This window comes from Aeromonas sp. s13 (genome assembly GCF_040907905.1).
GTDB classification, from domain to species: domain Bacteria; phylum Pseudomonadota; class Gammaproteobacteria; order Enterobacterales; family Aeromonadaceae; genus Aeromonas; species Aeromonas veronii.
This window is the reverse complement of the sequence record NZ_JBFOCS010000060.1, coordinates 1-54,084: the sequence shown is the minus strand read 5'-3', so window position 1 is coordinate 54,084 and position 54,084 is coordinate 1. Positions and strand designations below refer to the sequence as shown.

General features: G+C 60.6%; 48 protein-coding genes and 1 rRNA gene. 12 read left to right on the top strand and 37 right to left on the bottom strand.

Going from position 1 to position 54,084, the window contains the following annotated elements; genetic code table 11:
* From AB5Y82_RS10860 to AB5Y82_RS10850, 3 genes are all read right to left on the bottom strand, one after another.
* Positions 1–2,284 (bottom strand): retention module-containing protein (locus AB5Y82_RS10860; protein WP_368173947.1); only part of this gene is annotated, 2,284 nt, incomplete at its 3' end.
* A 231-nt stretch (positions 2,285–2,515) separates the two neighbouring features.
* Complete coding sequence (locus AB5Y82_RS10855) at positions 2,516–4,177, bottom strand: putative transporter (protein ID WP_021229463.1); 1,662 nt, start codon at positions 4,175–4,177, stop codon at positions 2,516–2,518.
* 127 nt (positions 4,178–4,304) lie between these two features.
* Positions 4,305–4,940 carry a hemolysin III family protein gene (locus AB5Y82_RS10850; protein WP_042080056.1) on the bottom strand — a complete coding sequence of 212 codons (636 nt, stop codon included), beginning with the start codon at positions 4,938–4,940 and terminating at the stop codon, positions 4,305–4,307.
* 175 nt (positions 4,941–5,115) lie between these two features.
* On the opposite strand from AB5Y82_RS10850, the gene AB5Y82_RS10845 reads away from it, so the two are divergent.
* The 3 genes from AB5Y82_RS10845 (at position 5,116) to AB5Y82_RS10835 (ending at position 7,614) form a co-directional block, all read left to right on the top strand.
* Entirely contained in the window at positions 5,116–6,639 is a 1,524-nt protein-coding gene (locus AB5Y82_RS10845) for an aminotransferase class V-fold PLP-dependent enzyme (RefSeq protein WP_111901306.1), read from the top strand.
* 90 nt (positions 6,640–6,729) lie between these two features.
* Positions 6,730–7,293, top strand: a complete 564-nt coding sequence (locus AB5Y82_RS10840) for a septation protein A (protein WP_021229465.1) — start codon at positions 6,730–6,732, stop codon at positions 7,291–7,293.
* 24 nt (positions 7,294–7,317) lie between these two features.
* Positions 7,318–7,614, top strand: coding sequence for a YciI family protein (locus AB5Y82_RS10835; RefSeq protein ID WP_111901305.1), 297 nt, complete (start codon positions 7,318–7,320; stop codon positions 7,612–7,614).
* 79 nt (positions 7,615–7,693) lie between these two features.
* On the opposite strand, the gene cysQ is transcribed toward AB5Y82_RS10835, so the two are convergent.
* The 11 genes from cysQ to rpoE form a co-directional block, all read right to left on the bottom strand.
* Positions 7,694–8,449 (bottom strand): 3'(2'),5'-bisphosphate nucleotidase CysQ, encoded by a 756-nt coding sequence (gene cysQ, locus AB5Y82_RS10830; protein WP_162632627.1) that lies wholly within the window; start codon positions 8,447–8,449, stop codon positions 7,694–7,696.
* 214 nt (positions 8,450–8,663) lie between these two features.
* Positions 8,664–9,401 (bottom strand): pyridoxine 5'-phosphate synthase, encoded by a 738-nt coding sequence (pdxJ, locus tag AB5Y82_RS10825; protein WP_005340919.1) that lies wholly within the window; start codon positions 9,399–9,401, stop codon positions 8,664–8,666.
* A gap of 84 nt (positions 9,402–9,485) precedes the next feature.
* Positions 9,486–10,196, bottom strand: a complete 711-nt coding sequence (gene recO / locus AB5Y82_RS10820) for a DNA repair protein RecO (RefSeq protein ID WP_111901303.1) — start codon at positions 10,194–10,196, stop codon at positions 9,486–9,488.
* Positions 10,197–11,096: a GTPase Era gene (gene era, locus AB5Y82_RS10815; protein ID WP_042053921.1), complete on the bottom strand. Its 900-nt coding sequence runs from the start codon at positions 11,094–11,096 to the stop codon at positions 10,197–10,199.
* Positions 11,093–11,764, bottom strand: coding sequence for a ribonuclease III (rnc, locus tag AB5Y82_RS10810; RefSeq protein ID WP_005335394.1), 672 nt, complete (start codon positions 11,762–11,764; stop codon positions 11,093–11,095). The genes era and rnc overlap by 4 nt, the downstream gene beginning before the upstream one ends.
* On the bottom strand, positions 11,765–12,688 hold the full coding sequence (gene lepB / locus AB5Y82_RS10805; protein ID WP_005335395.1) for a signal peptidase I: 924 nt from the start codon (positions 12,686–12,688) through the stop codon (positions 11,765–11,767).
* Positions 12,689–12,691: 3 nt separating this feature from the next.
* Entirely contained in the window at positions 12,692–14,485 is a 1,794-nt protein-coding gene (lepA, locus tag AB5Y82_RS10800) for a translation elongation factor 4 (RefSeq protein WP_005335396.1), read from the bottom strand.
* A gap of 116 nt (positions 14,486–14,601) precedes the next feature.
* The gene (locus AB5Y82_RS10795; protein WP_139428717.1) at positions 14,602–15,063 is read right to left on the bottom strand and encodes a SoxR reducing system RseC family protein; all 462 of its coding nucleotides are present in this window, start codon (positions 15,061–15,063) and stop codon (positions 14,602–14,604) included.
* Between the two features lie 93 nt (positions 15,064–15,156).
* Positions 15,157–16,137, bottom strand: a complete 981-nt coding sequence (locus tag AB5Y82_RS10790) for a MucB/RseB C-terminal domain-containing protein (protein WP_005335407.1) — start codon at positions 16,135–16,137, stop codon at positions 15,157–15,159.
* A 21-nt stretch (positions 16,138–16,158) separates the two neighbouring features.
* On the bottom strand, positions 16,159–16,761 hold the full coding sequence (locus AB5Y82_RS10785) for an RseA family anti-sigma factor (RefSeq protein ID WP_005335409.1): 603 nt from the start codon (positions 16,759–16,761) through the stop codon (positions 16,159–16,161).
* A gap of 22 nt (positions 16,762–16,783) precedes the next feature.
* Positions 16,784–17,365, bottom strand: coding sequence for an RNA polymerase sigma factor RpoE (gene rpoE / locus AB5Y82_RS10780; RefSeq protein ID WP_005335411.1), 582 nt, complete (start codon positions 17,363–17,365; stop codon positions 16,784–16,786).
* A 182-nt stretch (positions 17,366–17,547) separates the two neighbouring features.
* On the opposite strand from rpoE, the gene nadB reads away from it, so the two are divergent.
* A complete protein-coding gene (nadB, locus tag AB5Y82_RS10775; RefSeq protein ID WP_107683463.1) occupies positions 17,548–19,155 on the top strand; it encodes an L-aspartate oxidase in 1,608 nt (535 codons plus the stop codon).
* A 157-nt stretch (positions 19,156–19,312) separates the two neighbouring features.
* Here nadB and AB5Y82_RS10770 read toward each other — a convergent pair whose 3' ends face one another.
* A complete protein-coding gene (locus AB5Y82_RS10770; protein ID WP_266135356.1) occupies positions 19,313–19,705 on the bottom strand; it encodes a protein YgfX in 393 nt (130 codons plus the stop codon).
* 19 nt (positions 19,706–19,724) lie between these two features.
* Positions 19,725–19,994 (bottom strand): succinate dehydrogenase assembly factor 2, encoded by a 270-nt coding sequence (locus AB5Y82_RS10765; RefSeq protein WP_005335417.1) that lies wholly within the window; start codon positions 19,992–19,994, stop codon positions 19,725–19,727.
* Between the two features lie 111 nt (positions 19,995–20,105).
* On the opposite strand from AB5Y82_RS10765, the gene ygfZ reads away from it, so the two are divergent.
* Entirely contained in the window at positions 20,106–21,014 is a 909-nt protein-coding gene (gene ygfZ / locus AB5Y82_RS10760; RefSeq protein WP_368173946.1) for a tRNA-modifying protein YgfZ, read from the top strand.
* 6 nt (positions 21,015–21,020) lie between these two features.
* Here the strand turns inward: ygfZ and AB5Y82_RS10755 are convergent, their stop codons facing one another.
* Positions 21,021–21,902, bottom strand: coding sequence for a LysR family transcriptional regulator (locus tag AB5Y82_RS10755; protein ID WP_111901307.1), 882 nt, complete (start codon positions 21,900–21,902; stop codon positions 21,021–21,023).
* A 125-nt stretch (positions 21,903–22,027) separates the two neighbouring features.
* On the opposite strand from AB5Y82_RS10755, the gene AB5Y82_RS10750 reads away from it, so the two are divergent.
* Positions 22,028–22,474 carry a PACE efflux transporter gene (locus AB5Y82_RS10750; protein ID WP_111901298.1) on the top strand — a complete coding sequence of 149 codons (447 nt, stop codon included), beginning with the start codon at positions 22,028–22,030 and terminating at the stop codon, positions 22,472–22,474.
* 162 nt (positions 22,475–22,636) lie between these two features.
* Here the strand turns inward: AB5Y82_RS10750 and AB5Y82_RS10745 are convergent, their stop codons facing one another.
* Positions 22,637–22,993 carry a hypothetical protein gene (locus AB5Y82_RS10745; RefSeq protein WP_005362699.1) on the bottom strand — a complete coding sequence of 119 codons (357 nt, stop codon included), beginning with the start codon at positions 22,991–22,993 and terminating at the stop codon, positions 22,637–22,639.
* 244 nt (positions 22,994–23,237) lie between these two features.
* On the opposite strand from AB5Y82_RS10745, the gene cutA reads away from it, so the two are divergent.
* From cutA to AB5Y82_RS10725, 4 genes are all read left to right on the top strand, one after another.
* The gene (gene cutA, locus AB5Y82_RS10740; RefSeq protein WP_111901297.1) at positions 23,238–23,555 is read left to right on the top strand and encodes a divalent-cation tolerance protein CutA; all 318 of its coding nucleotides are present in this window, start codon (positions 23,238–23,240) and stop codon (positions 23,553–23,555) included.
* Positions 23,552–25,351, top strand: a complete 1,800-nt coding sequence (locus AB5Y82_RS10735) for a protein-disulfide reductase DsbD (protein WP_111901296.1) — start codon at positions 23,552–23,554, stop codon at positions 25,349–25,351. Before cutA ends, AB5Y82_RS10735 begins: the two co-directional genes overlap by 4 nt.
* Positions 25,341–25,832, top strand: coding sequence for an N-acetyltransferase (locus tag AB5Y82_RS10730; RefSeq protein ID WP_064335563.1), 492 nt, complete (start codon positions 25,341–25,343; stop codon positions 25,830–25,832). Before AB5Y82_RS10735 ends, AB5Y82_RS10730 begins: the two co-directional genes overlap by 11 nt.
* Before the next feature lie 70 nt (positions 25,833–25,902).
* Entirely contained in the window at positions 25,903–26,316 is a 414-nt protein-coding gene (locus tag AB5Y82_RS10725) for a hypothetical protein (protein ID WP_005335431.1), read from the top strand.
* A 54-nt stretch (positions 26,317–26,370) separates the two neighbouring features.
* On the opposite strand, the gene AB5Y82_RS10720 is transcribed toward AB5Y82_RS10725, so the two are convergent.
* The 11 genes from AB5Y82_RS10720 to AB5Y82_RS10670 all read right to left on the bottom strand — a co-directional run bounded on the left by AB5Y82_RS10720 (position 26,371) and on the right by AB5Y82_RS10670 (position 40,426).
* Complete coding sequence (locus tag AB5Y82_RS10720) at positions 26,371–26,958, bottom strand: hypothetical protein (protein ID WP_236323403.1); 588 nt, start codon at positions 26,956–26,958, stop codon at positions 26,371–26,373.
* 237 nt (positions 26,959–27,195) lie between these two features.
* Positions 27,196–28,500: an NAD(P)/FAD-dependent oxidoreductase gene (locus AB5Y82_RS10715; protein ID WP_368173945.1), complete on the bottom strand. Its 1,305-nt coding sequence runs from the start codon at positions 28,498–28,500 to the stop codon at positions 27,196–27,198.
* A gap of 159 nt (positions 28,501–28,659) precedes the next feature.
* Positions 28,660–29,739: a class II fructose-bisphosphate aldolase gene (fbaA, locus tag AB5Y82_RS10710; protein WP_005335434.1), complete on the bottom strand. Its 1,080-nt coding sequence runs from the start codon at positions 29,737–29,739 to the stop codon at positions 28,660–28,662.
* Positions 29,740–29,854: 115 nt separating this feature from the next.
* Entirely contained in the window at positions 29,855–31,018 is a 1,164-nt protein-coding gene (locus AB5Y82_RS10705; RefSeq protein WP_005340965.1) for a phosphoglycerate kinase, read from the bottom strand.
* Positions 31,019–31,079: 61 nt separating this feature from the next.
* A complete protein-coding gene (gene epd, locus AB5Y82_RS10700) occupies positions 31,080–32,090 on the bottom strand; it encodes an erythrose-4-phosphate dehydrogenase (RefSeq protein ID WP_042010525.1) in 1,011 nt (336 codons plus the stop codon).
* A 60-nt stretch (positions 32,091–32,150) separates the two neighbouring features.
* Complete coding sequence (locus tag AB5Y82_RS10695; protein ID WP_111901293.1) at positions 32,151–33,080, bottom strand: ROK family protein; 930 nt, start codon at positions 33,078–33,080, stop codon at positions 32,151–32,153.
* 111 nt (positions 33,081–33,191) lie between these two features.
* Entirely contained in the window at positions 33,192–34,259 is a 1,068-nt protein-coding gene (gene hemE / locus AB5Y82_RS10690) for a uroporphyrinogen decarboxylase (RefSeq protein WP_005354434.1), read from the bottom strand.
* Positions 34,260–34,441: 182 nt separating this feature from the next.
* Entirely contained in the window at positions 34,442–35,221 is a 780-nt protein-coding gene (nudC, locus tag AB5Y82_RS10685; protein ID WP_111901292.1) for an NAD(+) diphosphatase, read from the bottom strand.
* 221 nt (positions 35,222–35,442) lie between these two features.
* Positions 35,443–38,607, bottom strand: a complete 3,165-nt coding sequence (putA, locus tag AB5Y82_RS10680; RefSeq protein WP_111901291.1) for a bifunctional proline dehydrogenase/L-glutamate gamma-semialdehyde dehydrogenase PutA — start codon at positions 38,605–38,607, stop codon at positions 35,443–35,445.
* 314 nt (positions 38,608–38,921) lie between these two features.
* Entirely contained in the window at positions 38,922–39,527 is a 606-nt protein-coding gene (locus AB5Y82_RS10675; RefSeq protein ID WP_005335443.1) for a TIGR04211 family SH3 domain-containing protein, read from the bottom strand.
* Between the two features lie 146 nt (positions 39,528–39,673).
* Positions 39,674–40,426, bottom strand: a complete 753-nt coding sequence (locus AB5Y82_RS10670; RefSeq protein WP_005354446.1) for a potassium channel family protein — start codon at positions 40,424–40,426, stop codon at positions 39,674–39,676.
* A 101-nt stretch (positions 40,427–40,527) separates the two neighbouring features.
* Between AB5Y82_RS10670 and AB5Y82_RS10665 the strand changes: the two genes are divergently transcribed.
* Both AB5Y82_RS10665 and glnE read left to right on the top strand, forming a co-directional pair.
* Entirely contained in the window at positions 40,528–41,778 is a 1,251-nt protein-coding gene (locus tag AB5Y82_RS10665) for a methyl-accepting chemotaxis protein (RefSeq protein ID WP_005362726.1), read from the top strand.
* Positions 41,779–41,983: 205 nt separating this feature from the next.
* Positions 41,984–44,857, top strand: a complete 2,874-nt coding sequence (gene glnE, locus AB5Y82_RS10660) for a bifunctional [glutamate--ammonia ligase]-adenylyl-L-tyrosine phosphorylase/[glutamate--ammonia-ligase] adenylyltransferase (RefSeq protein ID WP_111901290.1) — start codon at positions 41,984–41,986, stop codon at positions 44,855–44,857.
* Between the two features lie 91 nt (positions 44,858–44,948).
* On the opposite strand, the gene AB5Y82_RS10655 is transcribed toward glnE, so the two are convergent.
* The 8 genes from AB5Y82_RS10655 to rrf all read right to left on the bottom strand — a co-directional run.
* Entirely contained in the window at positions 44,949–45,479 is a 531-nt protein-coding gene (locus AB5Y82_RS10655; RefSeq protein WP_368173944.1) for a GNAT family N-acetyltransferase, read from the bottom strand.
* Between the two features lie 95 nt (positions 45,480–45,574).
* Positions 45,575–47,773, bottom strand: a complete 2,199-nt coding sequence (locus AB5Y82_RS10650; protein ID WP_368173943.1) for a glycoside hydrolase — start codon at positions 47,771–47,773, stop codon at positions 45,575–45,577.
* Positions 47,774–48,011: 238 nt separating this feature from the next.
* Positions 48,012–48,827: a DUF2861 family protein gene (locus AB5Y82_RS10645; RefSeq protein ID WP_368173942.1), complete on the bottom strand. Its 816-nt coding sequence runs from the start codon at positions 48,825–48,827 to the stop codon at positions 48,012–48,014.
* The gene (locus tag AB5Y82_RS10640) at positions 48,824–49,471 is read right to left on the bottom strand and encodes a response regulator transcription factor (protein WP_111901286.1); all 648 of its coding nucleotides are present in this window, start codon (positions 49,469–49,471) and stop codon (positions 48,824–48,826) included. Before AB5Y82_RS10640 ends, AB5Y82_RS10645 begins: the two co-directional genes overlap by 4 nt.
* The gene (locus tag AB5Y82_RS10635; RefSeq protein ID WP_111901285.1) at positions 49,468–50,850 is read right to left on the bottom strand and encodes a DUF3404 domain-containing protein; all 1,383 of its coding nucleotides are present in this window, start codon (positions 50,848–50,850) and stop codon (positions 49,468–49,470) included. Before AB5Y82_RS10635 ends, AB5Y82_RS10640 begins: the two co-directional genes overlap by 4 nt.
* A gap of 145 nt (positions 50,851–50,995) precedes the next feature.
* Entirely contained in the window at positions 50,996–53,158 is a 2,163-nt protein-coding gene (locus AB5Y82_RS10630; protein ID WP_111901284.1) for an AsmA family protein, read from the bottom strand.
* Positions 53,159–53,290: 132 nt separating this feature from the next.
* Complete coding sequence (locus AB5Y82_RS10625; protein WP_111901283.1) at positions 53,291–53,797, bottom strand: NUDIX domain-containing protein; 507 nt, start codon at positions 53,795–53,797, stop codon at positions 53,291–53,293.
* 183 nt (positions 53,798–53,980) lie between these two features.
* A 5S ribosomal RNA gene (gene rrf / locus AB5Y82_RS10620) occupies positions 53,981–54,084 on the bottom strand; the annotation flags it as partial.

Here is a 54,084-nt window from a genome sequence, read left to right as displayed (position 1 = left end):
CCGTCAGTTTCACGCTGCCGCTGGTCTGGCCCGCTGCAATGGTGATGCTCTGGCCGTTGCTCAGGGTAAAGCTCAGACCCTTGTGACCGCTCACCGGCAGACCGTCCTTATTGGTCAAGGTTACGGTATAGGTCACCTCGCCACCTTCGGACACGGTGGACTTGTCTGCACTCAGGGTGGCAACCACTTCATTTTCGGTATCGCTGATGGTGACGGTGGCATTGCCACCAAGCTCCAGGTTCTCGAAGCTCTTGCCAGCGACAGTAGCATCACTCAAACCCACGGTCAGGGTATCGCCATCCTTGAACACGTCATCGCCCTGTGCCGCCGGGCTGTAGGGCACGCTGGTCTCACCTTTCGGGATCACCACGCTGTCACCGTTGCTCAGGGTGACGGTCAGGTCGTGGTCCAGCGCCTGGCTCACCTTGACCGTGAACACCGGCTGCTGGGCTTCGGTCACATCACCATTGCTCTCGATGGTCACCGAAACCTTGTCGCCTTCCCCGTTGGGCTCGTCGGTCACCGTGGTGGTCACCGCCCCCGGCAACACCGGGGCCTTCTCGTAGCCACCGCCACTGGTCTCGCTCACGCTGACCTGGAACTGCTCGGCCGGCTCGGCATAGACGTCATCCAGGGTCGCCACGTCGAAGCTCACCGAGGTGGTGCCCGCCTTGATGACCGCCTCGCGGGTCACCGCCTGGACATCACCGTTGTCGGTGGTGATATGACCCACCACCACCTTGACGGTCAGATCCGTTTTCGGGGCATCGCTGATGTTCAGGGTGTAGTTGGCCTTGCCCCCCTCGACCACATTGGCATCGCCGGTCAGGGTCAGGGTCGGCGCATCCTGATCATCAACCACTGTATTGGTGATGGTGCCAGTGGTAACAACGCTCTCGTAATTGCCACCACTGGTCTTGTCGATAGTGACGCTCAGCGACTCTTCACCTTGCTGATAAATGTCATCTCCACGAACCGGTACCGGTTCACTGTTGGCACTGCTGCTGCCCACCGGAATGGTGATCACCACCCCGTTGGAGAGGGTCACGGCCAGCGGGCTGCCGGTCACCGGGTTGCTGACACTGGCGGTGTAGACAATGCTGCCGCCCTCGATCACGGTCTGGCCGTTGGTGGCCGAGCTCAGGGTCACGGTGGTAGTGTCTACAGTGTCGACCACGTCGGTGGTCACCTTGCTGCTGGTGTCCAGCTGTTCATAGTTGCCACCGCTGCTGCCGGTGATGCTCACCGTCAGGCTGCTGCCATCTTTGTAAACGTCGTCACTCGGGGCATCGACCGTCACACTGCCGCTCAACTCACCCGCCTTGATGGTGATGCTGGCGCCGTTGGACAGGGTCAGCACCAGGTCACTCTGCGGGGCGTTGTTGACGTTGGCACTGTAGGTGATCTGCCCACCTTCGTTGACCTGCGCCGGAGCACCCAGGGTGACGGTGGTGGTGTCGACAGTGTCGTTAATCTGGGTAGTCGTTGAAGGTCCAGTGATAATCTGGTTGAAACCACCACCCTGAGTACCGGTAATCGAAACGGAGATCGTTGACGGGTCGACATAAGGGCTGTCTGCTGGAGCAGCAACAGTGACTGAACCGGAACTCTGGCCGACGGGAATGATGATCACTGCACCATTTGACAGCTGAATAACCAAGTCAGAACCAAAAACAGGTTCATCTAATGTCGCAGTAAAGGTGATAAACCCACCTTCATTCACCTGTACATCTGCACTCAAGACAAGGTTGGCGGAGGTAAAAAGAGGATCATCTTCACCAACGGCTTCAAGCGGTGGCTCGCCATTGGTGTTGTAGGTGGTATCGAAAGTGGCTTCAGCAATGGTTGCGGAACCGGTACGGTCGATGGTGACAAAACCGCCGTTGCCACTGGCACCGGCGACGCCCCCAATACCGCCACCACCGGCGGCAGGTGCACCGCCTGCGGCAGAGGCTTCAAAGGCCTGGGTCGGGTCCGCGCCGCCCAAAATGGCCTGTTGTAGGGCACTGATATCATCAGGAGTACCTGCAGCGCCGTTTTGCGCCAGCTGGGGAGCATCTCCCTCTTCGGCAGGCTCACTCTGTTCGCTGGCGGGTTGCACATTGAATGACTGTCCGCCGCCCATGAAACTGGCGCCATCCGGCGACATGATCACCGCCCCTTTCGGCAGCACATCACCTTCAGCCAACAGCTTCCGGCTGCCATCTGCGGCAACCAGATAAATTTGTCCTTTAAGTTGGGTTACGGTTACGCCCTGTTCCAAGGTAACGGCATTGGTGATCATGTTCTCTCCTGAATCCTGATTTGAATGCAATAAGCCACAGCCTACTTTGCAGACTGAGGGGAAAAATAACCAGCTCGAAAATTCGAAAGGATAGACCGATTTGAGGCTGAACTGTTCAGCCAGACAGAAGTGTATAAAACGAGGTTGCGAGAATGGCAAAAACCAAAATTATCAATAAATTACAGAGTAATGACAGGAGCATGACAAAGCATGCTCCCGTCAAGATTAACCCTATACACCCGCCCAGAGGATGATAGCCAGCAGCTGTGGCGAGATGATCCGCAGGAACATCACCAGCGGGTAGACAGTGGCGTATGAGAGCGCACTGGCGCCACTGGTCGGGTGCATGGCGTTGGCAAAGGCTAGCGCGGGAGGGTCTGTCATGGAGCCGGCCAGCAAGCCGCACAGGGTCAGATAATTCATCTTGCCGTAGAGGCGCGCCAGCACACCGACCACCAGCAGCGGGATCAGGGTGATCGCCATACCGTAGAGCATCCAGGCCGGGCCATCACCGTTGATCAGGGTATCGACGAAACCGGCACCGGACTTGAATCCGACCACCGCCAGAAACAGCACAATCCCGATCTCCCGCAGCGCCAGGTTGGCACTGGGGGGCATGAACCAGTAAAGCTTGCCGATGCTGCCGATCCGCGACAGGATCAGCGCCACCACCAGCGGCCCACCTGCCAGACCCAATTTGAGAGCGGCTGGGAAACCGGGCAGATAGAAGGGGATGGAGCCGAGCAATACGCCAAGGCCAATCCCGATAAATACCGGCAACATCTGCACCTGTTGCAGTTTTTGCTGCACGTTGCCGACCACATTGGTCACCGCTTCGATGGCATCGAGACGCCCCACCAGGTTGAGAATATCGCCAAACTGCAGGCTGGTCTGACTGGTCGGCACCAGCTCGATACCAGCCCGGTTGAGGCGTGAGATCACCACGTCATAGCGCTGTTTGATGTCCAGATCGCGGATCTTCTTGCCAAGAACCTGCTCGTTGGTCACCACAACCCGCTCGACGCGCAGATCGGTGCCGCGGGTCGAGAGCGAGGTCTCCACCTCCTCCCCCAGCACCAGCAACACCTTGTGCAGCGCGTGACGCTCACCGACCAGGTGCAGCAAGTCACCCAGTTCGATACGGGATTCCGGCCGTGGCACCATCAGCTCGTCGCCCCGCTTGAGCCGTGAACAGATGACATCAGACTCGTCGAGACTCGGGATCTCGCTCAGCATCAGGCCGTGCATGTTGGGGTTGCGCACCGCGATGTTGATGGTCTGCAAGCTCTCCTTGGTTTTACCGGTTTGTAGCTCGAACTGGGCGGCTTCATCGTCGATCTTGATGCGAAAGAAGACCCTGACCAGCCACATGGTGAGCAAAATGCCACAGATACCAAACGGATAGGCAACCGCATAGCCCATCCCCATCAGGCCGGTAGAACCGGGCGCGGCGCCCAGCTCGGCCAGGATCTGCTGGCCCGCACCGAGGGATGGCGTATTGGTGACGGCACCGGAGAAGACCCCCAGAATGACCGGCAACGGCACATCGAAAAATTGATGCAAGCCAGCGGCCACCACGCAGCCAAGGATGACCAGCAAAGCGGCAAAGGCGTTGAGTTTGAGACCTGAACTGCGCAATGACGAGAAGAAACCCGGCCCGACCTGGATGCCGATGGTATAGACAAACAGGATCAGGCCAAATTCTTGAATAAAGTGAAGCGTTTGTGCATCCAGCGCGAGATCGGAGGCGCCTGCAAAGTGACCCACTATGATGCCGCCGAACAGCACCCCCCCTATTCCCAAGCCAACGCCATAGACTCGCCAGTTTCCCAGCCAGAGTCCTAGCACTGCCACCAGCGACAACATGCTGATGGAAAGCGCGATTTCACTCATTTCGTGCATCCTTTGCGAATTGAACTGGCCCTAGCTTGTCAGCAAACGCTGATGCCAACTGTGTGATACCGCACGAATTTATCCTTTTACGCGCTAAAAATACCAATTAAGGGCTAGTTGCAAGACGTTAGGCGACGTAGCCGTAAATGGCCATAAAGTGACAAACGCTGCCACCCAGCACAAAGAGATGCCAGATGGCGTGGTTATAGGGGATCTGCTTGGCCACATAGAAGATGACCCCGAGGCTGTAGATAAGGCCGCCAAGCCCGAGCAGCAGCAGCCCCTCACCGGCCAGATGGATGTAGAGCTGATAGATGACCACCAGCGACAGCCAGCCCAGCATCAGATAGGTGAACAGCGACAACTTCTTGAAGCGGTTGATAAACACCAGCTTGAACACCACGCCAGCCAGCGCCAGGGCCCAGATCACCACCATCAACCCCTTCGCCAGCGGCGTGTCTAACGCGACTAGCAGGAAGGGGGTATAGGTGCCGGCAATCAGCAGATAGATGGCGCAGTGATCAAACACCTTGCACCAGCGTCTGGCCCGCCCTGACCCCATGCTGTGATAGAGGGTCGAGGCGAGATAGAGCAGCACCAGACTGCCGCCATAAAGGCTGTAACTCACCAGCGCCTGCGTGCCCTGCCCCCATCCTTTGATGAGCAACAGCACCAGCCCGACAATCCCCAGCAACAATCCCGCACCGTGACTCAGCCGGTTTGCCAGCTCCTCCCGGGGAGAGTAATCCATCACACCACTCATAACATCGACTCCACAATAACTGTGGCTCACTCTACCCAGCGCCATTTCGGAGTACAAGTGTTCGCTTAAAAAATGGAGTGGCTGTCACCTGCCAACCTTTGGTGTATGCTCTGCCGCCGATGCCCGAGACAAGCGGCATAGACACCTACCCCGGTGACCTGGTCTGGAGAACCTGATGAAGTTGACTGAGCTGTTTGCACAAGCGGATCCCGCCTTTGGCGAGGCGATGAACACCTTGCTGGAGAGCTTCCACCACTCCGACGACAGTCAGGCCCCCTATCAGCGCGACCTGTTCACCCACCAGCTCGATCAATCCCGCATGCCTGCAGTCGGCCAACCTATCGAGGTGTATCTGGCACGGCTGGCTACTCTGGTACCCGGCGCCTCGCACCTCACCTCACCACGCTACATGGGCCATATGACGGCGCCACTGCCGGCTTATACTGCCGAGCTGTCGCGCCTACTGGTGATGCTGAACCAGAATCCGATGAAGATGGAGTCCTCCCGCCTGCTCAGCTTTCTGGAGCGGGAGGTGCTGGCCAAGCTGCACCGCCTCATCTATGGCAGGGACGATGCCTTCTACGGCGAGCAGATGCATGCCAAGGATGCCGCCCTCGGCGTCATGACCAGCGGTGGCACCATCGCCAACGTCACGGCACTGTGGCTGGCCCGCAACCGCGCCTGCGGCGACAACCTGTTCACCCTCTATGAGCAGGGCTATCGCGGCGCCGTCATTCTGGGTTCCCGGCTGATGCACTACTCCTTCGACAAGGGGATGGATCTGCTGGGGCTGGGCGCTCGCAGCGTCTGGCGCCTAGAGACCGACGAGCAGAACCGGCTCAGTCTGGCTGCGCTGGAGCAGGCGCTGATCCAGTGCAAAGAGCAGAAATTGAAAATACTGGCATTGGTCGGCGTGGCTGGCAGTACCGACTTTGGCTCCATCGACCCCCTGCCTGAGCTGGCCGCCATCGCCGAGCGCGAGCAGATCCACTTCCACGTGGATGCCGCCTGGGGTGGCCCGACCCTCTTCTCCCCCCGCTATCAAGGTCTTCTAGCCGGGATTGAGCGGGCTGACACCGTCACCCTTGATGGCCACAAGCAACTACTGGTGCCGCTCGGTACCGGCATGCTGCTCTGCCGCCAGCCCGACCTGATGATGGCGGTCAAGCGAGAGGCTCCCTACGCCATTCGCGCTACCTCGTTCGATCAGGGCCGCTTTACCCTGGAGGGCACCCGCCCGGCCAATGCCCTCTATCTGGATGCAGCTTTCCAACTCTTCGGCCAGCAAGGCTACGCCGAGCTTATCGAAGCCAACTACGACCGCGCCCGGCTGATGGCAGATCTCATCGAAAGTGACCCCGCCTTCGAGCTGATGTCGGCACCGGTGATGAACCTGCTCTCCTACCGCTGCATTCCACCCCACCTGCAGGGCAAGGTGCTGGATGAAGCGGCCAATGTACAGATCAACGACTTCAACGTAGCGCTGCAAAAAGCCCAGCGCGCCGAGGGGCACAGCTTTGTCTCCCGTACCCAGCGCGCCGTGGTGCGCTACGGTGCCCAGCCGCTTACCCTGCTGCGCGCCGTGCTGCTCAATCCCCTGATTGAAGAGCGCCATATTCGCGACCTGCTGGCCGATCAGCAGCGACTGGGGCTCACCATTGCTCGCCAACTGTTTGGCGACAGCGCGGAACCGGCGTAAAAATGAGCGGTCTTATTCATTTGCCGTTGTCCACCGTGCAGGTAGACTGGGCGAAATTTGCAGGCCATTTTTGAGGACTAGGCGCCAACAATGAAGCAATTTATTGAATTTATTCCACTTATCGTTTTCTTCGCGGTCTACAAGTTCTACGACATCTACATGGCTACCGGCGCACTGGTGGTGGTCACCGGTCTGCAGCTCGCCTATAGCTGGATCCGCTATCGCAAAGTCGAGAAGATGCAGCTCTTTACCTTCCTGCTGGTTGGCTTCTTTGGCGGCCTCACGGTTTTCTTCCACGATGACACCTTCATCAAGTGGAAAGTGACTGTCATCAACGTACTGTTCGCACTGGGCCTGCTCATCAGCCGTTACGGCTTTGGCAAGAACCTTATCAAACAGATGCTGGCCAAAGAGCTGCAAGCACCCGATAAGGTCTGGGACACAGTCAATCTCGGCTGGGTCGGCTTCTTTACCGTCTGTGGCCTGCTCAACCTCTACGTGGCATTCAACATGCCGCAAGAGATGTGGGTCAACTTCAAGGTATTCGGCCTGCTGGGGATGACGCTGGTCTTTACCCTGCTGAGCGGCGTCTATCTCTATCGCCACATCCCTGCCGAGCAGTTGTCCCAGCAAAAAGACGAACCAAAAAAATAACCCTCATCAGAAAAGGATTGTCTCATGTGGTATCTCATCTACTCCGAAGATGTCCCCGATAGCCTGCCACTGCGCAAGCAGGTTCGCCCTGCCCATCTGGCCCGACTGAAAGCCCTGCAGGATGAAGGGCGCCTGCTGACCGCCGGTCCCAACCCGGCCATCGATGCCGAGGATCCGGCCGATGCAGGTTTTACCGGCAGCACCGTCATCGCCGAGTTTGCCTCGCTGGCTGACGCCAAAGCCTGGGCTGATGCCGATCCCTATGTGGCAGCTGGCGTCTATGCCAAAGTGACCATCAAGCCGTTCAAGAAGGTCTTCTGACCCGAAGCGCATAGCGAAATAAAAAAGGCCGGACTGGAAGTTCATTCCAGTCCGGCCTTTTTGCATCCCGATATCTCGTTTATGCCTTGGCGACAAACCAGGGATTGAGGATATCGGGCTTGTTGTAAGCAAGGGATGAGCCATCGAGTTGGGTGACGCTGCCACCCGCCCCCTCCAGCACAGCCTGCGCCGCACCAGTGTCCCACTCGCAGGTAGGTGCGAGGCGCGGATAGAGCTCGGCGCCCCCTTCGGCGATGATGCAGAACTTCAGCGAACTGCCCATGGAGACCAGTTCGAGCTCGCCAAAAGGAGCCAAGAAATCGAGGGTCTCCTGCGACAGGTGGTTGCGACTGCCCACCACTCGCCACGCCTCGCCTTCACGATGAGGCCGGGTCTGGATAGGCTCGCGCTTGCCATCGGCGATGCGCCAGGCACCGAGACCCTTACCGCCATACCAGAGCTTGTCCAGCACAGGGGCATAGACCAGCCCCCAACGCGGCGCCCCCTCTTCGATCAACGCGATATTGACGGTGAACTCGCCGTTGCGGGAGACAAACTCCTTGGTGCCATCGAGGGGATCCACCAGCCAGTAGCGGGACCAGCAATGACGCACCGCCATCACCTCGGGCCCTGACTCCTCCGACAGCACAGGGATATCAGGAGTCAGCCGTGCCAACGCCTGCACTATCACCTCATGAGCCCCCTTGTCGGCCGCGGTCAGCGGACTCTCGTCGCTCTTGTACTCCACAGCGAAGGGCTGGCTGTAGATGGCCATGATGGCCGCCCCCGCCGCGCGGGCGACAGGTTCAAGTTCGGTGATATCGGGGTGGTACAGGGGATGATCCATAACAATCTCGTCCAACTCACAGGGTCAACCAGTGTAACCCTTTTGACATCAACTGCTTATAGCCGATTGTGCTGGGTTATTACAGCTCGGTGGCCGCCAGCCCATTGCCCTCACTTGAACAACACCTGAAATAACAAAGGACGCCGTGGCGTCCCTTGTTATTTCTAGCGACCGGTCTCAGGCCGCGGGCCTATTTTGCAACTCAGATCCCCTGACGGGCTTCCTGCATCAGCAGGCGCATATCGCTCACGGCCTTGGCCAGACCATCGAAGGCGGCACGGCCAATGATGGCGTGGCCGATGTTGAGCTCATAGAGCTCGGGGATGGCGGCGATGGCCTTGACGTTGTGGTAGTGCAGGCCGTGGCCGGCATTGACCTTCAAGCCCTTGCCTGCGGCATAGGAGGCGCCGGCGGCGATACGCTTGAACTCGGCGTTGCGCTCAGCATCGGTGGTGGCATCGGCGTAACGGCCGGTATGGATCTCGATAAAGGGGGCGCCACTCTCGGCAGCCGCATCGATCTGGATGGGATCGGCATCGATAAAGAGCGAAACCTGGGCACCTACGGCAGAGAGGCGGGCCACGGCGTCAGTCACCTTGGCCAGCTGACCGGCCACGTCCAGACCGCCCTCGGTGGTCACCTCGGTGCGCTTCTCCGGCACCAGACAGACGAAATGGGGCTTGATGCGGCAGGCGATGCCGATCATCTCTTCGGTCACCGCCATTTCAAGATTCATTCTGGTCTGGATAGTCTGGCGCAGGATCTCCACATCGCGGTCGGTGATGTGGCGGCGATCTTCACGCAGATGCACGGTAATGCCATCGGCCCCAGCCTGCTCGGCAACGAAGGCGGCCTGTACCGGATCAGGATACTGGGTGCCACGGGCGTTGCGCAGAGTCGCGATATGGTCGATGTTCACACCCAGATAGATTTCACTCATTGAGAACTCCTTGAAAGGCTTCATCTGTTGACTGCGCGGTCAGTGAATCACACCGCGCCAATATCCGTATGTCTGTAATCTGTGTCAGCCTTGCATGCTGGCTTTGCGTTTTAAAAACAGCTCCCGGCTCTTTAGCTGGCGCTTGCCCAGATAGGGTTGCAGCGCCAGTCGGCTGAAACGTTTGGCCGCCTGTAGCAAGGGAGGGGTATCGAAACGTCCCTCGGCAAAGGCGAGCAGGTGGGCACCGAGAAACAGGGTACGGGGATCCGGCGCCCGCTCGCAAGCAACAAAGCCCAATTCACGCTCGAAGCCATAGAGCAGGGTCGGCTCGATGGGCGACTCGTCGTCCGCCGTGTATTCGAAATCCACCGCATAACCGAGCGCCTGCAACAGCAGGAACTCGAAGCGACGCAGCGGCAGCTCCGGCGTCTCGCCATCGGCCAGCGCCATGATGGCACGGGCATAGGCATCGAACACTTCGGGGAACGGGGTGTGAGCTTCCAGCAGGTAGTAGACCAACTCGTTGAGATAGAGGCCGTAGAAGAGGCGATCGCCACCGAGACGCAGGGAGTGATCCGGGCATTCGACCTGGGTGAGGTTCTTGAGATCCCCCTTGCCGCGCCAAGCGATGGTGAGCAGGGTAAAGGGTTGCAGCAGCCCCTTGAGAGGGGAGCGTGGCCCGCGAGAACCGCGAGCCACCAGAGTAAATCGGCCACTATCCTGGGTGAAGACCTCGATCAGCTGGCTGGTCTCCCGATAGGGCCGACTGTGGATGACGAAAGCCGGGGTCAGCAATCAGTCGTCACCATACCCGAGGCTGCGCAGGGCGCGCTCATCATCAGCCCAGCCCGACTTGACCTTGACCCACAGCTCGAGGTGCACCTTGTTCTGGAACAGACGTTCCATATCGAGGCGCGCTTCGGTGCCGATGGTCTTGATCTTCTCGCCTTTGTTACCGATGACCATCTTCTTCTGGCCATCGCGCTCGACCAGAATGAGGCCGTGGATGTGGTAGAGGCCATTCTCTTCCACCTTGAAGCGCTCGATCTCCACCGTCACCGAGTAGGGCAGCTCTTCACCGGTGAAGCGCATCAGCTTCTCGCGGATGATTTCGGAGGCCATAAAGCGGGAGGAGCGGTCAGTCACGTAATCTTCCGGGAAGAAATGGACGTTTTCCGGCAGCAGATCCTTGGCCCACTCGCGGATCTTCTCCACGTTGGTGCCCTTTTCGGCACTGATGGGCAGAATATGGGCGAAGTTCATCTGTTGGCCCAGCCACTCGAGGTGGGGCAGCAGATCTTCTTTCTCTTTGACGTTGTCGATCTTGTTGACCGCCAGTACCACAGGGCACTTGAGATTGCGCAGCTTGCCCAGCACCATCTCGTCGTCTTTGGTCCAGTGGGTACCGTCGACCATGAACACCACCATGGCCACATCACCCAGCGAACTGGTGGCGGCACGGTTCATCAGGCGGTTGATGGCCCGTTTCTCTTCAATGTGCAGACCCGGGGTATCCACATAAATGGTCTGGTAGTTCTCCTCGGTGTCGATCCCCAAAATCCGGTGACGGGTGGTCTGGGGCTTCTTCGAGGTGATGCTGACCTTCTGGCCAAGCAGCTTGTTAAGCAGGGTGGACTTGCCCACATTCGGGCGGCCCACGATGGCGACAAAGCCGCAGTAGGTGGTATCTGTCATGACAGTTTTTCCAATGCTTGCTGCGCCGCGGCCTGTTCGGCCTTGCGACGGCTGGTGCCGACCCCGACGAGGGGACCATCCAGACCTTCCACGTCACACTGGACAGTGAACTCCTGGTTGTGTGCCTCGCCCTTGACGTTGGTCACGGTGTAGGTCGGCAGGGATTTGCGGCTTCCCTGCAAAATTTCTTGCAGACGGGTCTTGGGATCTTTCTGCTCAATGCCCGGCTTGATCTCTTCCAAGCGGCTGGCATACCAGCTCAGCAACAGTGTCCGCACCGTCTCAAGATTGGTATCCAGATAGACGGCACCGATCACCGCCTCGACCGTGTCGGCCAGAATGGATTCGCGGCGAAAACCGCCGCTCTTGAGTTCGCCGGGGCCGAGGATCAGGTGATCCCCGAGATCAAACTCCCGGCCCAGTTCGGCCAGGGTCTTCTCGCGCACCAGGGTGGCGCGCATCCGGCTGAGATCCCCTTCCGCCGCTTGCGGGAAACGGTGGAATAGATCGTCGGCAATCACCAGACTCAAAATAGAGTCACCCAGAAATTCCAGTCGCTCATTGTGACGGGAACCGGCGCTGCGGTGAGTCAGCGCCCGGGTCAGCAGTTCCAGATCCGCAAAAACATGCCCGAGACGGGACTGCAGTCTGTTCATCTTGATATTCATTTACTTGATTCCGCCAATGCGGTTGAAGCGCACACCTGTCGGTACCCAACTTGGCAGCAGGGAGCCTTCTTCGCGCTCGAATTCAAAACTTATCCAGATAGCGACCGCCTTGCCGACCAGATTCTGCTCGGGCACAAAGCCCCAGAATCGGCTGTCGGTGCTGTTGTCGCGGTTGTCGCCCATCACGAAATACTGGCCTTCCGGTACCACCCACTCGTCGGGGTAGGTGCCGGGCTGGCGATAGTAACGACCAACCATGTCGGGCATCAGCGGATTGCGCAGGGTCTCGTGGGAGACATCACCCAACTGCTCGGTATAGCGATCAAGGGGGATCCCCATCTGGGTAAATTCGCCTCTTTGTTCAAACTTGACGTCGAGCTTCTTGAAGCCCGGACACGTTTTCCCTTCCTGCTCTTCGCACTTGGGCCGGATCATCAGCTCCTTGTTGCGATAGATGACCCTATCACCCGGCATGCCGACCACCCGCTTGATGTAGTCAACGCGCGGTTCAAGGGGATACTTGAACACCACCACGTCGCCACGCTTGGGCTCGCCAGTCTCGAGGAACTTGGTGTTGGTCACCGGGTCCCGCAGACCGTAGGCAAATTTTTCCACCAGGATGAAGTCGCCCACCAGCAGGGTGGGCATCATGGAACCTGACGGGATCTGGAACGGTTCAAAAATGAACGAACGCAGGATCAGCACAAAGGTGATGACCGGGAAGACCCCGGCGGTCTGCTCAATCCAGACCGGCACGGGGGCCACCTTGGCCAGGGTCTTCTCATCCAGGTGGGCACCGCCATGGGCACGAGCCACGGCAATCTTGGCGGCGCGCTGCTTGGACCAAATCATCTTGTCCAGACACCAGATAACACCGGTGATCGCGCAGACCACCACCAGGATCAGGGAAAACGTGCTTGCCATCTATTAATCCTTTCCGACGTGGAGAATCGCGAGGAAGGCTTCCTGCGGCACGTCGACACGGCCGAGGGACTTCATCCGCTTCTTACCTTCTTTCTGCTTGTTCAGCAGTTTCTTCTTACGACTCACGTCACCACCGTAACACTTGGCGGTTACGTCTTTACGCAGAGCCTTGACGGTGCTGCGAGCGATGATCTGGTTGCCGATGGCCGCCTGAATCGCAATATCGAACATCTGGCGCGGGATCAGCTCGCGCATCTTCTCCACCACCTGACGACCGCGATACTGGGCGTTGTCCTTGTGGGTGATGATGGCCAGGGCATCGACCCGCTCACCGTTGATCATGATATCCAGACGGACCATGTCGGAGGTTTCGAAACGCTTGAAGCCATAGTCCAGCGAGGCGTAACCACGACTGGTGGATTTCAGACGGTCGAAGAAGTCGAGCACCACTTCCGCCATCGGGATTTCATAGGTCAGCGCCACCTGCTTGCCGTGGTAGACCATGTTGGTCTGCACGCCACGCTTCTCGATACAGAGGGTGATCACGTTGCCCATGTACTCCTGCGGCAGCAGGATATGACACTCGGCGATCGGCTCGCGCATCTCCTTGATGCTGGTGATGGCGGGCATCTGGGCCGGGCTGTCGATGTGGATGGTGGAACCGTCGGTCAGCTCGATCTCGTACACTACGGTCGGCGCCGTGGTGATCAGATCCAGATCGTATTCACGCTCCAGACGCTCCTGAATGATCTCCATGTGCAGCATACCGAGGAAGCCGCAACGGAAGCCGAAGCCCAGTGCAGTGGAGCTCTCCGGTTCGAAGAACAGGGAGGCATCGTTCAGGGAGAGCTTGTCGAGGGCGTCACGGAACGACTCGTAGTCATCGCTGGAGATAGGGAACAGACCCGCATAAACCTGCGGCTTCACCTTCTTGAAGCCAGCCAGCGCCTTGTCGGCACCGTTCTTGGCCTGAGTCAGGGTATCGCCCACCGGCGCGCCGTGGATATCCTTGATACCGCAGACAACCCAACCTACCTCGCCACAGCCCAGCCCCTGGGTATCCACCTGCTTGGGCGTGAAGATACCGATACGATCGACCCCCCACACCTGACCGGTGCTCATCACCTTGATCTTGTCGTTCTTCTTCAAAGAACCGTTCTTGATCCGCACCAAAGAGACAACGCCCAGATAGGAGTCGAACCAGGAGTCGATGATCAGCGCCTGCAACGGGGCATCCGGGTCACCTTCCGGCGCCGGGATCTTGGCGACGATCTCTTCCAGCACCAGGTCAACACCCAGGCCGGTCTTGGCAGAGCAGCGCACCGCATCGACTGCGTCGATACCGACGATGTCTTCGATCTCCTCGGCAACCCGCTCGGGTTCTGCGGCCGGCAGGTCAATCTTGTTCAGCACCGGCACCACTTCCAGATCCATTTCCATGGCGGTATAGCAGTTGGCCAGAGTCTGTGCCTCAACCCCCTGGCCGGCATCCACCACCAGCAGCGCCCCTTCACAGGCCGCCAAAGAGCGGGAGACCTCGTAGGAGAAATCCACGTGGCCCGGGGTGTCGATAAAGTTCAGCTGGTAGGTGTTACCGTCTTGTGCCTGGTAGTTCAGGGTCACACTCTGTGCTTTGATGGTAATGCCGCGCTCGCGCTCCAGATCCATGGAGTCAAGCACCTGAGCCTGCATCTCGCGGTCGGACAAGCCACCGCAAGTCTGGATCAGACGGTCCGACAGGGTCGATTTACCGTGGTCGATGTGCGCAATAATCGAAAAGTTACGAATGTGTTTCATCGAGCAAGAGTCACTCAAAATTAGTTAAGGTCAGTTATGGAGGCGCGATTTTACTGGATAACCCGGCTGACGGCCATTCTTTAGTCGCCAGCGCCAGTGAAATAGCGCCTGTTCGGTCAGGGGAGGATGCGGACAGGGACTACCACGCCGAGCATCTGCGGGCCGTAGCGCCCCTGATCCAGGCGGTTGGAAAAGTAACGAACCAGTAAAAAGCCCAGCACGCCCCCCAGCAGGCAGCAGAGAATGGTAATTCCCTCCCCGCCCGAGAGCAGCGGCGCCAGCCAGAGCTGCCCCAGCAAGGCGCCGGCCAACAGACAGAAAAGCGGCAGCACATAGACCAGCGCAGCCCCGCGCAGCAGACTCTCCTGCGGGATACCGAGCCTCACTTGCTGGCCAACCCGCACCTCGGCGGTCAGCCTGACCCGCAAGCGGGGAGCTTTCAGGGGAAACGCCTTCGCCACGGTGCCGGTACCGCAGTTGGATTGCTGCTGACAACCACTGCAGGCGGAGCGACGCTCGCACTCCACCCAGGCATGGGCACCCTCAATGGCCACCACGGTCGCCAGCTCTTCACTCATCTCATTCACGGCAACACCTCGGGTTCACACAATCAGGGGATCTGACCACGACTCACCACGCTCGGCAAGCGGGGAAGAACCCCGCATCCCCCGTTACTGCACCGCTTCGTTGCGGGCCAGCGGCTGGACCGACTCGGCGATGCGCTTGGCGGTTTCGGCAGGCACCTCGCCGACCACGGTGATCTCGACCCCTACCTCGTTGACATAGCTCACCAGCGAGGTCGCCCCCTGGCGGATCAGCTGCTGGCGCACCGCCTGCTTGGGATCCACCCGGGAGACGTAGACCGAGAGATCCACCAGCCCGTCGGAGAGCATCATGTAATCCACCGGCATACTGGTGGTCACCAGCTGGTGCCGGTCTTGCGACAGCACCTTGAAGCCATCGGGCAACCAGGTGATCTGCCAGTTCAACTGCTGTTGCGGCGCCGGATAGGCATCCTCCAGCGCCAGCGCCGGAGGCTGCTTGCTGTTGGCCAGCTTCACCAGCCAGGGGGCCGGTTTGCTCTGCAGATCCAGTTCGACACCAAGTACCTGCTCTACCAGATTGCCTTCCCGCTCGACCATGTCGATCCGCAGCAGCAAGTGGCTCTGCTCGTCAATCCAGAGCACGAAACCATATTTGTCGGCCTCTTTAGGCACCAGCCTCACCACCTGTGCCACCACACCGGCGACCCGGCTGCGACCTGCCAGCACTGGATCATAGCTCTCCAGCACCTGCGCCAGCGGCATCTTCACCAGGGTCGACCAGATGCCGGGGAAGCGGGCATCCTTCAGGGTGTAGGGATCGTGGCTGTTTTCAAAGAAGGTGTATTCATTCTGGCGCTGGAGATACTCGATCGCCTTGCCGTCAAGGTAACTGAGGTGGGCAACTTCCTTGCCGTTGATGACGGCATGGCTGATCCGGATCGGTTCAAGACGCCCCTGACGAGCCTTGACCATGGACAACTCGAAATTCTGTTGCTGCACGGCACTCTGCATCTGCTGCAACAAGGCCTCGGCCGACTTATCGTCGGCCGAGGCCTTGGCACTGATCAGCAGGAGAGAGGCCAGCAAAATACGGCTGGACTGGCGCACGTTTGTATCCCTGACAATTCGTTATTGTTGGATCTGTCTGTCTTGCAACAGGCGCTGCTGCAACTGGTGGTCACGCAAGAAGGCGTTAATCCGCTCCCGCTGCTCCTGCATCTGCTGTTCGGTCAGCCCTTGCTGACGGGCACGGGCGCCATCCTGTTGCGGATAGTGAACACTCACCGGCGCCGCACTGCCACCGATTGGAATGGTATTGAGCACCGGATTGGCCGGAACGCCATCCTGCCCCTGATACTGCTGCACCCCGAAGATAACGGCAGCGGCCACGGATGCCGCAATGGCATATTGACCCAGTTGCTGACCAACACGGCGGAACAACGGAACCACATTAGAATCTGTCTTGACCGGCGCAACGGCAGGTTGCAGCACGGGAGCCGTCTCGACCGGCTTGGGTGCCAGTATGGTGGGCTCATCCTCCAGCGCAGCCATGATGCTGTCACTGAGATCCAGTTGCAGATTGACCGGCAGGTCACCCCGCATGGCATCGCCGATCAGGTGGTAACGACCCCAGGTATCTTGCAAGTCGGAGTCCATCTCCAGCTCGTTCAGTACCTCTGCGTCACTCAGGTCACCATCCATCAGGGCAGAGATTTGCTCTTTATTTGCCATAAGTTAACCCGTCTTTCCCCAGTTAATTCTCGATCAGAGGTTGCAGCTTTTTATCGATTGCTTCCCTCGCCCGGAAGATACGGGATCTGACCGTACCCACAGGGCAATCCATGATTTCGGCAATCTCTTCGTAGCTCAGCCCTTCCAGTTCGCGAAGGGTGATAGCTGTCCTCAGGTCTTCCGGCAATGCCTCTATGGCTGAAAACACGGTGCGTTTGATCTCGTCAGTCAGCGCCAGGTTTTCGGGGGTTGAGACCTCTTGCAAGGCTTCACCACCACCATAAGACTCCGCTTCGTCAGCCTCCACATCACTGCTGGGCGGCCTGCGCCCCTGGGAGGTGAGATAATTCTTCGCCGTGTTCACGGCAATTCGGTACAACCAGGTGTAAAAAGCACTTTCGCCACGGAATGTCGGCAATGCACGGTAGGCTTTTATAAAGGCCTCTTGCGCCACATCGGGCACATCACCGGGATTGTTGACATACCTGGCAACCAGGTTGACCACCTTATGCTGGTATTTTTTTACCAACAGGTTGAAAGCTGCTTTATCGCCGCGCTGGACCCGTTCAACCAGCTGTTCGTCCAGTAGATTCTGGTCGCTCATCAGAGCCGTAAAACCCCCATCAGGTTATCGTTTTTCTTTTCCGGCCCTTCCTAAGCGCACAAGTTCAGACAGGGAGAATCAGAGAAAGTTCGCTTCAATTGAAAAAAATGTGATGCAGGCTGCATCCTCGCCCTCGCTTGGGCTACCATGGTGCCAGTTCTTAATCCAGGCCAATGATACTTATGAAAGCAAGTGTTGAATACCTTTGCGATGTACTGATCATTGGCAGCGGTGCCGCTGGTTTGTCCCTCGCGTTGCGATTGGCAGACCACGCCAAAGTCCTGGTTCTGAGCAAGGGGCCCATCAGTGAAGGGGCCACTTTCTATGCGCAAGGAGGCATCGCTGCCGTTTTCGACGAAACCGACAGCATCGAATCCCACGTGAGCGACACGCTCAACGCGGGCGCCGGGTTGTGTGACCCGGCAGTGGTGGAGTTCACCGCTCGCCACGCCCGCGAATCCATTCAGTGGCTCATTCAGCAAGGGGTTCCCTTCGATCAGGAGGAGAACGCCGACGGCGAATCCCAGTACCACCTCACCCGCGAAGGGGGCCACAGCCATCGCCGCATCTTCCACGCGGCCGACGCCACCGGCAAGGCGGTGCAGCTCACCCTGATCGATCAGGTTCGTGCCCACCCCAATATCCAGCTGATGGAGCGCTTCAACGCGGTCGACCTCATCACCACCCGCAAGCTCAACCTGCCGGGCAACAAGGTGCTGGGGGCCTACGTCTGGAACCGCAACGCCGAGCAGGTCGAGGTGATCCGTGCCCGTTTCGTGGCACTGGCCACCGGCGGAGCCTCCAAGGTCTACCAGTACACTTCCAACCCGGATGTGAGCTCTGGCGATGGCATCGCCATGGCGTGGCGGGCCGGTTGCCGGGTGGCGAACCTGGAGTTCAACCAGTTCCACCCCACCAGCCTGTTCCACCCGGACGACCCCAACTTCCTGCTGACCGAAGCGCTGCGTGGCGAGGGGGCCTATCTGCGCCGCCCGGACGGCAGCCGCTTTATGCCGGAGTTTGACGAGCGGGCCGAGCTGGCACCGCGCGATATTGTCGCCCGCGCCATCGACCACGAGATGAAGCGGCTCGGGGCGGATTGCATGTATCTGGATATCAGCCACAAACCGGCCGATTTCATCATCAAGCACTTCCCGACCATTTATGAGCGCTGCCTTGCAGTCGGAATCGACATCACCAGGGAGCCGATGCCCATCGTGCCGGCTGCCCACTACACCTGTGGTGGCGTGATGATCGACAACAACGGCCAGACCGATATCCCCGGTCTCTACGCCATCGGTGAAGTGACCTACACCGGTCTGCACGGCGCCAACCGCATGGCCTCCAACTCCCTGCTGGAATGCGTAGTTTATGCCCATCAGGCGGGGGCCGACATTCTGGCCAAGCTGCCGATGAGCGTGGAGCCGCCGCGCCTGCCGGTGTGGGACGAGAGCAAGGTGGAAGATTCCGACGAACTGGTGGTGATCCAGCACAACTGGCACGAGCTGCGGTTGATGATGTGGGACTACGTGGGGATAGTGCGTACCAACAAGCGCCTGGCCCGCGCCAAGCGCCGTATCGACCTGCTCAAGCAGGAGGTGCAGGAGTACTACGCCAACTTCCGTGTCTCCAACAACCTGCTGGAGCTGCGCAACCTGCTGCAGGTGGCCGAGCTTATCGTCAACTGCGCCCTGCAGCGCAAGGAGTCTCGCGGCTTGCACTACAACCTGGATTATCCGGATATGCTGCCGGACTCCAAACCGACTGTGCTGACCCCGGAGCGGGATTAATCCCCCTTCCCGTAAAGCGTTGCAGCAATCAGTGACCCCGCCATGGCGGGGTCACTTGTTTTCAACCGCTTTTCAGCCACAAAAAGAGTACCGTAATCAGCCACATGGCAGCGGCTTATCGCGATAACTCAGCGCCTGGTTATCAGGGAAGCAGGCGTCAACGTCGGGACGGCAGAAAGTGGATGGCTCGCGCCAGCAGGCGATAATGTTCGGGGGGAAGGGCGTCGGAGAAGAGCCACAGTTGCCGTGGCGACGCCGATTCAGAGCCTTCCGGCTCGGGACAAAGCGTCAACCTGAGCGCGCCGGGCAGAATGCGACTGTTCTTGTCGAGCTGATAGCGACGACCTTGCCACTGTAGCCACTGGCCATCCCAGACAAGCTCGAACGGGGGCGCGGCGAGCGCCCGCCAGCTCAACCAAAGCGCCACCAGCCAGACGGGCAGCAACAGCGCCCACTGCCAACCTGCAATCAGGCCAGCCACCGGCCAAAGCAGCAACAGAAAGAGGGCCACCAGCAAATATTGCTGATGGCGGGAGGGGTGAACCTTCATGATCACCCGCTCCACAGTATTACCCCTGGCGGTCGTGGCGCGCCTGATTGCGCTCCAGGATCATCGGGATCATGGCGGCAAATGCGGGATCGGCAGGGACACCATGACCCATGCACCATTTGAACAGATCCGGATCGTCGCTCGCCAGCAGGCGGATAAAGGTCTGCTGATCGGCTTCGCTCAGGGAGTCGAACTCGTGTTCGAAAAAGGGCATAAAGATCACATCCAGCTCGAGCATACCGCGACGGCAGGCCCACTTCAGGCGGGATTTTTCAACTGGGCTCAACATGGCACTCTCCTTACAAAGACCGGGGGATGGTACCAGCTGGATTTTCCGGCTGACAAACATTAGTTACGTCTTTACCATGCAGCTCACATACTTTCTCTCTGGAATACCATCGTGAGCCTGCAACCACCTGTTTTTCCTGCCGAGCCGACCCGCTTCCCCCTGACCAAGCTGGCCATCACCCGTATCAGCGGCCAGGATCGCGTCAAATATCTGCAAGGTCAGGTCACCTGTGATGTCAACGCCCTGCAACCGGGGCAACAGACCCCGGGTGGCCACTGTGATCCCAAGGGCAAGCTGTGGAGCAATTTCCGCCTGCTCTGCCTCGACGACAGTCTGCTGCTGCTGACCAGCCCTTCAGTGTTGGAACGTCAGTTGCCGGAGCTGAAGAAATTTGCCGTCTTCTCCAAGGTCGAGATCGCCGCCGATGAGCGTCACGCTACCGGGATCGCCGGTACAGGCAGCGATGGCTGGATCACCGAGCAGTTTGGCCTTCTGCAGAGCGGTCTTATCGACGGCGGCATGGCGGTGAAGATCGAACAGGATCGCTGGCTGCTGGTAAGCAATCAGCAAGCCGACGCCCTGCCGCAAGGTGACGAGTCACTCTGGTGGGGGCTCGAGATCAAGGCGGGTCTGCCGCACATGGAGGCGGTGCATCAGGAGGAGTTCATCCCGCAGATGCTCAACCTGCAGGCGCTGGACGGTATCAGCTTCAACAAGGGTTGCTACATGGGGCAGGAGACGGTGGCCCGCGCCAAGTATCGCGGCGCCAACAATCGCGCCCTGTTCTTGCTGGCGGGCACCACCGGCGAGCCGGTCGCCAGCGGCGATACCCTGGAGCTGCAACTGGGTGACAATTGGCGCCGCAGCGGTATGGTGCTCAACGCCTGGCAACAGGCCGGGCAGGTGTGGCTCACCGCCGTACTGCCGAAAGATACCGAGGCTGACGCCCAATTCCGCCTCAAGCAGGACGCAGGCTCCCGCCTCACCCTGCAACCCCTGCCTTACGCCCTGACCGAGTAAGGTCGGCTAGCGAGGCACCCGCGCCAGCAGTGCCTCCTTCAGCCAGCGCCCCGCCTGCCCCAGCGGGCGGGCGCGATGCCACTGCAACTCCAGCGCCAGCGCGTGGCTGGCGATAAAGTCCGGCTCCAGCACCACCACTTCGCCGCGAGCCAACGGCTGATGCAGCAGAAATTCCGGGATAGCGGACCAGCCAAGGCCCCGCTTGACCAGCTCCAGCACCCCGAGATCCCCCTCGACCCACCACACCTGAGCCGAGATGCGAAAACGCTGGCGCTCGCTCCCTTCCCGTCGGCCGGTCACCATCAGCTGGCGTGTCCCCTGCAGATCGACCTCCCGCAGCGGCTGCTTGCGGGCCAGCGGATGATCCGGTGACACCACCAGCGGCATAGTCACCTCCCCCAGCGAATGGGCAACAATCTCCCGCTGCGGATGCACCTTCTGATAGCTGATGCCGAGCTGGGCCCGGCCGGTCACCAGCATCTCGGTCACATCTTCCATCAGCGGGAAGAGCAGCTCCAGCTCCACGGTCGGGTAACGAGTGGCGAACTCCTCCAGCAGGGTGCCGAGCCAGGGGAGGTGGGAGTCATCATCGATGGCCAGAGTGAGCCGCGTCTCCACCCCGGCCGCCAACTCGCCGGCAATGGACTGCAACCGTTCACTCTGCGCCAGCAGGATCCCCGCCTCCTGCACCATGCGGGCCCCCGCCTCCGTCAGCTGCGGATAGCGGCCGCTGCGGTCAAACAGGGTGAGCGCCAGATCGATCTCCAGATTGGCGATGGCGCTGCTCACCACCGACTGCGCCTTGCCCAGCTTGCGGGCGGCAGCGGAAAACGAGCCGGTTTCGGCGGCCGCCAGCAAGATCCTCAGTTGTTCCAGTGATGGCGTCATCTTATGGCCCTCCGGCAAGCCCTCTCATCCATCTATTTTAGCGATGGATACCAACATGAATCTATCGCTAAAGATCTATAGATTAACCAGCAATCCGTGAATGAACCTGATTGAGAGAGTGACTTATGCGTACCCGTAACGATCGCCTGCGCCATGCCATTGGCTTTGAATTCATTGGCCTGCTGATTGCCGCCCCGCTGGCCAGCTGGGTTACCGGGGTCGGGCTCAACCATATGGGCCCGCTGGCACTGTTCTTCTCGGTGCTGGCCACCGTCTGGAACTACATCTACAACATCGGGGTCGACAAGCTGCTGCTCAAATATCAGGGCCATACCCACAAGACCCTGTGGCAACGGGTGCTGCATACCTTCGGCTTTGAGGGCGGTCTGCTGATCGTCGCGCTGCCGGTCATGTCCTGGTGGCTGAGCGTCAGCATGCTGGAGGCGCTGGTGCTGGATCTGGGCTTCGTCGTCTTCTATCTGATCTATGCCTTCGTCTACAACTGGGGCTATGACAAGGTGTTCCCCATCCCCCGCGAAGTGCCGCACGGCATGCCACAAGGGGCGCGCTAAGGCACGAATCAGTTGGATTGAAACCGAGAAGTGAAGGTCAACAAGGGAAGGCAACAGAAGAAACGACACGGCCCCATCATGGCAGACATGATGGGGCCGCAAGAGGGATCAGCGCTGGCAGGCCGGCTGATTCAGAGGTAAGGATTCAGGCCTGCCCGTCGCTCAAGCCTGGGCTTTGAGCTCTTCGCCGCTCTCGTCGGCAGCGGCAGCCTCTTCAGGCTGTGCCTGGGCAGCCTGCAGCGCTTCCAGTTCGCTCTGATAATCGCTCAGGATCTGCTGGGCAACCGCCATATCTCCCTTGTGTTTGCGCTCGAACAGATGGTGCTGCACCACGCCGTTGAGATACTCCACCGTGATGGGCTGCTCCAGGGTGGCCATCAGCTCCTCTTTCTCCAGCTCGGCATTGATTTCATCGGCGGTCGTGCGCAGCAGCCCGGCCAATTGAACCAACATGCGGCGCTCACCTTCGCGCAGCAGGCTCAACATGCGGTTTCTCTGCTGCTCATTCTGTTGGGTCATACATTTCCTTACGTCAATTGGGAACAAGCCCGCTCATTCTGCCCTGTCCCCATGACAGCGTCTATCTCATGCCCCCCACTAATTTTTGGCGCTGGCTCACAAATGGCTACAGATGCTATTTGAAGCGGCTCTGGGGTATAGTAGCCGCTGATTTTCGGGCGCTTTTTCACCTTCATCTGCACGACCGGGATGACACGGCAAGGGCGCCTGCCCGGTTTACCCCAACGAGGTGAAGATCCGCTTTATGACCGACGCCATTGTGGTGCTCTGCACCTGCCCAGATCAAACCAGTGCCGACCTCGTCTGCGAACAGCTGCTGAACCAGCGGTTGGCCGCCTGCATCAATCAGCTGCCGGGCGTCACCTCCATCTATCGCTGGCAAGGCAAGGTGGAGCGCGCCACCGAGATCCAGCTCATCATCAAATCCCGCCAGCCGCTCTTTGCCGAGCTGCAGGCATGCATTCAAGCCCATCACCCCTATGAGGTGCCCGAGCTGCTGGCCCTGCCGGTGAGTGCCGGGCTGCCCGCCTATCTCGACTGGCTCAATGGGGAGACCGCATGACGTTCGCCCGCTTACTCTCTCCCCTGCTGCTGCTCTGTGCCCTGCTGATGACAGCGGTGGGCAGCGCCCCGGCACACGCCAGCGGCGCCGATCTGCTCAGCTCGCTGGGTATTGAGGCCAACGCCAAACCCAAATTTTTACAGGTCGATAAAGCCTTTCAGATCGAGAGCGAACAGCGCGGCGATCAGCTGCTGCTGACCCTCCATATCGCCGATGACTACTACCTCTATCGCCACAGCCTGCGCTTCAAAGGGAACAACCTCACCTTCAGCGAGCCAACCCTGCCAGAAGGCACCGAGCACGAGGATGACTTCTTCGGCAAGACCCGGGTCTACTACCAGCAGGTGAGCATCGCGGTGCCACTGAAGGAGGTGGATGAAAACGCCACCCTGCGGGTGCGCTATCAGGGCTGTACCGACGGTCTCTGCTATCCGCCGACCGACAAGCTGATCGATGTGGCCCCGCTGGCCGCTGCGCCCACAGCGACCACTGCTGAAACGGCACAAAGCGTCGCACCAGTGAGCCAGCAGGATCAGCTGGCCGCTGCCCTCGGCCATCAGGGTTTCTGGCTCAGCATCGTCGCCTTCTTCGCGCTGGGGCTGGGGCTCGCCTTCACCCCCTGCGTCTTCCCCATGTACCCGATCCTGACCGGCATCATCGCCGGCGCAGGTCATCGCCTCTCCACCGGTCGCGCCTTCCTGCTCTCCTTTGTCTATGTGCAGGGGATGGCGGTCACCTACACCTTGTTGGGGCTGGTAGTGGCCTCGGCAGGGCTGAAATTCCAGGCTGCGCTGCAACACCCCTATGTGCTGATCGGTCTATCGGTGATGTTCGTGCTGCTGGCCCTCTCCATGTTCGGGCTCTACACCCTGCAACTGCCGAGCAGTTTGCAAACCCGACTCTCCGGCCTCTCCAACCGCCAGCAGGGGGGCTCTGTAGTCGGGGTCGCCATCATGGGGATGATCTCCGGGCTGGTCTGCTCCCCCTGCACCACGGCGCCGCTCTCGGGGGCGCTGATCTACGTGGCCCAGAGCGGCGATCTCTGGCTAGGCGGGGCGGCGCTCTATGCCCTCTCGCTCGGGATGGGGCTACCGCTGCTGCTGCTCGGCACCTCGGGTGGCAAGCTACTGCCCAAGGCGGGCGCCTGGATGGATGTGATCAAGCAGCTGTTTGGTTTTGCCCTGCTGGCGGTGCCGATCCTGCTGCTGTCACGGCTCTGGAGCGATCAGATTGTCACTCTCACCTGGCTCGGCTGGGGGCTGCTGCTGTGCGGCTATCTCTATCACCACAACCAGCACCAACCCCACTCAGTGGCCAAAAGCGTGCGCGGCTTCGTGCTGTTGCTGGCGATGATCAGCGCCGTGGTGGTGGGCAAGGATCTGCTGCAACCGGCCACCCCTGCTGCCATCACGGCGGATGCCAGTCAAACGGCGCCGCGGTTTATCCGCGTCAAGACGCTGGATGATCTGAAGGTGCAGCTGGCCGCCGCCCGCGGCAAGCCGGTGCTGCTCGATCTCTACGCCGACTGGTGCGTCGCCTGCAAGGAGTTCGAGCACAAGACCTTCAGCGATCCCGCGGTGCGGGAGCGCTTCGGCCAGATGGTGCTGCTGCAGGCAGACGTCACTGCCAACGACGATGCCGATATCGAGCTGCTCAACAGTCTCAATGTGCTGGGGCTGCCGACCCTGATCTTCTTCGACCGCGAGGGCAAGGAGCTGACAGGGCAGCGGGTCACCGGTTTTATGGGGCCTATCCCCTTTGCCAAACATCTCGAGATGGTAAGTGATGCACACTGAGTTGCGTCGGCTACAGACAAGCGATGCACCTGCCTTGCAGCGGCTGTTCGAGCAGGCCCCCTCCTATCAGGCGGCGGTGAGCAATGACCCTCTCTCTGCACAGGCAGGAGAAGAGGAACTTGTCGCCTGCCCATCCGGCCTGCCTCTCTCCGACAAACATCTCATCGGCCGCTGGGAGCAGGGAGAGCTCACCGCTGTCATTGATCTGCTGCGCGGCTACCCCAATCCAGACACCGCCTATCTGGGTCTGTTACTGGTGGGGGAACCCTGGCAAGGGAGTGGCCGTGGTCAGTCGCTCTATCTTCACGCCTGCACGCTGGCAAGCTCATGGGGGGCTACCCGGCTTCGCCTGTCAGTGATTGCCAGCAATGAGAGTGCTCTATCCTTCTGGCTGCGCAGAGGGTTCACCGAGTGCTATCGCCGCGAGCTGGCTGGTTATCGGGCCGAGGCCATCGTGCTGGAACGTTCACTGGAACCGTGAGCCGAGGTTTGCCGCCGCGCATTCGCGTGGCACAATCGCCCCTCTTGTTTTGTACTTGTCCGGAGTTTTGATGAAAAAGTGGTTCATCCCCCTGCTAGCCCTCTGGCTTTATGGCTGCAGTGCAGGGCCCGGTGAAGAGGATATCCGGAGCCAAGTTACCGCCAGGTTGCTGGCCGAGACAGACGCCAACCTGTTCGATATCAGCGACTTCACCATCCTCGGCAAGGAGGAGCGGATGGAGGGGGTCTATCTGGTCAAGGTGAGTTACCAGCTCCACTTCAAGCAGGGGCTCGATCAGTTGCAGGTGTTGCACGACGAGGACCTGGTCTACGACCGGGTTGGCCCCTTCCAGCAGGAGATGGGGCTGATGGAGCTCGAGCGCAAATATGGCGAGTTCGAGGCGGGCCAGGTGCTGCCACAAGAGGCCGAGGTGTGGATGATGAAGGACGAACAGGGATGGCGGCTGGCGGAGCCGGCCCAATAAAGGGCTGCCCGCCCCTTACGCACTGCAACGACTGGACTGCCGTTGCCAACCAGCTCAAACCTGGGTATCGACCCGATACCCTTTTCGCTCGGCAGGTTCGTTCGGCAGCTTGCTAGCCAACCCTGACAGCACCTCCTTGAGGGTGACCCCGCTCTCTGCCGCACCACTGCTCTCCAACAGCTCGGTCAGCTGGCTCTGCAAGGGGTTGACCGCTTCACGCTCGGCTCCTTGCTCGCTCTCTTTTTCCTGTCCGCCCTGCTGATCCAGCGTCTCCAGCAGGCGCTCCAGATCCCGCTTGAGCGGGTTTTCGCTGCTGTCGGCGATGGCGAGTTTGCGCTGTTCCTGCTCTTGCCGCTGTTGTTGCTGCAATGCCAACTGTTGCTCCTGCTGCTGTTGCAGGGAGCCCATCATGGTGTTGATGAACGCTTCCAGCGAGTCCCTGATTGAAACACTGCCCCCGCCACTGCTCTCCCCTTGCGGTGACAGCCCCAGCTCATCCAGCACAGCGCCAAGGTCGCGCACCAGGCTGTCACTGCCCGTTGATGGTGAAGTTGCAGCCCGCTCCTGTGCCTGCACAGCGGGAGAACCCTGCCGTTGCGCCAGCGGGCTGAGCCCGCCTGACGCGACCACATTTATCTCCATCTTGGCTCTCCTCTCCCCGCCCTCTGGCCCTTTTTCGGCAAATATTCCGGTAATCAGACAAACTCTTGCCCCTTGGCAGATAACCGCACTCACACCTAAAAGATAGCGCCAACCAGACGAGATTGGCGCGAATGCATCTTTTGGTCTATCAGGCGGAACGATAGTGCTAACCCGCTATAAACAAGGGATGGCAAGGGGGCTTCGTTCAGCCAGCACTGCGCCGGCTGACAATGGGGGTCAGAAGATATCCTTCATCCGGTGCCACAACATTCCCAGTGCCAGCAGCGGGGAGCGCAGCGCCGGGCCGCCGGGGAAGGTGATATGGGGCACACTGGCAAAGAGATCGAAACCCCGACTTTCGCCGCGGATCGTCTCGGCCACCAACTTGCCCGCCATATGGGTAGCATTGAGACCGTGACCCGAATAGGCCTGGGCGTAGAGCACGTTTGGGTATTCCTTCAAGCGGCCAATCTGCGGCAGCCGGTTGGCGCCGATCCCGATCATGCCGCCCCACTGAAACTCGATGGCAGTGCCAGCCAGCTCGGGGAAGACTCGCAGCATCTTGGGCAACATAAAGGCCTTGATATCCTTCGGGTCTCGCCCCGAATAGTTGCAGGCGCCGCCAAACAGCAGGCGGCCATCGGCAGAGAGGCGGTAGTAGTCGAGCGCCACATTCTGATCGCACACTGCCATGTTTTGCGGCAGCAATCGCTGGCGCAAGCGGCGATCGAGCACCTCGGTGGCGAGGATGTAGGAGCCCGCGGGCAGCACCCGCCCCCCCAGCTCCGGATTGAGGTCGTTGAGATAGGCGTTGCAGCCGATCACCAGATAATCGGCAGTGACCCGGCCGTGGGCGGTGGTCACCTCGACCTGCTTGCCGTAGTCGATATGGGTCACTCTGGAGTGTTCAAACAGGGAGACCCCGAGGCTGGCGGCGGCGCGCGCCTCGCCGAGCGCAAGATTGAGAGGATGCAGGTGACCGGAGCCCATGTCGATGAGGCCGCCGATATAGCGATCCGACCCCACCACTGTATGGATATCTTCGCGCGGGACCAGTTTGAGTTCGTGCTCATAGCCGAGGCTCGCCAGATGCGCGAGATCCTCTTCGAAACCAGCCAGATGGCGCTGACGGGTCGCGAGGTCGCAGTAGCCCCAGGTAAGATCGCATTCTATCTTGAAGCGTTCGACCCGCTCGCGCACCAGTTGCACCGCCTCCAGCCCCATCAAATCGAGCTCGCGCACTCCTTGCTCGCCAATCCAGCGGGCAAACTGGCTGGTATCGTGGCCGATACCGCGAATAAGCTGACCGCCGTTGCGCCCGGAGGCGCCCCAGCCGATACGGTTGGCCTCCAGCAAGGCGACCTTGTAACCGGCATCAGCCAGATTGATGGCGGTATTGAGACCGGTAAAGCCGCCGCCGATGATGCAGACGTCAGCCTTGTGCTCCCCCTCCAGCTCGGGCCACTGTTGCGAGTCGTTGCGGGTGGCCGCGTAGTAGGAGGCGACGTGCTCCTGATATCCGTTGTGCTTTCCTGCCTGCATACTCAGCATCCTGCCTTGGTTGCAAATTGTTTAATAAAATAAGCAAAGTTGTTTCGATAATACCCAGTTCCTCCTCCACTCACCAACCGGTGCGGATCACAGAAATGCAAAAGGCGCCCCGAAGGGCGCCTTTTCATGCAATCAAGGTGCTGTAACGAATTACAGTACGTCGATGGCGTTCAGGTCGGAGAATGCTTTCTCCAGACGAGCGATCATGGAAGTCTGACCTTCACGCAGCCATACGCGCGGATCGTAGTACTTCTTGTTCGGCTTGTCGGCGCCTTCCGGGTTGCCCAGCTGGCCTTGCAGGTAAGCTTCGTTCTTCTTGTAGAAGTTCAGCAGACCTTCCCAGGTTGCCCACTGGGTGTCGGTGTCGATGTTCATCTTCACTACGCCGTAGGAGATGGACTCGCGGATCTCTTCCAGAGTGGAACCTGAACCACCGTGGAATACGAAGTCCAGAGACTTGGCAGGGATGCCGAACTTCTCGGAAACGTACTTCTGGGAAGCGTCCAGGATGGACGGGGTCAGCTTGACGTTACCTGGCTTGTATACACCGTGTACGTTACCGAAGGAGGCAGCGATGGTGAAACGCGGGCTGATCTTGGACAGACGCTCGTAAGCGTAAGCAACATCTTCCGGCTGGGTGTACAGAGCGGACTGATCCATATGGCTGTTGTCGACGCCGTCTTCTTCGCCACCGGTGCAACCCAGTTCCAGCTCCAGAGTCATGTTCATCTTGGCCATGCGGGTCAGGTACTCGCAGCAGATGTCGATGTTCTCTTCCAGAGACTCTTCGGACAGATCCAGCATGTGGGAGGAGAACAGCGGCTTGCCGGTTTCAGCAAAGTGCTTCTCGCCCGCTTCCAGCAGACCGTCGATCCACGGCAGCAGCTTCTTGGCAGCGTGGTCGGTGTGCAGGATTACCGGCACGCCGTAGGCTTCGGCAACAGCGTGAACGTGCTTGGCACCGGAGATGGCACCCAGGATGGCAGCTTTCTGACCTTCCAGCTTCAGACCCTTACCGGCGGTGAACACGGCACCACCGTTGGAGAACTGAACGATAACCGGCGCTTTAACCTTGGCGGCAGCTTCCAGTACGGCGTTAACGGAGTCGGTACCAACGCAGTTTACGGCCGGCAGAGCAAAGCCGTTCTCTTTAGCGATGGCGAACACTTTCTGAACGTCATCACCAGTGATCACGCCGGGTTTTACGAAGTCGAAAATTTTCTTAGACATGTTTAATCGTCCTGTCTCGTATGCCGTTAATAAAAAATGGGGGGTTCATCATGAACCGGCACAGCGGGCACATGATAAACGAAACGGGAGGCTTTTGCCCCCCGTTCCGGGTCAATTAGGCTTTGGCGCGCTGTTCCAGAATCGCAACAGCCGGCAGTACCTTGCCTTCTACGAACTCCAAGAAGGCGCCGCCGCCAGTGGAGATGTAGGAGACTTTGTCAGCGATGCCGAACTTGTCGATAGCAGCCAGGGTGTCGCCACCGCCAGCGATGGAGAAGGCCGGAGAAGCAGCGATGGCTTCAGCGATAACCTTGGTGCCTTCAGCGAACTGGTCGAACTCGAACACACCAACCGGGCCGTTCCACAGGATGGTCTTGGCGTTCATGATAATGTCAGCCAGAGCCTTGGCAGAATCCGGGCCGATGTCGAAGATCATGTCGCCGTCGGTCACATCGTTAACAGACTTGATGGTAGCCGGAGTGGACTCGGAGAACTCGGCACCTACAACCACGTCGGTGGTCACAGGAATGTTGGTCTCGGCAGCCAGTTTCTTGGCGGTGTCGATCAGGTCGTGCTCGCACAGGGACTTGCCGACGTTGTGACCGGCAGCAGCGATGAAGGTGTTGGCGATGCCACCACCGACAACCAGCTGGTCAGCGATCTTGGAGAGGGATTCCAGAACGGTCAGCTTGGTGGAGACCTTGGAGCCGCCAACGATGGCAACCATCGGGCGCTCGGGCTTGAGCATGGCTTTGCCCAGCGCTTCCAGTTCACCCGCCAGCAGCGGGCCAGCACAGGCGACCGGAGCGAACTGTGCCACACCGTAGGTGGAGCCTTCGGCGCGGTGAGCAGTACCGAACGCATCCATTACAAAGACGTCACACAGGGCGGCGTATTTTTTGGCCAGCTCTTCGGTGTTCTTCTTCTCGCCTTTGTTGAAGCGGCAGTTTTCCAGCACAACCAGCTCACCGGCAGCGACTTCTACGCCATCCAGGTAATCCTTGGCCAGGCGAACCGGGCAGGACAGAGCGTCTTTCAGATAGTTGACAACCGGAGCCAGGGAGAATTCTTCGTTGTATTCACCCTCGGTCGGACGACCCAGGTGGGAGGTGATCATCAGCTTGGCGCCCTTTTCCAGAGCCAGCTTGATGGTCGGCAGAGTCGCAACGATACGTGCATCGGAGGTGACCTTGCCGTCTTTTACCGGTACGTTCAGGTCAGCACGGATCAGAACGCGTTTACCCGCCAGATCCAGGTCAGTCATCTTGATAACAGACATATTCAGTCCTCTATATTTTCCAGGTAATGTTAAAAACAGTAACCTTTCGCCCGGGGCAGGCTCAGCCTGCGGCCATCATGGCCCGGGTGGTATCCAGCATCCGGTTTGCGAAGCCCCATTCGTTATCGCACCACATCAACATCTTGACGAGGTTGGCATCGCTCACCCGGGTCTGGGTACCATCAATGATGCAGGAGTGTGCATCATGATTGAAGTCTACGGAGACCAGAGGTTCTTCCGTGTAATCCAGAATACCGTGTAATGTACCTCTGGATGCCCGTTGCAGGGCTTGATTTACGTCAGTAACTGTCACTTTTTTACGAACAGTAATACTGAGATCCATCGCTGTTACATTGATGGTCGGCACCCGCACCGCGATCGCCTCGAACTTGCCGGCGAAGTGGGGCAGGATACGCTCCAGCCCCTTTGCCAGCTTGGTATCCACCGGAATGATGGACTGACTGGCAGCGCGGGTTCGGCGCAAGTCACTGTGGTAGGCATCGATGACTTGCTGATCATGCATGGCCGAATGAATTGTCGTAATAGTACCACAATTTATCTCGAATTCTCGATGCAATGTTTCAATCACCGGCACCACGCAGTTGGTGGTACAGGAGGCGTTGGAGACGATCCGCTCCGCTCCGGTGAGGGTATGATGGTTGACCCCGTAGACCACGGTGGCATCCACATCCGCATCCGCCGGGTGGGAGAAGAGCACCTTGCCCGCCCCCGCCGACAGATGCAGCTCGGCATCGGCCCGCGAGCCGAATACCCCGGTGCAGTCGAGCACCACATCGACCCCCAGCGCCCGCCACGGCAGCTTTGACGGATCCCGCTCGGCAAACAGGGAGATGAGATCCTCCCCCACCAGCATGCTGTTGCCCGCCAGTTGCACCGGATGGTGGAAGCGACCGTGACTGGTATCGTAACGGGTCAGGTGCACCATGGCCTCGGGGGCCGCCAGCTCGTTGATGGCAACGATCTTGATGGTCTTGTCGCGCCCGCTTTCATAGAGGGCTCGCAACACGTTGCGACCGATCCGCCCGTAACCATTGATGGCAATCTTGATCATCGAGAATCCGTTTCCTTGAACCAGCAACAGGGCGGCGCACCGGCCGCCCGGGAGCCCCGGCTACGACAGCAGGGCCTCCTTGAATTCACCGCGGGCCAGCAGGGCCGCCCCGAATACCCCGGCACTGTCACCCAGGGCAGGAGCAATAATGGGGGCTCTGAAGCGGGGATTAAAGAGGAAGGGCAAAATTGTCTGCCGTCCCACGCTGTAGAGGCTCTGCACGTTACCGACCCCACCGCCGATGACAATAACATCCGGGTCGAGAATGTTGATCACGTTGGCCAGCGCCTGACCAAACAGCAGATGCAGCCGGTCGATGGTGAGCTTGGCGATGTGATCGTGGGCGGTGGCAGCCGCGATTTGGGCCAGCGAGAGGTGGCGCTTGGCCTTCGCCTCGTACCAGGCCTCCAGCGCCGGACCGCTGATCAGGGTCTCGACGCAGCCACGCTTGCCGCAGTAGCACTCGGGGCCATCAGGGGAAAGCACATTGTGGCCCCACTCACCGGCGATGCCGTGGTGGCCGTTGAGGATCTGGCCGTTGATGACGATGCCGGAGCCGACCCCGGTGCCCATGATGATGCCGAACACCACTTTCGCATCGGGATGGTGCTGGCGCACTGCACCGAGATGGGTTTCTGCCAGCGCAAAGCAGTTGGCATCGTTGGCGATCAGCACCGGCACACCCAGCTTGCGCTCCAGATCCTCCTTGAACGGCTTGCCGTTTAGCTCGGTGGTGTTGCAGTTCTTCATCAGGCCGGTCTGTGGATCCCGCGCCCCCGGCGTGCCCATGCCGATGACGGTGGGACGCTGGCCAATCTTCTCGGCGCACTCAGCTACCAGCTTGGCGATCTGGCCGATCATGTGCTCATAACCGCCAGCCCGCTCGGTGGGGATGCGGTGGCGCAGCAGCACCTCGTCACCATCCAGCACCACGCATTCACACTTGGTACCACCAAGATCGATACCCCAATCCAGTGACTTGCTGCTCATCTTGCCTCCTGCACGGGCGCCACTTTCTCGTCGTTGCAGCGCCTATTTCAATGTAAAACGGGGCCTTGCGGCCCCGGATTTCAAACAAACTCTTCTTCTCTCGCCCCGGCCTTAGCGACCGTGATACTGAGCAGAGAGCTCGTGTACCGCGTTGACGAACACACCGGCGTGCTCCGGGTTCACATCCTGATGGATACCGTGGCCGAGGTTGAATACGTGACCATTGCCGTGACCGAAACCGGCCAGAATGGAGGCGACCTCTTCACGGATGCGAGCCGGAGTGGCGTAGAGCATGGAGGGATCCATGTTGCCCTGCAGCGCTACCTTGTCGCCGACCCGGCGCTTGGCGTCGGCAATGTCGGTGGTCCAGTCCAGACCCAGCGCATCGCAACCGGTGGCGGCGATCTGCTCCAGCCACTGGCCACCGTTCTTGGTGAACAGGGTGACCGGCACGCGGCGACCGTCGTGCTCGCGGATCAGGCCATCGACGATCTTGTGCATGTACTGCAGGGAGAAGTCGCGGTAATCGCGCGGGGTGAGCACGCCGCCCCAGGTATCGAACACCATGACAGCCTGCGCACCCGCCTTGATCTGGGCGTTGAGATAGCTAATCACGCTGTCGGCCAGCTTGTCGAGCAGCAGGTGCAGGGTTTGCGGCTCTGCGTACATCATCTGCTTGATCTTGGTAAATGCCTTGGAGCTGCCCCCCTCCACCATGTAGGTGGCCAGGGTCCAGGGGCTGCCGGAGAAGCCGATGAGCGGCACTTCGCCCTTCAGCTCACGGCGGATGGTGCGCACCGCGTTCATCACGTAGCCCAGCTCATCTTCCGGATCCGGGATCGGCAGCGCCTGCACGTCGGCCATGGAGGTGATCGGACGCTCGAAGCGCGGGCCTTCACCCTGCTCGAAGTAGAGACCGAGCCCCATGGCATCGGGCACGGTGAGAATGTCGGAGAAGAGGATGGCGGCATCGAGCGGGTAGCGGCGCAGCGGCTGCAGGGTGACTTCACAGGCCAGCTCGGCATTGCGGCACAGAGACATGAAATCCCCCGCCTGGGCGCGAGTCGCCTTGTATTCCGGCAGATAACGGCCAGCCTGGCGCATCATCCATACCGGGGTCATATCCACGTCCTGACGCAGCAGGGCGCGCAGGTATCGATCGTTCTTCAGCTCTTTCATCCCAGTTCCCGAGTTCGTATCACGCATAAAATGGCGGCCATAATACCACTTTGCCCACCGGATCGGACTGCCCAAAACGTGGCAAATGGGCACGCGGTTGCAAAGATGTGAAGGGGCGCAAACCTGACCGCCCCGCTTGTAACAAGAAGTGCAAAAAGATTGGCGAAAAGATAAGCGCCTCGTTACCCCTCGCCCGCCAGCAAACGCTCGATCAGCCGCCGGGCGATGGTGCCGTGGGGCGGCAAACGCGGCAAGCGGTCGGCGGTAAAGAAATCGGCAGCGACCAGTTCGTCATCCTGCACCCGGATTTCGCCGCTCTCGTAGTCGGCGGTAAAGCCCATCATCAGGCTGTGGGGGAAGGGCCAGGGCTGGCTCGCCACATAGCGCACATTGCGCACCCGGATGCCGCTCTCCTCGAACACCTCCCGCGCCACGCACTGCTCGAGATTCTCCCCCGCCTCCACAAAGCCGGCCAGCACGGTATACATGGGATCATCCGCCTGATAGTGACGGCGATGGGCCGCCAAGAGGATCTCCGGCCCCTTGCGCACCGCCACGATAATGCAGGGTGAAATGCGCGGATAGGCCGTGTGGCCGTGGTGGCACACCTGCGCCCACTCCCCCGCCTTCGGGGTCATGGGGGCGCCGCACTCGCCGCAGAAGCGGTGGGTACGCCGAAAGGTGACGAGCTGCCAGGCGCGGCCAGCGAGACGAAACCCCTCTTCATCCCCCGCCACCATCAGCTGGCGCAGCGGGCTCATAGCGCTCGTGTCGGCCTCATCACCCAGATCGAGCAGATAGCAGGGCAGCCCCTGCCACTCATCAAAACGCTCGAAAGGGGCGTCAGCCAGCGCTGCGGGCAGGCACGCTTTACTTCCTTGTGGCACCTCTCCCTGCTGATCGAGCAGTACCAGATGATCGCCCCCCAGCACGAACCAGCGGGCTTGTTCGGTTAATGACATCAGATAAACACTCTCGTTAAAACAAAACCTTGGCTACGGCTGGCCGAGCAAGGGGCAAACGCCACGCGAATGGCTCCCATCTTACGACCAGCACAGGTCGCTGACGACCCCGCCGTGGCCGATTGTCCCATTCGTAAAAAACGGATGGTGCAAATAAAGAGGCCGCCCGAAGGCGGCCCGCTGTTATCCGGCATCCAGTATCCGGCCTCTATCGACGCGGATCAGGCATCGCCCATCGCCAGCAGGGAGGCGTTGCCGCCCACTGCAGTGGTGTTGATGGTGCGGGTCTTCTCGGTAACGAAGCGGCTCAGGTAGTGGGGGCCACCCGCCTTGGGGCCGGTGCCGGAGAGCCCCTGGCCGCCGAACGGTTGCACCCCGACCATGGCACCGATCTGGTTACGGTTGATGTAGACGTTGCCCACGTTGATACGGCTCGCCAGCTCCTCGGCGTGAGATTCGTTGCGGCTGTGGATCCCCAGCGTCAGGCCATAGCCGGTGCCGTTGATGTCGCCGATCACCTTGTCCAGATCCCGGGTGGCATAGCGCACCACGTGCAGGATGGGGCCGAACTGCTCCTTGGTCAACTCGCGGATGGAGCCGATCTCCAGCGCGGTCGGCTGGACAAAGTGCCCTTCCATGGTCGCAGCTGGCATCGGCGCCTGGGCAATCAGGCGAGCTCGCGGGATCATGTAGGCGAGGTGGGCATCGAGACCGGATTTGGCATCGGCATCGATCACCGGGCCTACGTCGGTGTTGTGCTCGGCCGGGTTGCCCACTTTCAGCTCCTGCATGGCGCCGGTGAGGATCTCCAGCACCCGCTCGGCAATCTCCTCCTGCAGATAGAGCACCCGCAGGGCCGAGCAGCGTTGACCGGCGCTCTGGAATGCAGCGCTCACCACGTCGCGCACCACCTGCTCCGGCAGGGCGGTGGAGTCGACGATCATGGCGTTCTGACCGCCAGTTTCGGCGATGAGCGGCAGGATGGCGCCATCGCGCTGGGCCAGGGTCATGTTGATGAGCTTGGCGGTCTCGGTGGAGCCGGTGAAGCAGACACCGCCGATGCGCGGATCCGCTGTCAGCTTGGCACCCACGGTGGCGCCGTCACCGGGCAGCAGCTGTAGCACGTCGCCCGGAATACCAGCCTGATGGGCCAGAGTCACCGCCAGATGGGCGATAAGGCCGGTCTGCTCCGCCGGTTTGGCGATAACGGTGTTGCCGGTAGCCAGCGCAGCGGCGATTTGGCCGAGGAAAATCGCCAGCGGAAAGTTCCACGGGCTGATGCAGACAAACACCCCGCGCCCCTGCAGGAACAGCTCGTTCTGCTCGCCGGTGTAACCGGGCAGCAGGGTCGCCTGCCCCATCAGGCTGCGCGCCTGCACCGCGTAGTAGCGGCAGAAATCGACCGCTTCACGCACCTCGTCGATGCCATCTTGCAGCAGCTTGCCAGCCTCGCGGGTACAGAGGGAGACAAACTGCTCGCGGTTCGCTTCCAGCAGATCCGCCAGCTTCTCCAGCGCCGCGGCCCGCTCGCTCACCGGGGTTTCGCGCCAGCGCGGGAAGGCTGCGTGGGCAGATGCCAAGGCCTGCTCCACCGCCTGCTCGTCGGCCCAGTGGATCTTGCCGACAGTCAGGCTCACATCCTGCGGGCTCAGCACGGTGCGTGCCTCGCTGCGCTTGAGGGTCTCGCCATCAACGATGGGGCCTGCCAGCCACTGCTTGCTCTCCAGCTCTTTCAAGCGGGCGAAGAAGGGGCGCTGGATGGAGAGGATGTTCATATTGACGCCGCTGGAATTCTTGCGGTCGGTGAAGAGGTTCACCGGCTGCGGAATCCGGTCGTTGGCAAAGCCGGAGTAGCGCTTGAGGGTCCGCAGCGGGTGCTCGGCCAGCGAGTCCACCGGGGTATTGGGATCCACCAGCTTGTGAACGAAGGAGGTGTTGGCCCCGTTTTCCAGCAGGCGGCGCACCAGATAGGGCAGCAGATCCTTGTGGGCGCCGACCGGCGCATAGATGCGGCAGTGCAAACCGGGATTGTCGTTCAGCACGGCGTTGTGCAGCTCCTCCCCCATGCCGTGCAGGCGCTGGAATTCAAACTGGCGATCACCGGCCATCTCCAGAATGCTGACCACGGTATTGGCGTTGTGGGTGGCGAACTGGGGAGCGATAAAGCCGCGGGTCGGCTCGCTTAGCAGGTAGCGGGCGCAGGCGAGATAGGAGATATCAGTGCCCGCCTTGCGGGTAAAGAGCGGATAGCCGGGCAGGCCCGCCTGCTGGGCATATTTCAGTTCGCTGTCCCAATAGGCGCCTTTTACCAAGCGAACCGGAATGAGGTCACCCTGCTCGCGGGCCAGCGCGGTGAGCCAGCAGAGTAGCGGCAGCGCGCGTTTGGAGTAGGCCTGCACCACCATGCCGAGCTTGCCCCAGCCACGGTTGGCATCGGAGCGGTAGAGCTGCTCGAACAAGTCCAGCGATAGCTCGAGGCGGTCCATCTCCTCGGCATCGATGCTGATGGCCACATCCTTGTCGCGGGCCAGCCGTACCAGTCCCACCAGCCGCTCGCACATCTCGCCAAGCACCCGTTCGCGGTTGGCCACGTCATAGCGCGGATGGAGTGCCGAGAGCTTGATGGAGATGGAGGGGGCAGGGCCGCCGTCGCTGATCCGCTCGTTGCCCACCGCCTCGATGGCGTTGCGGTAATCGGTCAGATACTTGTCGGCATCCTGCATGGTCAGCGCAGATTCACCCAGCATGTCGTAGGTGTGGGTGTAGCCCAGCTCGCGGGATTTGCGGCTCGCCTTGAGCGCCTCTTTCATGTCGCGCCCCAGCACGAACTGCTTGCCCATGATCTTCATGGCGGCATACATGGCGGATCGCACCACCGGCTCCCCCAACTTGTTGACCATACGCCCCAGCAGGTTGGCCGGGTTGCCGTCGAGCTTTTTGTCGAGCTTGATAATCTTGCCGGTCAGCATCAGCCCCCAGGTAGAGGCGTTGACCAGAGTAGAGTCGCTCTTGCGGAAATGGGATGACCAGTTGGCGCCGGAGAGCTTGTCCTTGATCAGGGCATCGGCGGTCTCGGCATCGGGAATGCGCAGCAGCGCCTCGGCCAGACACATCAGGATGATCCCCTCCTGGGTATCCAGACTGTACTCCTGCAGGAAGGCGTCGATACCGTCACCGGAGCCGCTCTCCTTGCGCACCTTGGTCACCAGAGTACGGGCACGCTGGGTCACCTGCTCCAGCGAGGCGCCATCCCCCGGCAACATGGCCGACAGTTCGGCCAGATAGGCATTTTCATCCACCACATAGTTCTGGGTGATGGCTTCGCGCAGGGCGGCCAGATCAGAGGGGATATAGTCAGCGGCAAGCACTTGAGTAGCTTTGAACATATGGGGTCTTCCTGTACGCCCTAGGGCTGATATCGACAAAGGCGGACGCGCCGCCGAAACGCCGATAATGTATACAATGTTGCACCCTATATGAAATGAATTTGTTGCCACTATTTAACAAAGATCGCTCATTTCCCCCATGAATTCCCTTTTGAAGCTAATACGCCAGCAAGCGTGAGGGTCATCTGACTTCATTTTGTATACGATCTGCCGCCGCTCTATCGCAAAGCAGCCACGCATTCCGCCCAATACGCCCCAAAAAAAGAAGGGCCGCCACGGCGACCCTTCTCAGCAATTCATTCAGCCAGATGCTGTCAGTTCATCCAGCGATCGCCACGGCTGCGACGACGGGGCAGCATCGGCAGCAGGATGCCAAGCAGGATCCCCGCCCCCACCATGGCGCCACCACGGATAAACCAGTCCATCTGCATGTCATGCTCCTGGTTGTCGTAGCTTTGGGTCAGGGCATCATTCTGCTCTTTGAGATTGCTCATCTCTTCACCCTGACTGACCAGCTGAGCCTTGAGAGCAGCGATCTCCTTGCTCTGGGCAGCGATCTGGCCATCCTTCTCGGTGAAGCGTTTCTCGTTGTCACCGTTAAGGTTCTGCAGGCGATCTTTAAGCTCATCGCGCTCTTTTTCCACCTGGGGAAGACGCTCGCGCAGGCTGATCTGGCTCTGCAGTTCGCTGTTTTTGATCCACCCCTCGCGGCCACGACCGTCCACCACCTGGGTGAAACCGGCCTCACTGTTCACCGCCTTTACCTCCAGCGGTTCACCAGCCTTGACGCTGCCAAGGATCCGGTACTGGGTACCCGGGCCATTGTGGATATAGGTAAAGATGTTGTCTGAAACATAACGGGTATCGGCCAGTGCCTGTTGGGCACACAAGCAGATCAAAATCCCGAGAAGGGCGCGCATGGTCGATCGGTTCTCTTTTTCAGGTTTGGACAAGAGGTTGAATGTTAAGCCGCCAGCAGGTTAAAGGACAAGCAAAGAAAAAGCACCTCCCCCGGGATAATACGCGCAGAGTTGCGAGTCACCTCGCAACTTGCCCGTCCGCGGCCTCACTTGTTTTTCAGCTCCTGCACCTCGCTGCGCAGGGCGCGGATCTCCCGCAGCAGCTCCTCTTGCTGGTTGTTGTAGTGATGACGCCACTTGTCGGTCTCGCCATCCCCCTTGTTGGGCTGCAAAAACAGGCTGGCCATAAAACCGCTGATGGCACCGAACAGACCGACCCCGAACAGGATCAGCAGGCTGGCGACAAACCGCCCCTCCTCGGTCTTGGGCACCAGATCCCCGTAACCCACTGTCGAGAGGGTCACCAGCGTCCACCAGAACGCGTCATAGGGTGTCTCAATCTGGCTGCCGGGCTGGCCTGACTCAATCCAGTACATGACGCCGGAACCCACCCCCAGCAGCAGGAAGAACAGAAACAGGATGCCGGAGAGGGTGGTCTCATTGCGCTCGCGACGGAACATGGCCCAGAGATCCGGGTGCTCCTTGAACAGCTGATAGACCCGCCACAGCTGGATCAACCGCGCCCAGCGCAGCTGTTCCGCCATCGGCAGGCTACCCGGCAGATAGATCCAGTTGGCCTTGAAATAGGCCTTGCGATCAGAGGCCCGGATCCAGCCATAAGCAAAGTGCGCAAGGAAGAAGTAGCAAATCAGGCTATCGAGGTCATAGAAGAGCTGCAGGGTCTGTGGTGTCAGGCTCTCATGGCCCCACCAGCGGGCCGTCACCAGCACAACCGAGATAATCGACAGAAATGCCATCAGCAGATCCATCGCCCGCAGATGAGTTAAGTGATGTCGCATACATTTTCCAACTTTAAGCACAGTGCAAATTAATAAAAGAGAAGATAATGCCGATAGTCCTGAGGGCAAAGGAAAAAACGGCTTTTAAAAGGAGAATGACAATGCAGCTGAACCTGCTGGAGAAAAGAATGAGCAACATCCGGTTGGTACCCAAAGTGGTGCTGCTGATGGTGTTCAGTACCCTCCTGCTACTGACAAAACTCTGGTTTGACGCCAACAATCTGGAAGCGACCCTGCTCAGCGAAGGGCTCGATCCCGCCAAGGCGGATGCGATCTCCAATCGCCTGCTCTGGACCGGTCTGATGGAGACCGCCATCATGGGGCTGCTGTTCGTGATCCTGCTGCTCACCGGCTCCCGCCTGATGGTCAAGCAGGTGCACTATCTGGTGGGCCTGCTGGAACGCTTCGCCAAGCGGGACCTCAGCCACAAGGTACTGCTCAAGTCTCGTGACGAATTCGGTGACATCGCCAAGGCGGTCTCCCACTCGCAGGAGAACCTCAAAGAGGTATTTGGCAACCAGCGCGCCGCCTGCAAGGAGCTCAACGACATCGCCTCCCAGGTGACCCTTTGCATGGAAGAGGCCAACGAAGCGATCAACGAAGAGTTCACCCAGATCGAACAGCTGGCCAGCGCCATGAGCCAGATGGTCGGCGCCATTCGCGAAGTGGCCGCCCATGCGGATCAGGCCTCTCACGCCACCGCCGAAACCAGCCAGCTGGCGGAAGAGGGGAGCCGCTGCGTCGCCGACACCGTTAGCACCATCGATACCCTCTCCGGCAACATCCAGCGCTCCGCCACCGTGGTCAACGAGGTGGAGCAGGGGGTCGAGCGCATTGGCTCTGTGGTCGACACCATTCGCGGCATCTCGGAACAGACCAACCTGCTGGCACTTAACGCGGCAATCGAAGCGGCTCGCGCCGGTGAAGCGGGTCGTGGCTTTGCCGTGGTGGCCTCCGAAGTGCGCGAGCTGGCCAACCGGGCTCAGGCCGCCACCGTCGAGATCCAGAAGATGATCGAACAGCTGCAGGGCAATGCCCATCAGGCTGGCGAGCTGATGGCCCAAAGCGTACAGCAGGCCGACAAGGGGGTGGAACAGGTGACCCAGGCGGGCACCCAGCTCGCCACCATAGTGCAGCGGGTGCAGGGTGTCGCCGATATGAACCGCCACATCGCCGCCGCCTCCGAGCAGCAGAGCTCGGTCGCCGAAGAGATGCGCGGCAATCTGGAGCAGGTCAAGCAGATCGCCGAAGGCTCCGTCGTTGTGCTGCGCGAACTGCAAGAGGCCTCCGAACTGGTCGAGCAGCACAGCAAGGAGCTCGACAGCCAGATCCAGTCCTTCAAACTGGCGTGACCACAGCGAATAGACAGAAAGGCCCTGCGGGGCCTTTCTTCATATCCCCACCAGCAACCCATTTTCCTTGCCGGATCATGCTTCTCGCCCCTGCGCTGTGACGCGGGGGCTTGACAGTGCTAGATTGGCAACCACCATTTTGAACCGGCAGCGTTGTTAACCTCGTGTCGTTAACCCGCTGTCGTGAACCACAAGGACGGCAACCGTGGCCCAGCACTCTCCCTCTTTCTCCGCCTTCTCCCCCCTGCTGCAGGAGCTGGCCCAGCGCCAGTGGCAACGGCTGACTGAACTGGCCCCAGGCTATGGCAACCAGCCCGAGCCGGTGCGCCAGACCCTGCTGACCCTGCTTGGTCTCTCCGATTTTATCGCCGACTCCCTCTTCAAGCAGCCGGAGTTGCTGACCGAGCTGCTCGCCTCTGGGGATCTCGAACGGGTCGAGCGCTGGCCCGCCTACCAGAGTGACCTCACCGCCCTGCTCGCCGAGGTAAGCGATGAAGAGGCGCTCAAGCGCATCCTGCGCCAGTTCCGCCGCAGCCGCATGCTGGTGATCGCCTGGCGCGAGCTGCTGGGCCACGCCGAAGTAGAAGAGAGCTTTATCCATCTCACCAAGCTGGCGGATGCCCTCATCTGCTCCGCCCGCGACTGGCTCTACGCCAAACAGTGCGGCGAGCTGGGCACTCCGATGGACGGCAACGGCAACCCGCAGCCGCTGCTCATTCTCGGCATGGGCAAGCTCGGTGGCGGCGAGCTCAACTTCTCCTCGGATATCGACCTTATCTTCACCTTCCCCGAGAACGGCTACACGGTCGGCGGGCGGCGCGAGCTCGCCAACCAGCAGTTCTTTATCAAGCTGGGTCAGCGCATCATCAACGCCCTCCATCAGCCCACCCAGGATGGCCAGGTGTTCCGGGTTGATATGCGCTTACGTCCCTTTGGCGATGCGGGGCCGCTCGCCATCTCCTTTGCCGCCATGGAGGATTACTACCAGCATCACGGTCGCAACTGGGAACGCTACGCCATGGTCAAGGCACGGGTACTGGGCCCCCAGTGCGAACACTCAGTGGCGCTGGCCGAGATGCTGCGCCCCTTCGTATTTCGCCGCTATATCGACTTCGGCGTTATCGACGGCCTGCGCCAGATGAAGGCGATGATCGCCGCCGAGGTGCGCCGCAAGGGGCTGGAGGGCAACATCAAGCTGGGGGCTGGCGGTATTCGCGAGGTGGAGTTTATCGCCCAGGCGCTGCAGCTTATTCGTGGCGGGCGCGAACCGGCGCTGCGGGTGCGCCATCTGCCGGAGGCGCTGGCCGCCATCGCCCAATGTGGCGCCCTCGAATCCACCCATTGCGACCGCTTGCTGGCGGCCTATCGCTTCCTGCGCCGGGTCGAAAACATCTTGCAGGAGATCGGCGATCAGCAGACCCAGACCCTGCCCACCGAAGAGCGGGATCGCCAGCGGCTGATCGCCGCCCTCGGCTTTGCCGACTGGGGCGCCTTTATGGCTCATCTGGATGAGGAGATGGCCGCCGTCCATCAGGAGTTCGCCGCCGTGGTGGGAGAAGAGAAAGAGGCTCCCGCCCATCTGGAGCAGCTCTGGCTCGATCTGTGGCGCACCGAGCTCGACGCCGCCGAACTGGAAAAACTGCTGACCGCGCAGGGGGTAATCGAGCCCGCCCCGCTCTGCGCCGCCTTGCTGCGTTTCAAGGAGGAGTACAAGCGCCGTCAGGTGGGGCCGCAGGGGCGCATCGCGCTGGACTGGCTGATGCCGGAGCTGCTGCGGCTGGTGGTGGCCAGCGAGCAACCTGCCCGCCTGTTCGAGCGAGTGTGCGAGCTGCTGACCAGCATCTTCACCCGCAGCGCCTATCTGCAGCTGCTGGCGGAAAACCCGGGGGCCCTGCGCCAGCTGGTGCGGCTGTGCGACGCCAGCCATCTGGTGAGCGAGCAACTGGCCCGCTATCCCATTCTGCTCGATGAGCTGCTCGATCCCCAGCACCTCTACCACCCCACCCCGCTCGATCAGTACAAGCCCCAGCTGCGCCAGTTTCTGCTGCGCATCCCGGAGGAGGACGTGGAGCAACAGATGGAGGCGCTGCGCCAGTTCAAGCAGGTGCAGCTGCTGCGCATCGTCGCGGCCGACATCGCCGGCGCCCTGCCGCTGATGAAGGTGAGCGACCACCTAACCTGGCTGGCGGAGGCGATCACCGAGGAGGTGGTCAATCAAGCCTGGGCCCAGATGAGCGAGCGCTACGGGGTGCCGCCAGAGGTGGCAACCAGCGGCCAGCGCGGCTTTGCAGTGGTGGCCTATGGCAAGCTGGGCGGCATCGAGCTCGGCTACGGCTCGGATCTCGATCTGGTGTTTCTGCACGGCGGCGACCCCAACAGCTACACAGATGGCCGCAAGCCCATCGACAGCCGCCAGTTCTACCTGCGCTTGGCCCAGCGGATCCTGCACCTGTTCAGCACCCGTACCCCGTCCGGCATCCTCTACGAAATAGACATGCGGCTGCGTCCCTCCGGCGACTCCGGCCTGCTGGTCTCGTCGCTGTCGGCCTACGAGCAATACCAGCAAAACGAGGCATGGACCTGGGAACATCAGGCGCTGGTGCGGGCTCGCCCCATCTATGGCGATGACGCCATCGTTGCCGAATTTGCCCGTATCCGCCGCGATGTGCTGGCCAAGGAGCGGGAGCTGCCGACCCTGGCCCGCGAGGTGCGCGAGATGCGCCACAAGATGCGGGATCACCTGCTCAAGGCGGGTGCCGGCGAGTTCGATCTCAAACAGTCCCCCGGCGGCATGGTGGATATCGAGTTTATCGCCCAGTATCTGGTGCTGGCCCACGCCTGCGGCGAACCCGATGCCCTCACTCGCTGGTCCGATAACGTGCGCATCTTCGACGAGTGCGTCATGGCAGGGGTGCTGACGCTGGAGCAGGCGGAGGGGCTGAAGCAGGCCTATCTGGAGATCCGCAACCTCGGCCATCGCCTCAACCTCTCGGAGATCTCCCGCAAGGTGAGCGACGATCAGCTGCAAAACGAACGCAGCCATGTGCTCGCCGTCTGGCACAAGCTGCTGGGGGAGTAATTCCCGCCAGCGGCAATGAAAAAGGGCCCGCCTGAATTGCGTCAGGCGGGCCCAGCTCTTATCGGTAAAACAGCATTCTTACGGCTGCTCCTCAGCCGTGATCCATCACCGTCTCCACCAGCATCTGGTTGAAACGCTGATAGGCCTCTTCCTCAAGGAGCCCCGGATAGCTCAACAGCCTCAGCGCATGTCCTTGATAATCAGGATGATAGGGCGGGTGGACATGGGCATAGTCGTTGAGATAAAAACCCAGCCCCTGATAGAAGCGCAGACGGCGAATGGCAATCTCATCTTCTGGCGGATCGATCTCGAGAATGACGGTTTTGCCTGCCCGTTCGCAAAATTCGGCCAGCAGGCAGCTGCCGTAGTTGCGGCCGCGCAGCGCCGGATTGATGGCCAGATGCTCGATATAGATCTGCTCACCGCACGCCCACCAGAAGATGAAACCGAGCAGCAGGCCGTCCTGATAAAAGATTTGGCAGTGATAGCGAGGATCCCGCATCTTCTGTGGCTGATGATGTGACTGGCGCTGCTCGTAGCGGGGAAAACTCTCGCCATAGATCTGCCAGACCAGCGGCCACGCCGGATGGTTTACCTCTCTAATCACTTCACTCTCAATCATCAGAACTGCCTCTCGTTTATTTTGCAGAACGTTCATCTATACATGAAAAGTTCTGCCACATCATCCTCTGATGAAATAAAAGCCATAACGCCAGATTAGCGGGCGCCATCCGGTTGCGAGACAAACTGCTGCTGGCTGCCATCGGGCAGCAGCGCCAGCACGCTTTGAGCGGCCAGTTTGATCCCTGCCAGCTCGGAGGCCGGGCCGAAGTTGGCAATCAGTCGAGTGCCATCGGCAAACTCGCTCTGCTGCACCACGCCTCTTTTATCGAGCCAGCGAAAACCGGTGAGGGACTGGTTGTAGAGCCGCTCATGCAGCGGGCGGAAGAAGGCATCGAGCCCCTTGAGATAGGGAATGCGCACGCTGGCACTATCCAGACTGAGGTTGAGCAGCGGCGGCACGTTGTAGAGCTGCTGCAACAGCTCGGTTACCTGACGGCTCTCCCTGAATTTGAGGCTATCCATCGTCCAGTGATGGGTGGTCACTATGCTGTCGTGAAAGACGCTCTGGAACAGCGGCAACCGCAGCGCCGGATCGAAGTAGAGCCCCTGATACTCAGGTTTTAGGTGGCTCTGGCGAAAAAAGAACGCGGGCTGATAGTCGGGATACCAGGCTCCCAGATAGTAGGGAGAGCGCTTGTTGCGGCGCATATCGGGATCCTGCCAGCCAAAGCCGCTGGTCTGGGGGCCGTGGGCAAAGGCCGCAGTGCGGTTGGCAACCGCGCCGCCCTCCTCGGAGCCCACCAGCACCCCCTGACTCCTGGCAATCCACGCCATCCCGGCCATCCGGTTGTCCGCATCCTGCGCCTGACTGGTTGGCTTGGCCGGGTCGAAGTCGTCAAACACCATGCCGGTCGCCGCCACATCGAGGAACCAGCTGTTGTAGTGGCTCGCCTGCTGCAACCAGGGTACGCGCTGTTCCATCACCGGGCGCACGCAGGCCTGATTGGTGTAGACGCCGCTATTTTGAAAGCCGCTCTTGCGCCGTCCGTTCTCCTGCATGATGCCGCAGCGCAGGTAGATATCCTGCCCCATCTGGGCGGTGAGCCAGCTCTGTTGGCTATTCCCCTCCGGCAGCGCGGTATCGTAAGAGTCGTAAGGGGCGATGAGATAGCCCGCCGCTTTGGCAAGCGCTATCCCCTCTGGCGCAGCAAAACCGGCGGTCCACTGGGGCAGACCCAGCCAGAGTTTGGGTAGTCCAGACTGCTTGAGAGCAGTGATCATCTTGGCCGAACTGCCATCGCCCCAGCTCTGAGGCTCGTTGAGCGCCGCCCCCAGTTGCGTGGCCGCCAGCGTGCGCCTGGCAGCGAAATCGGCCGGTTGCTGACCCGGATGGCGCAGCACGAGCGCCTGCTCAACTCCGGCCAGCACCAGATTTTGCAGGTAGCGATTGCGCTCAAGATCGGGCGCTTTCAGCGCCGTTTTACTCTCCCCCTTGAGCCAGTCGGCGGGGATCAGGCGGCGCAGCGCGGGCCAACTCTTCACATCCTGTGGCACCAGCAGTCGCTCGCCCCAGAGGTAGAGGTGAGAGGCGCCGATCAGCCGCTTGCCATCCTTTACTGCCGCCAGCTTGCTCTCGAGCGAGACCAGCTCGCCCCGCTCCTGCAGCCAGCTACGGTAGGCCTTGGCCGCAGCCAACCAGTCGTTGCCCGGTTGCAGCGAGACCGCCACCTCATAGGGGGCGGCCAGATTGAGGCGGTTGACGCTGTGGGTCGCCGTCAGGGCAATACCATCTTGCTTGGGCGCAAAGGTGAGCCGGTTGTTGAAGGGGTTGGCAAAGAGGATCGCCAGCTGCTGATCGCCGTGATCCAGCCCGACCAGCGGCAGGGTGAGATTTTCGGTGGTGTTGATCCCCTGATACTCCTGCGCCAGCGCCTTGCGCCACGCAGTGTGCGTAGCCGGAATGCGAAATCCCTCGTGGATCGGCAGTATCAGCGCCTGCGCCCCTGCCGGTACCCGCGGCCACACCAGCTCGCCTGCACTCGCACGGCTCAGGGTGAGGATCAGACGGTTGCCATCAAGGCGAGCCAAGGCACGCACCTCGCCATCGGCACGAGTCAGCCAGCTGGCACGCTCCCCCTCCTGCTGCAAGGCCGTGACAGGCTGGCGCGGGCCGGGAGAGGAGATGGCAAGGTGCTGGCCCGATGGCAGCACAGCCTCGGCCGCCAGGGTGGCGGGATCCAGCTCGATGCGCCACTGATCGTTGGCCAGAGTCAGCGCTTCGGCAGGCAGGGAGAGCAGCGGCATCAACAGCAGCAGGTGGAGTCGGCTCGCCAGCACGGGGAAAGAAGTCATGGTCGGTGATTCCTGATAACACACGGGAATCGCCATTTCAGCAGATCGGCGGGCCTGGATTGTCAGGGCAATGTCAGGATTAAGCACAGATTGGCGGCGGAGGCTTCTCTCAGCCATGTCCCGTTTAATAGCCCCCACCATCCACCGGGCAATTGTTGCAAATAACATCAACAAAAAGTGACAGTCATTGCACCAGCGAAACAATCTTTGCCAGAAGCAGCGACCCAATCCCCCGGCATCACTCCACCGGCCCCGCCTGACTGTGACTTAGCTGCAACACCAGCTGACCGCGCTGGCTGGTCTGCACCAGCGAAAGGGTGCGCCAACTGTCGGGCGTAGCGGCAGGCCAGCCCACCTTGCCATCGAGAGGCAGACGGTTCCACCAGAGCAGGGAATATTGCGGGCGGGCCAGCACAGTCTGCTCAAGCCAGAGCGGCGTACAAGAAGCGGGATTGGCGGGGGGATTGGCTACCGCCTGCGGCGAGCGGGAGAGCCAGTCCAGATCCTGCACCGCAGGCAGCGGCAACGCTACCTGCCACTCCTTGCCCGCCACCGTCAGCCGTAGCTGATAGAGTCCGGCTGGTAAAGGCATCGGCAGATCGGCCCCCACGACCCTGACCCCCTTACTCCCTTCCGCCTCCCACTGGGCACCTGCCAACCGGTTGTGGCCAGCGGGATCGACAAGTTCAGCGGCGGTGATGGGCCCCTCTCCGGTCAACTGCACCCGATAGTCTCGCAACAGCGGCGCATCGCGCTGGATCAGCTCAAGGCGCAGCTCGCTCACCCCATCAGGCAGAGTGAGAGGGAAATCCTTGCCGCAGTGCTGGGCACTCAGCGCGGCCAGCATCCCCTGCCAGCGACGGCGCTCGGCATCATTTGTGAGGGCGGGCCATGCCTGCTGCAAAGATTGCCAGGCGTGCCGGTTATCTCCCTGCAACAGCGCCAACGTAGCCGGTTGCAGCGGGTCGGCGCGTTCGGTTGCCATCACGCAGCTTGCGTTTAGCAAGCCGACGCTTAGAGCCAACAGCAGCCCAGCCAGCGTTGCACGCTTCACGCTGTCACCTCCAGCCGGTAGCCGATGCCGCGCACCGTCTCGATGGCCAGTCCGGGTAGCTTCTGGCGCAGCTGCAGAATATGGGTATCAACGGTGCGGGTGGAGGGAAACGCCTGATAGCCCCATACCCGGTTGAGGATCTCCTCCCGGCTCAGCACCCGCCCCGCCATCCGCACCAGCAGGGTGAGCAGGGCAAACTCGGTGGGGGTAAAGCTCACCTCCGCATCCTGCCAGCTCGCCTGCATCCGGGCGGGGTGGAGCTGCAAGCCGCCCACCGCCTGAGTGCCATCCCCCAGCTGGCGCAGCTGAGCCCGGATCCGCGCCAGCAGCTCGTCGTGGGAGAAGGGCTTGGTCAGGTAGTCGCGCGCCCCCGCATCGAGCCCGGCCACCCGATCGCTCACCTCCACCCTTGCGGTGAGCACGATCACCGGCAGCGCCTTGCGCGACAGCCACTGGGGTAGCCAGTCGAGGGCATCCCCCTCCGGCATGGTGCGATCGAGCAGCACCAGATCCGCCGCCAGCCACTGCTGCTCCGCCGCAGCCAGAGTGTCGCACCAGAGGCAGCGATACCCCTCGCGGGTCAGATAGCGTTGCAGATTCTCCGCCAGCAATGCCTCGTCTTCGACAAGCAGGATGGTCTTCATGATTCGGGGTCGCTCCAGAGTTGGCAGGGCAGCGTCAGGGTAAAAGTAGTGGGCGGGCCGGATAGGGCGAGGCGCCCGCCCAAACGGCGCAGCAGATGGCGCACGATGGCAAGCCCCAGCCCCAGACCATCGGCACGGGCACCGCGGCGCAGCAGGGTAGCGAGCCGGTAACCCGGCAGCTCGCCGCCATCGCTGACCGCGAGGATCAAACGCCCCGCCTGCCAGCTGGCACAGATCCGAACCGGTGCACAGCCATGCTGGCTGGCGTTGCGCAGCAAATTGTCGAGGGCGAGATCGAGCCAGTAGAAGGGGAGCGCCAGAGTCATCTCCCGCTCAAGGCAGAAGGCGGCACCATGCCGCTCGCAAGCCAGGGTGAGCCACTCGGTGAGACTGACCGCCACCCGTTCATCCTCTAGAGCCTCTGCCGCCAGATAGTGGCGACTGGCCTGCGCCAGTTGATGCAGACGGGCGACACTGCCCAGCAGCTGACCCACGCTCTGCTGGGCGGAAGGGGGCAGCCGGTCGAAATCGTGGCGCAGCTCCTCGCTGATGCCGGAGAGCGCCATGATGGGAGTGCGCAGCTCGTGGGTCAGCATCTGCAATGCGACGCGCCGCTCCCGCAGCAGGCGCCAGCGCTGCCAGCTGGCCCACCCCAGCAACAGGATAAAGCCAAGCGTGCTGGCCAGCGCCAGCCACTGCCAATGCAGCGTGGGGCGAGTGTTGAAGCAAATCGCTCCGACTCGCTCTTCACAGGGGCCATTGACCCGGCTATCCAGCGTCACGCCAAGCCGATCGGCCAGCGGCTGCCACTGCCCGGCGCCATAACGGCGCCACTGCTGATCTGCGAGCAGCCAGAGCTGACCCGATTGCAGCAACCAGCGCTCACCCCGCAGCAGGGCGTCTAGGTTGTCATCATCAAGCTCGCCAAGCTGCCCCAACCGATCGCGCCGCTCCCGCACATGGAGCAGAGCGTCGAGCCCGGCCGCCGGATGACCTGCCAGCCAGCGGGCTGCGCTGGAACCGCCCAGCGGATAGACGGGGTGAGCGGCAAACCAGCGGGTCGAGGGCGCAGCCCCTTGGCCGCAAAGCGCCCGCAGCAGCGGCAGCCACTCGGCGGGCAAGTCATTCTCTGTCCCACACTCCTGCTGGTAGCGATAGATAGCCTGCAACTGGCGCAGCGGGTAGCGCTGCCAGGCGGGATAGAGGGAGTCGGGAACAATCAGGCGCCGGTCGAGCCGCTGCACCTCGTCAAGAGGCAGCGCCTGTTCGGGAGCCTGCCTGGCCAGCTCATCCGCCAGGCTATCAGCCAGCGGCCCGGCCAGCACGGGAGATGCCATGCCGTAGCAGATCAGGGAGCAGAGCAGCAGGATCAGGCGCATGGGTTCAACTCGAGAGGACTCCGGATCAAGGCGCAGCAGGTCACTGCGCCATAAAAAATGTCAGCGCCATTTTTCAATGGCGCTGACATCCGGTCAACCGCTAACGGCATTGGCGCGGCTCCCGCCAGCCCATATGAACCGTCATCTATTTGAACAGCCCCTTGAGCAGCTGGTCGGCCACCCCTTTGACGGCCTCGTTGTCGGCCTTGTCACCCAGCAGCTTCTTGAGGCCGCGTTCGGCCTCCTTGCGGGCCTTATCCTCCAGCAACTTGTTGTTGCTGAGCAATGCCTTCACGTCGAGCTGATAGCTGGGAGCTTGCCAGTGACCGCCGATCCGCACCGGAATGGTGATCTCCTTCAGCTCGTCCACATCCTTGCCTCCCTGCCCCTTGCTGCTCTCAACGATGGAGGTGAGGAACAGGAAGTCGAGGCTCTCCGGCACCAGCGCCGTCTGCCCCTCGCCCTTGACGCGCAAAGCGGGAGCAAAGAGCTGGATGTCGTTGCTGCGGGCGATGCCATCGGCAATCTGGAAGCTGGCGGTCAGGGCGCTGAAGTCGGTCTTGCGCGCCTCCTTCACCTGCTCGGCCCCCTTGCCGGTGAGGGTAGCCCGCGCCTCGCGGATCATCTCAGGCAGGTTGATACCGTGCAGGGCGCCGTCACTCAGCTTCAATGTCACCTTGCCCTGCATCCCGTTGCGCAGTGCCAGCGCGGAGAGACCACGGCCCTGTACCTGCACATCGAGATCGCCCTTGCCCTCCAGCAGATCACTCTGAGCCAGAGTCTGCAACAAGGGACGAATGTTCACCCCGGCCACCTGCTTGTGCACCTTGTAGGTAGCGGGTTGCTGGCGCGCGTCGAGTACCCCGTTCGCGTTTACCTGACCACCTGCTACGGTCGCGCTGAACTGTTTGAGCGTCAGCAGCCCTTTGGCCAGAGCCACCTGAAGATCGATAGCACCGAGATCCAGCCCTTTCAGACGCAGGCTGCCGAGTTGCAGCCGACCATCCAGATCCACCCCTTTGAGCGCGCCCAGATCCGGTTCAACCGTGGAGAGAGCTTCGCCCTTGCCAGTTGCCGCTTTATTGCCATTTGCAGCAGTGTTGGCAACACCGGTCGCCGGTTTGTCCTCTTTCGCCTGCGCTGGTGTGTTAGGTGCCGATTTGGCGAGCCATTTGTCGAGATCCAGCTTCTCCCCCTTGAGATCGAAGCTGATTGCGGGAACAGCGCCAAGCTGCACGGTTCCATCACCACTCAACAGTGCCTCATCGGCACTCATCACCAGCTTGTTCAGGGTAATCAACTGCTTGTCGAGCTCGGCACGGGCAAAGCCGGCCAGTTTCAGCTTCATCTGCGGGCGCGGCAGCGCACCACCTTCCAGCGCGGCTGTCAGCAGCACATCGGAGAGTTCGGCCAGCTTCATCTCTTTATCGAGCCGTCCCTTGAGCGTTCCTTCCAGCGAGCCAGCCAGTGAAGCTTGCTGCCCCTCTACCTTGGCTCCTTTCAGCGCCAACGTGAGGTTGCTCCACTCACCCAAGGCCAGTCGGTCTCCCTTGATGGAGAAACTGTCGAGTCGCAGGTACGGATCACTCAGGCTGCCACTGAGGCTCAGATCTTTCAGTTCACTGGCCATCACCTCCTGCGCCAGCTTGATCTGGGTCTGCCCTTTCACATCGAAAGCGAGCTTGTCGGCACTCCCCTTAGCGGCCAGCGTCACGGGTACCCACTGACCGGTGGCCAGCTGCCCCATATCGAGATCGAGTTGACCCAGTCGCAGCGACGTGCCGCGGCGATCATCCTGTACCAGCGCACTGGCCTGGGAGAGCGCGACACCCTGCAAGCTGATCTGCCAGGGCTTGCTATCAGCGGTTGGCGCAGGGGTTGCGGGGACGACCGGTTCGCTTGCATCAGCAGTGGCATCTTTGATCAGTCCGCTCAGATTGGAGCTGCCATCCGCCTTGGTCTGGATAAAGAGATGGGCGCCACTCAGCGTCACCTTGCCAATCTCCAGACGATGTGAGAGCAGCGGCAACAAGGCCACCGAGGCCTCGCCCTGTTCGAAACGAACCAGATCCGGCTCGGCAAAACCGGCCGGATTGCGCAGAGCGACCTTCTCCAGCGAGAGGCCGAGACTCGGCCAGAAACGCCAGTCAATCTCCCCCGCCATCACCAGTTCCCGGCCCGTGCTCTTGCGCACCTGTTCAGCCAGTTGGGGCTTGAATTGATTGGGGTCGATAAGGCTTATCAGCGTCACTATGGCCAGCAAGGCCGCCACGGCGATGCCGAGCAAGATGAGAACTATCTTCTTCACGATATGCTCCTTGAATCCGGATCCACTGCTGACTATACCACTCACCGTCTGACGAATGGCGTCTGCGGGACAAAAGCGGACAAGGATGAGACAGGGATGGTCGCTGCCAATCCCCATCGTCATCAGCAGGGATCAGGCTTGCAAAGGGGATTGCTGCAACCGCGCCATCGCGGTACGCGTCGACTCGAAAGCAAAGCGGGACAAGGGGATATCGCAGATCTTCAACCACTGACAGGCGGCCACATCATCAGCCGGCTGGATGACCGGTTTTTCGCTCAGCACGATGGCAAAGAAGGTGTCACAGGTGTGATAGGTGATGCCATCGTAGGGGTAGATATTGGGGAATGAACCGAGATAGGTAAAAGGTTGGGCGCTAACATCTAGCCCCAGCTCCTCCTGCAACTCACGCACCAGCGCCACCTCCAGCGACTCGCCGGGATCGACAAATCCTCCAGGCAGATCCAGCAACCCTTTGCCCGGATTGCCGGCCCTCACCGCAACCAGCACCTCATCCTGCCAGCAAAGCGCCACCATCACCGCCGTCGCCACATTCTGGAAAAAATGAAAACCGCAGCCACAGAGAAACTCTTTGGGGCTGACGCTCTGCAGGGTTTGACCGCCGCATTTTGGACAAAACATGGGCTATCTCCGACAAAATAAATCGTCATTTTACGCCGCTAACGCCGATTTTTATGAGTAAAACAGAAGGGAAGATAAAGAGTTCAGGGGAAATAGGGGGAAAACAGGTCAATTATAAGGCAGCCTGCTGATTTTCAGGCAATAAAAAACCCCGCTCGATGAGCGGGGTTTCTTGTATTGGGTGCCTGGCAATGTCCTACTCTCGCATGGCGAATGCCACACTACCATCGGCGCTACCGCGTTTCACTTCTGAGTTCGGCATGGGATCAGGTGGTTCCACGGCGCTA

What these genes read in the sequence shown, in the direction of transcription:
- AB5Y82_RS10855 (WP_021229463.1), bottom strand. Translation starts at nt 4,177, where the DNA reads ATGAGTGAAATCGCGCTTTCCATCAGCATGTTGTCGCTGGTGGCAGTG.
- AB5Y82_RS10850 (WP_042080056.1), bottom strand. Translation starts at nt 4,940, where the DNA reads ATGAGTGGTGTGATGGATTACTCTCCCCGGGAGGAGCTGGCAAACCGG.
- AB5Y82_RS10845 (WP_111901306.1), top strand. Translation starts at nt 5,116, where the DNA reads ATGAAGTTGACTGAGCTGTTTGCACAAGCGGATCCCGCCTTTGGCGAG.
- AB5Y82_RS10840 (WP_021229465.1), top strand. Translation starts at nt 6,730, where the DNA reads ATGAAGCAATTTATTGAATTTATTCCACTTATCGTTTTCTTCGCGGTC.
- AB5Y82_RS10835 (WP_111901305.1), top strand. Translation starts at nt 7,318, where the DNA reads ATGTGGTATCTCATCTACTCCGAAGATGTCCCCGATAGCCTGCCACTG.
- pdxJ (WP_005340919.1), bottom strand. Translation starts at nt 9,401, where the DNA reads ATGAGTGAAATCTATCTGGGTGTGAACATCGACCATATCGCGACTCTG.
- era (WP_042053921.1), bottom strand. Translation starts at nt 11,096, where the DNA reads ATGACAGATACCACCTACTGCGGCTTTGTCGCCATCGTGGGCCGCCCG.
- rnc (WP_005335394.1), bottom strand. Translation starts at nt 11,764, where the DNA reads ATGAATATCAAGATGAACAGACTGCAGTCCCGTCTCGGGCATGTTTTT.
- lepB (WP_005335395.1), bottom strand. Translation starts at nt 12,688, where the DNA reads ATGGCAAGCACGTTTTCCCTGATCCTGGTGGTGGTCTGCGCGATCACC.
- lepA (WP_005335396.1), bottom strand. Translation starts at nt 14,485, where the DNA reads ATGAAACACATTCGTAACTTTTCGATTATTGCGCACATCGACCACGGT.
- AB5Y82_RS10795 (WP_139428717.1), bottom strand. Translation starts at nt 15,063, where the DNA reads ATGAGTGAAGAGCTGGCGACCGTGGTGGCCATTGAGGGTGCCCATGCC.
- AB5Y82_RS10785 (WP_005335409.1), bottom strand. Translation starts at nt 16,761, where the DNA reads ATGGCAAATAAAGAGCAAATCTCTGCCCTGATGGATGGTGACCTGAGT.
- rpoE (WP_005335411.1), bottom strand. Translation starts at nt 17,365, where the DNA reads ATGAGCGACCAGAATCTACTGGACGAACAGCTGGTTGAACGGGTCCAG.
- nadB (WP_107683463.1), top strand. Translation starts at nt 17,548, where the DNA reads ATGAAAGCAAGTGTTGAATACCTTTGCGATGTACTGATCATTGGCAGC.
- AB5Y82_RS10770 (WP_266135356.1), bottom strand. Translation starts at nt 19,705, where the DNA reads ATGAAGGTTCACCCCTCCCGCCATCAGCAATATTTGCTGGTGGCCCTC.
- AB5Y82_RS10765 (WP_005335417.1), bottom strand. Translation starts at nt 19,994, where the DNA reads ATGTTGAGCCCAGTTGAAAAATCCCGCCTGAAGTGGGCCTGCCGTCGC.
- AB5Y82_RS10755 (WP_111901307.1), bottom strand. Translation starts at nt 21,902, where the DNA reads ATGACGCCATCACTGGAACAACTGAGGATCTTGCTGGCGGCCGCCGAA.
- AB5Y82_RS10750 (WP_111901298.1), top strand. Translation starts at nt 22,028, where the DNA reads ATGCGTACCCGTAACGATCGCCTGCGCCATGCCATTGGCTTTGAATTC.
- AB5Y82_RS10745 (WP_005362699.1), bottom strand. Translation starts at nt 22,993, where the DNA reads ATGACCCAACAGAATGAGCAGCAGAGAAACCGCATGTTGAGCCTGCTG.
- cutA (WP_111901297.1), top strand. Translation starts at nt 23,238, where the DNA reads ATGACCGACGCCATTGTGGTGCTCTGCACCTGCCCAGATCAAACCAGT.
- AB5Y82_RS10735 (WP_111901296.1), top strand. Translation starts at nt 23,552, where the DNA reads ATGACGTTCGCCCGCTTACTCTCTCCCCTGCTGCTGCTCTGTGCCCTG.
- AB5Y82_RS10730 (WP_064335563.1), top strand. Translation starts at nt 25,341, where the DNA reads ATGCACACTGAGTTGCGTCGGCTACAGACAAGCGATGCACCTGCCTTG.
- AB5Y82_RS10725 (WP_005335431.1), top strand. Translation starts at nt 25,903, where the DNA reads ATGAAAAAGTGGTTCATCCCCCTGCTAGCCCTCTGGCTTTATGGCTGC.
- AB5Y82_RS10720 (WP_236323403.1), bottom strand. Translation starts at nt 26,958, where the DNA reads ATGGAGATAAATGTGGTCGCGTCAGGCGGGCTCAGCCCGCTGGCGCAA.
- AB5Y82_RS10715 (WP_368173945.1), bottom strand. Translation starts at nt 28,500, where the DNA reads ATGCAGGCAGGAAAGCACAACGGATATCAGGAGCACGTCGCCTCCTAC.
- fbaA (WP_005335434.1), bottom strand. Translation starts at nt 29,739, where the DNA reads ATGTCTAAGAAAATTTTCGACTTCGTAAAACCCGGCGTGATCACTGGT.
- AB5Y82_RS10705 (WP_005340965.1), bottom strand. Translation starts at nt 31,018, where the DNA reads ATGTCTGTTATCAAGATGACTGACCTGGATCTGGCGGGTAAACGCGTT.
- epd (WP_042010525.1), bottom strand. Translation starts at nt 32,090, where the DNA reads ATGATCAAGATTGCCATCAATGGTTACGGGCGGATCGGTCGCAACGTG.
- AB5Y82_RS10695 (WP_111901293.1), bottom strand. Translation starts at nt 33,080, where the DNA reads ATGAGCAGCAAGTCACTGGATTGGGGTATCGATCTTGGTGGTACCAAG.
- hemE (WP_005354434.1), bottom strand. Translation starts at nt 34,259, where the DNA reads ATGAAAGAGCTGAAGAACGATCGATACCTGCGCGCCCTGCTGCGTCAG.
- nudC (WP_111901292.1), bottom strand. Translation starts at nt 35,221, where the DNA reads ATGTCATTAACCGAACAAGCCCGCTGGTTCGTGCTGGGGGGCGATCAT.
- putA (WP_111901291.1), bottom strand. Translation starts at nt 38,607, where the DNA reads ATGTTCAAAGCTACTCAAGTGCTTGCCGCTGACTATATCCCCTCTGAT.
- AB5Y82_RS10675 (WP_005335443.1), bottom strand. Translation starts at nt 39,527, where the DNA reads ATGCGCGCCCTTCTCGGGATTTTGATCTGCTTGTGTGCCCAACAGGCA.
- AB5Y82_RS10670 (WP_005354446.1), bottom strand. Translation starts at nt 40,426, where the DNA reads ATGCGACATCACTTAACTCATCTGCGGGCGATGGATCTGCTGATGGCA.
- AB5Y82_RS10665 (WP_005362726.1), top strand. Translation starts at nt 40,528, where the DNA reads ATGCAGCTGAACCTGCTGGAGAAAAGAATGAGCAACATCCGGTTGGTA.
- AB5Y82_RS10655 (WP_368173944.1), bottom strand. Translation starts at nt 45,479, where the DNA reads ATGATTGAGAGTGAAGTGATTAGAGAGGTAAACCATCCGGCGTGGCCG.
- AB5Y82_RS10650 (WP_368173943.1), bottom strand. Translation starts at nt 47,773, where the DNA reads ATGACTTCTTTCCCCGTGCTGGCGAGCCGACTCCACCTGCTGCTGTTG.
- AB5Y82_RS10640 (WP_111901286.1), bottom strand. Translation starts at nt 49,471, where the DNA reads ATGAAGACCATCCTGCTTGTCGAAGACGAGGCATTGCTGGCGGAGAAT.
- AB5Y82_RS10635 (WP_111901285.1), bottom strand. Translation starts at nt 50,850, where the DNA reads ATGCGCCTGATCCTGCTGCTCTGCTCCCTGATCTGCTACGGCATGGCA.
- AB5Y82_RS10625 (WP_111901283.1), bottom strand. Translation starts at nt 53,797, where the DNA reads ATGTTTTGTCCAAAATGCGGCGGTCAAACCCTGCAGAGCGTCAGCCCC.